General features: G+C 53.8%; 64 protein-coding genes (1 of these 64 running past the window's edge). 44 read left to right on the plus strand and 20 right to left on the minus strand.

Going from position 1 to position 54,539, the window contains the following annotated elements; all coding sequences use genetic code 11:
- The first annotated feature begins 180 nt into the window (after positions 1–180).
- The gene (locus tag R7Z47_RS21540) at positions 181–681 is read left to right on the plus strand and encodes a GNAT family N-acetyltransferase (RefSeq protein WP_000376623.1); all 501 of its coding nucleotides are present in this window, start codon (positions 181–183) and stop codon (positions 679–681) included.
- Between the two features lie 506 nt (positions 682–1,187).
- Entirely contained in the window at positions 1,188–1,952 is a 765-nt protein-coding gene (locus tag R7Z47_RS21550; protein WP_001389365.1) for an IS6-like element IS6100 family transposase, read from the plus strand.
- 492 nt (positions 1,953–2,444) lie between these two features.
- Here the strand turns inward: R7Z47_RS21550 and mphR(A) are convergent, their stop codons facing one another.
- Genes mphR(A) through R7Z47_RS21565 form a run of 3 tightly spaced genes read right to left on the minus strand, consistent with a single transcriptional unit; the run spans position 2,445 to position 5,169 of the window.
- Complete coding sequence (mphR(A), locus tag R7Z47_RS21555) at positions 2,445–3,029, minus strand: macrolide-binding transcriptional repressor MphR(A) (RefSeq protein WP_001137892.1); 585 nt, start codon at positions 3,027–3,029, stop codon at positions 2,445–2,447.
- Positions 3,029–4,267 carry a macrolide resistance MFS transporter Mrx(A) gene (gene mrx(A) / locus R7Z47_RS21560; protein WP_000004159.1) on the minus strand — a complete coding sequence of 413 codons (1,239 nt, stop codon included), beginning with the start codon at positions 4,265–4,267 and terminating at the stop codon, positions 3,029–3,031. The genes mphR(A) and mrx(A) overlap by 1 nt, the downstream gene beginning before the upstream one ends.
- Positions 4,264–5,169, minus strand: coding sequence for an Mph(A) family macrolide 2'-phosphotransferase (locus tag R7Z47_RS21565; RefSeq protein ID WP_000219387.1), 906 nt, complete (start codon positions 5,167–5,169; stop codon positions 4,264–4,266). Before R7Z47_RS21565 ends, mrx(A) begins: the two co-directional genes overlap by 4 nt.
- Positions 5,170–6,265: 1,096 nt before the next feature.
- Between R7Z47_RS21565 and R7Z47_RS21570 the strand changes: the two genes are divergently transcribed.
- Positions 6,266–6,469: a hypothetical protein gene (locus R7Z47_RS21570; protein WP_000553518.1), complete on the plus strand. Its 204-nt coding sequence runs from the start codon at positions 6,266–6,268 to the stop codon at positions 6,467–6,469.
- Between the two features lie 305 nt (positions 6,470–6,774).
- Here the strand turns inward: R7Z47_RS21570 and R7Z47_RS21575 are convergent, their stop codons facing one another.
- From R7Z47_RS21575 to R7Z47_RS21625, 10 genes are all read right to left on the minus strand, one after another.
- Positions 6,775–7,779 carry an IS110-like element IS5075 family transposase gene (locus R7Z47_RS21575; RefSeq protein WP_000427614.1) on the minus strand — a complete coding sequence of 335 codons (1,005 nt, stop codon included), beginning with the start codon at positions 7,777–7,779 and terminating at the stop codon, positions 6,775–6,777.
- 78 nt (positions 7,780–7,857) lie between these two features.
- Positions 7,858–10,824 (minus strand): Tn3 family transposase, encoded by a 2,967-nt coding sequence (locus R7Z47_RS21580; RefSeq protein WP_034064681.1) that lies wholly within the window; start codon positions 10,822–10,824, stop codon positions 7,858–7,860.
- Between the two features lie 3 nt (positions 10,825–10,827).
- Complete coding sequence (locus R7Z47_RS21585; RefSeq protein ID WP_034064682.1) at positions 10,828–11,388, minus strand: recombinase family protein; 561 nt, start codon at positions 11,386–11,388, stop codon at positions 10,828–10,830.
- Between the two features lie 183 nt (positions 11,389–11,571).
- Complete coding sequence (locus R7Z47_RS21595) at positions 11,572–12,561, minus strand: DUF3330 domain-containing protein (protein ID WP_001276635.1); 990 nt, start codon at positions 12,559–12,561, stop codon at positions 11,572–11,574.
- The gene (gene merE / locus R7Z47_RS21600) at positions 12,558–12,794 is read right to left on the minus strand and encodes a broad-spectrum mercury transporter MerE (RefSeq protein ID WP_001087810.1); all 237 of its coding nucleotides are present in this window, start codon (positions 12,792–12,794) and stop codon (positions 12,558–12,560) included. Before merE ends, R7Z47_RS21595 begins: the two co-directional genes overlap by 4 nt.
- Entirely contained in the window at positions 12,791–13,156 is a 366-nt protein-coding gene (gene merD / locus R7Z47_RS21605; RefSeq protein WP_000995361.1) for a mercury resistance co-regulator MerD, read from the minus strand. Before merD ends, merE begins: the two co-directional genes overlap by 4 nt.
- Positions 13,157–13,267: 111 nt before the next feature.
- A complete protein-coding gene (merB, locus tag R7Z47_RS21610) occupies positions 13,268–13,906 on the minus strand; it encodes an organomercurial lyase MerB (protein ID WP_000761850.1) in 639 nt (212 codons plus the stop codon).
- A 14-nt stretch (positions 13,907–13,920) separates the two neighbouring features.
- On the minus strand, positions 13,921–15,606 hold the full coding sequence (gene merA, locus R7Z47_RS21615; protein WP_000149288.1) for a mercury(II) reductase: 1,686 nt from the start codon (positions 15,604–15,606) through the stop codon (positions 13,921–13,923).
- Between the two features lie 71 nt (positions 15,607–15,677).
- A complete protein-coding gene (merP, locus tag R7Z47_RS21620; RefSeq protein ID WP_000732290.1) occupies positions 15,678–15,953 on the minus strand; it encodes a mercury resistance system periplasmic binding protein MerP in 276 nt (91 codons plus the stop codon).
- A 15-nt stretch (positions 15,954–15,968) separates the two neighbouring features.
- Complete coding sequence (locus tag R7Z47_RS21625) at positions 15,969–16,319, minus strand: mercuric transport protein MerT (protein WP_001294666.1); 351 nt, start codon at positions 16,317–16,319, stop codon at positions 15,969–15,971.
- Between the two features lie 71 nt (positions 16,320–16,390).
- Here R7Z47_RS21625 and R7Z47_RS21630 point away from each other — a divergent pair, with 71 nt between their 5' ends.
- The 6 genes from R7Z47_RS21630 to R7Z47_RS27165 all read left to right on the plus strand — a co-directional run bounded on the left by R7Z47_RS21630 (position 16,391) and on the right by R7Z47_RS27165 (position 20,623).
- Positions 16,391–16,825, plus strand: a complete 435-nt coding sequence (locus R7Z47_RS21630) for a mercury resistance transcriptional regulator MerR (protein ID WP_000414383.1) — start codon at positions 16,391–16,393, stop codon at positions 16,823–16,825.
- The gene (locus tag R7Z47_RS21635) at positions 16,765–19,155 is read left to right on the plus strand and encodes an RHS repeat-associated core domain-containing protein (RefSeq protein WP_345863754.1); all 2,391 of its coding nucleotides are present in this window, start codon (positions 16,765–16,767) and stop codon (positions 19,153–19,155) included. Before R7Z47_RS21630 ends, R7Z47_RS21635 begins: the two co-directional genes overlap by 61 nt.
- Positions 19,152–19,424 carry a MafI family immunity protein gene (locus tag R7Z47_RS21640; protein WP_000787563.1) on the plus strand — a complete coding sequence of 91 codons (273 nt, stop codon included), beginning with the start codon at positions 19,152–19,154 and terminating at the stop codon, positions 19,422–19,424. Before R7Z47_RS21635 ends, R7Z47_RS21640 begins: the two co-directional genes overlap by 4 nt.
- Before the next feature lie 294 nt (positions 19,425–19,718).
- Complete coding sequence (locus R7Z47_RS21645; RefSeq protein ID WP_011872911.1) at positions 19,719–20,018, plus strand: hypothetical protein; 300 nt, start codon at positions 19,719–19,721, stop codon at positions 20,016–20,018.
- 166 nt (positions 20,019–20,184) lie between these two features.
- Positions 20,185–20,418 carry a hypothetical protein gene (locus R7Z47_RS27160; protein ID WP_013214002.1) on the plus strand — a complete coding sequence of 78 codons (234 nt, stop codon included), beginning with the start codon at positions 20,185–20,187 and terminating at the stop codon, positions 20,416–20,418.
- Positions 20,408–20,623 carry a hypothetical protein gene (locus R7Z47_RS27165; RefSeq protein ID WP_000254804.1) on the plus strand — a complete coding sequence of 72 codons (216 nt, stop codon included), beginning with the start codon at positions 20,408–20,410 and terminating at the stop codon, positions 20,621–20,623. Before R7Z47_RS27160 ends, R7Z47_RS27165 begins: the two co-directional genes overlap by 11 nt.
- Positions 20,624–20,638: 15 nt before the next feature.
- Here R7Z47_RS27165 and R7Z47_RS21655 read toward each other — a convergent pair whose 3' ends face one another.
- Complete coding sequence (locus tag R7Z47_RS21655; RefSeq protein WP_015063586.1) at positions 20,639–21,301, minus strand: hypothetical protein; 663 nt, start codon at positions 21,299–21,301, stop codon at positions 20,639–20,641.
- Positions 21,302–21,502: 201 nt separating this feature from the next.
- Here R7Z47_RS21655 and R7Z47_RS21660 point away from each other — a divergent pair, with 201 nt between their 5' ends.
- The 12 genes from R7Z47_RS21660 (at position 21,503) to R7Z47_RS21715 (ending at position 35,408) form a co-directional block, all read left to right on the plus strand.
- Entirely contained in the window at positions 21,503–21,784 is a 282-nt protein-coding gene (locus R7Z47_RS21660; RefSeq protein WP_000575657.1) for a hypothetical protein, read from the plus strand.
- 298 nt (positions 21,785–22,082) lie between these two features.
- On the plus strand, positions 22,083–22,619 hold the full coding sequence (locus tag R7Z47_RS21665) for a hypothetical protein (protein ID WP_000949433.1): 537 nt from the start codon (positions 22,083–22,085) through the stop codon (positions 22,617–22,619).
- Positions 22,620–22,621: 2 nt separating this feature from the next.
- Positions 22,622–23,632: a tyrosine-type recombinase/integrase gene (locus R7Z47_RS21670; protein WP_000543934.1), complete on the plus strand. Its 1,011-nt coding sequence runs from the start codon at positions 22,622–22,624 to the stop codon at positions 23,630–23,632.
- A gap of 4 nt (positions 23,633–23,636) precedes the next feature.
- On the plus strand, positions 23,637–24,506 hold the full coding sequence (locus R7Z47_RS21675) for a 3'-5' exonuclease (protein WP_000997323.1): 870 nt from the start codon (positions 23,637–23,639) through the stop codon (positions 24,504–24,506).
- Positions 24,503–24,994 carry a hypothetical protein gene (locus tag R7Z47_RS21680; protein ID WP_000139717.1) on the plus strand — a complete coding sequence of 164 codons (492 nt, stop codon included), beginning with the start codon at positions 24,503–24,505 and terminating at the stop codon, positions 24,992–24,994. The genes R7Z47_RS21675 and R7Z47_RS21680 overlap by 4 nt, the downstream gene beginning before the upstream one ends.
- A gap of 316 nt (positions 24,995–25,310) precedes the next feature.
- Positions 25,311–26,186, plus strand: a complete 876-nt coding sequence (locus tag R7Z47_RS21685) for a DNA replication terminus site-binding protein (RefSeq protein ID WP_001097010.1) — start codon at positions 25,311–25,313, stop codon at positions 26,184–26,186.
- A gap of 170 nt (positions 26,187–26,356) precedes the next feature.
- Entirely contained in the window at positions 26,357–27,397 is a 1,041-nt protein-coding gene (locus R7Z47_RS21690; protein WP_000101568.1) for a DNA-binding protein, read from the plus strand.
- Positions 27,397–27,675: a hypothetical protein gene (locus R7Z47_RS21695; protein WP_000101263.1), complete on the plus strand. Its 279-nt coding sequence runs from the start codon at positions 27,397–27,399 to the stop codon at positions 27,673–27,675. The genes R7Z47_RS21690 and R7Z47_RS21695 overlap by 1 nt, the downstream gene beginning before the upstream one ends.
- 8 nt (positions 27,676–27,683) lie before the next feature.
- Positions 27,684–29,195, plus strand: coding sequence for a UvrD-helicase domain-containing protein (locus R7Z47_RS21700; RefSeq protein WP_000811656.1), 1,512 nt, complete (start codon positions 27,684–27,686; stop codon positions 29,193–29,195).
- A gap of 134 nt (positions 29,196–29,329) precedes the next feature.
- On the plus strand, positions 29,330–30,346 hold the full coding sequence (traF, locus tag R7Z47_RS21705) for a conjugal transfer protein TraF (RefSeq protein ID WP_000749520.1): 1,017 nt from the start codon (positions 29,330–29,332) through the stop codon (positions 30,344–30,346).
- A 1-nt stretch (position 30,347) separates the two neighbouring features.
- Positions 30,348–31,781 (plus strand): conjugal transfer protein TraH, encoded by a 1,434-nt coding sequence (locus R7Z47_RS21710; RefSeq protein ID WP_000256129.1) that lies wholly within the window; start codon positions 30,348–30,350, stop codon positions 31,779–31,781.
- Positions 31,782–31,793: 12 nt separating this feature from the next.
- Positions 31,794–35,408, plus strand: a complete 3,615-nt coding sequence (locus tag R7Z47_RS21715) for a conjugal transfer protein TraG N-terminal domain-containing protein (RefSeq protein ID WP_000534551.1) — start codon at positions 31,794–31,796, stop codon at positions 35,406–35,408.
- Between the two features lie 37 nt (positions 35,409–35,445).
- On the opposite strand, the gene R7Z47_RS21720 is transcribed toward R7Z47_RS21715, so the two are convergent.
- Positions 35,446–35,808 carry a hypothetical protein gene (locus tag R7Z47_RS21720; protein WP_000683483.1) on the minus strand — a complete coding sequence of 121 codons (363 nt, stop codon included), beginning with the start codon at positions 35,806–35,808 and terminating at the stop codon, positions 35,446–35,448.
- 715 nt (positions 35,809–36,523) lie between these two features.
- Here R7Z47_RS21720 and R7Z47_RS21725 point away from each other — a divergent pair.
- The 4 genes from R7Z47_RS21725 to R7Z47_RS21740 are packed head-to-tail and all read left to right on the plus strand — an operon-like array spanning position 36,524 to position 38,496.
- Positions 36,524–36,796 (plus strand): transcriptional regulator, encoded by a 273-nt coding sequence (locus tag R7Z47_RS21725; protein WP_000356489.1) that lies wholly within the window; start codon positions 36,524–36,526, stop codon positions 36,794–36,796.
- A complete protein-coding gene (locus R7Z47_RS21730) occupies positions 36,796–37,329 on the plus strand; it encodes a transglycosylase SLT domain-containing protein (protein WP_000790610.1) in 534 nt (177 codons plus the stop codon). The genes R7Z47_RS21725 and R7Z47_RS21730 overlap by 1 nt, the downstream gene beginning before the upstream one ends.
- Positions 37,330–37,339: 10 nt before the next feature.
- Positions 37,340–37,948, plus strand: coding sequence for a hypothetical protein (locus R7Z47_RS21735; protein WP_000891157.1), 609 nt, complete (start codon positions 37,340–37,342; stop codon positions 37,946–37,948).
- Entirely contained in the window at positions 37,945–38,496 is a 552-nt protein-coding gene (locus tag R7Z47_RS21740) for a FlhC family transcriptional regulator (RefSeq protein WP_001020646.1), read from the plus strand. Before R7Z47_RS21735 ends, R7Z47_RS21740 begins: the two co-directional genes overlap by 4 nt.
- Positions 38,497–38,555: 59 nt before the next feature.
- On the opposite strand, the gene R7Z47_RS21745 is transcribed toward R7Z47_RS21740, so the two are convergent.
- The 3 genes from R7Z47_RS21745 to R7Z47_RS21755 are packed head-to-tail and all read right to left on the minus strand — an operon-like array spanning position 38,556 to position 40,270.
- Positions 38,556–38,975, minus strand: coding sequence for an H-NS family nucleoid-associated regulatory protein (locus R7Z47_RS21745; protein ID WP_000651490.1), 420 nt, complete (start codon positions 38,973–38,975; stop codon positions 38,556–38,558).
- A gap of 1 nt (position 38,976) precedes the next feature.
- Entirely contained in the window at positions 38,977–39,270 is a 294-nt protein-coding gene (locus tag R7Z47_RS21750) for a hypothetical protein (RefSeq protein ID WP_000919078.1), read from the minus strand.
- Between the two features lie 16 nt (positions 39,271–39,286).
- Entirely contained in the window at positions 39,287–40,270 is a 984-nt protein-coding gene (locus R7Z47_RS21755) for a ParM/StbA family protein (RefSeq protein ID WP_000077458.1), read from the minus strand.
- Positions 40,271–40,741: 471 nt separating this feature from the next.
- Between R7Z47_RS21755 and mobI the strand changes: the two genes are divergently transcribed.
- The 3 genes from mobI to R7Z47_RS21770 are packed head-to-tail and all read left to right on the plus strand — an operon-like array spanning position 40,742 to position 42,685.
- Entirely contained in the window at positions 40,742–41,308 is a 567-nt protein-coding gene (gene mobI, locus R7Z47_RS21760) for a conjugative transfer protein MobI(A/C) (protein WP_000375812.1), read from the plus strand.
- A 4-nt stretch (positions 41,309–41,312) separates the two neighbouring features.
- On the plus strand, positions 41,313–41,600 hold the full coding sequence (locus R7Z47_RS21765; protein ID WP_000127321.1) for a hypothetical protein: 288 nt from the start codon (positions 41,313–41,315) through the stop codon (positions 41,598–41,600).
- Between the two features lie 20 nt (positions 41,601–41,620).
- On the plus strand, positions 41,621–42,685 hold the full coding sequence (locus tag R7Z47_RS21770; protein ID WP_000044787.1) for a RepB family plasmid replication initiator protein: 1,065 nt from the start codon (positions 41,621–41,623) through the stop codon (positions 42,683–42,685).
- Positions 42,686–43,721: 1,036 nt separating this feature from the next.
- Here the strand turns inward: R7Z47_RS21770 and R7Z47_RS21775 are convergent.
- Positions 43,722–44,156: a hypothetical protein gene (locus R7Z47_RS21775; RefSeq protein ID WP_000883925.1), complete on the minus strand. Its 435-nt coding sequence runs from the start codon at positions 44,154–44,156 to the stop codon at positions 43,722–43,724.
- Between the two features lie 17 nt (positions 44,157–44,173).
- Positions 44,174–45,289: a phosphoadenosine phosphosulfate reductase family protein gene (locus R7Z47_RS21780; RefSeq protein WP_000946102.1), complete on the minus strand. Its 1,116-nt coding sequence runs from the start codon at positions 45,287–45,289 to the stop codon at positions 44,174–44,176.
- A 268-nt stretch (positions 45,290–45,557) separates the two neighbouring features.
- Here R7Z47_RS21780 and R7Z47_RS21785 point away from each other — a divergent pair, with 268 nt between their 5' ends.
- From R7Z47_RS21785 to R7Z47_RS21860, 16 genes are all read left to right on the plus strand, one after another.
- Positions 45,558–46,166 carry a hypothetical protein gene (locus tag R7Z47_RS21785; protein WP_000849071.1) on the plus strand — a complete coding sequence of 203 codons (609 nt, stop codon included), beginning with the start codon at positions 45,558–45,560 and terminating at the stop codon, positions 46,164–46,166.
- Positions 46,167–46,170: 4 nt separating this feature from the next.
- Positions 46,171–46,692: a hypothetical protein gene (locus R7Z47_RS21790; protein WP_000393785.1), complete on the plus strand. Its 522-nt coding sequence runs from the start codon at positions 46,171–46,173 to the stop codon at positions 46,690–46,692.
- A gap of 2 nt (positions 46,693–46,694) precedes the next feature.
- Positions 46,695–47,216, plus strand: a complete 522-nt coding sequence (locus R7Z47_RS21795) for a hypothetical protein (protein WP_000805800.1) — start codon at positions 46,695–46,697, stop codon at positions 47,214–47,216.
- A gap of 96 nt (positions 47,217–47,312) precedes the next feature.
- The gene (locus R7Z47_RS21800) at positions 47,313–47,786 is read left to right on the plus strand and encodes a hypothetical protein (protein ID WP_000057877.1); all 474 of its coding nucleotides are present in this window, start codon (positions 47,313–47,315) and stop codon (positions 47,784–47,786) included.
- A 10-nt stretch (positions 47,787–47,796) separates the two neighbouring features.
- A complete protein-coding gene (locus R7Z47_RS21805; RefSeq protein ID WP_001370730.1) occupies positions 47,797–48,090 on the plus strand; it encodes a hypothetical protein in 294 nt (97 codons plus the stop codon).
- Positions 48,091–48,094: 4 nt separating this feature from the next.
- Complete coding sequence (locus R7Z47_RS21810) at positions 48,095–48,949, plus strand: hypothetical protein (protein WP_000539392.1); 855 nt, start codon at positions 48,095–48,097, stop codon at positions 48,947–48,949.
- Complete coding sequence (locus R7Z47_RS21815; protein WP_000829616.1) at positions 48,949–49,908, plus strand: S49 family peptidase; 960 nt, start codon at positions 48,949–48,951, stop codon at positions 49,906–49,908. Before R7Z47_RS21810 ends, R7Z47_RS21815 begins: the two co-directional genes overlap by 1 nt.
- 15 nt (positions 49,909–49,923) lie before the next feature.
- Positions 49,924–50,784 carry a DsbA family protein gene (locus R7Z47_RS21820; RefSeq protein WP_000139698.1) on the plus strand — a complete coding sequence of 287 codons (861 nt, stop codon included), beginning with the start codon at positions 49,924–49,926 and terminating at the stop codon, positions 50,782–50,784.
- A 33-nt stretch (positions 50,785–50,817) separates the two neighbouring features.
- On the plus strand, positions 50,818–51,246 hold the full coding sequence (locus tag R7Z47_RS21825; RefSeq protein WP_000591074.1) for a hypothetical protein: 429 nt from the start codon (positions 50,818–50,820) through the stop codon (positions 51,244–51,246).
- Positions 51,247–51,302: 56 nt separating this feature from the next.
- On the plus strand, positions 51,303–51,662 hold the full coding sequence (locus tag R7Z47_RS21830) for a hypothetical protein (RefSeq protein ID WP_000422768.1): 360 nt from the start codon (positions 51,303–51,305) through the stop codon (positions 51,660–51,662).
- The gene (locus tag R7Z47_RS21835; protein WP_000919345.1) at positions 51,662–52,108 is read left to right on the plus strand and encodes a Fe3+-siderophore ABC transporter permease; all 447 of its coding nucleotides are present in this window, start codon (positions 51,662–51,664) and stop codon (positions 52,106–52,108) included. The genes R7Z47_RS21830 and R7Z47_RS21835 overlap by 1 nt, the downstream gene beginning before the upstream one ends.
- Positions 52,105–52,623, plus strand: a complete 519-nt coding sequence (locus R7Z47_RS21840) for a nitrite reductase (protein WP_000210756.1) — start codon at positions 52,105–52,107, stop codon at positions 52,621–52,623. Before R7Z47_RS21835 ends, R7Z47_RS21840 begins: the two co-directional genes overlap by 4 nt.
- A gap of 2 nt (positions 52,624–52,625) precedes the next feature.
- Positions 52,626–52,853: a hypothetical protein gene (locus tag R7Z47_RS21845; RefSeq protein ID WP_001447532.1), complete on the plus strand. Its 228-nt coding sequence runs from the start codon at positions 52,626–52,628 to the stop codon at positions 52,851–52,853.
- Positions 52,840–53,697, plus strand: coding sequence for a hypothetical protein (locus R7Z47_RS21850; protein WP_001167032.1), 858 nt, complete (start codon positions 52,840–52,842; stop codon positions 53,695–53,697). Before R7Z47_RS21845 ends, R7Z47_RS21850 begins: the two co-directional genes overlap by 14 nt.
- A 230-nt stretch (positions 53,698–53,927) precedes the next feature.
- Positions 53,928–54,455, plus strand: a complete 528-nt coding sequence (locus R7Z47_RS21855) for a thermonuclease family protein (protein WP_001236377.1) — start codon at positions 53,928–53,930, stop codon at positions 54,453–54,455.
- Positions 54,456–54,512: 57 nt separating this feature from the next.
- Positions 54,513–54,539, plus strand: partial view of an HU family DNA-binding protein gene (locus R7Z47_RS21860; protein ID WP_001043047.1) — the start only. The gene runs 246 nt beyond the window's last position; 27 of the gene's 273 nt are visible here — the first part of the coding sequence; the start codon lies at positions 54,513–54,515; its stop codon lies beyond the right edge, outside the window.

Consider the following 54,539-nt stretch of genomic DNA (forward strand, 5'->3'; position numbering starts at 1 on the left):
TCGCGAAATTTCGCAGTCGCGACGCCAGAGACCGAGGGTTAGATCATGCCTAGCATTCACCTTCCGGCCGCCCGCTAGCGGACCCTGGTCAGGTTCCGCGAAGGTGGGCGCAGACATGCTGGGCTCGTCAGGATCAAACTGCACTATGAGGCGGCGGTTCATACCGCGCCAGGGGAGCGAATGGACAGCGAGGAGCCTCCGAACGTTCGGGTCGCCTGCTCGGGTGATATCGACGAGGTTGTGCGGCTGATGCACGACGCTGCGGCGTGGATGTCCGCCAAGGGAACGCCCGCCTGGGACGTCGCGCGGATCGACCGGACATTCGCGGAGACCTTCGTCCTGAGATCCGAGCTCCTAGTCGCGAGTTGCAGCGACGGCATCGTCGGCTGTTGCACCTTGTCGGCCGAGGATCCCGAGTTCTGGCCCGACGCCCTCAAGGGGGAGGCCGCATATCTGCACAAGCTCGCGGTGCGACGGACACATGCGGGCCGGGGTGTCAGCTCCGCGCTGATCGAGGCTTGCCGCCATGCCGCGCGAACGCAGGGGTGCGCCAAGCTGCGGCTCGACTGCCACCCGAACCTGCGTGGCCTATACGAGCGGCTCGGATTCACCCACGTCGACACTTTCAATCCCGGCTGGGATCCAACCTTCATCGCAGAACGCCTAGAACTCGAAATCTAACGTCCGTTCGGGCATCGAGGTCCATGTCGGGGTGGGACGGGCCCGTGGCTTCAAGATCACTTGCAGTCCGACCGCGATGTCTTGGTTGCGCGAGAGGTTGTCGATATCCTCCACTTCCATCATCAACCCTGGATAATGCCGCCGCCGTCATCGCCGCCGACGCCCGTGCCGGGCTTTTCGGGCCTGTCAGGCTTGCTCGGCCTTCAGCCTGCCTGGGCGAGATCTCCGGCGGACGGATTAACGGCGGAGCTTCGCCGCCTTTCGTGCGTGTGAAGGCCGAAGATAGTTCTCTCAAAAACATCCGTTTATGAGAGATACCAAATGTCATTTTCAGAAGACGACTGCACCAGTTGATTGGGCGTAATGGCTGTTGTGCAGCCAGCTCCTGACAGTTCAATATCAGAAGTGATCTGCACCAATCTCGACTATGCTCAATACTCGTGTGGGCTCTGTTGCAAAAATCGTGAAGCTTGAGCATGCTTGGCGGAGATTGGACGGACGGAACGATGACGGATTTCAAGTGGCGCCATTTCCAGGGTGATGTGATCCTGTGGGCGGTGCGCTGGTATTGTCGCTATCCGATCAGCTATCGCGACCTTGAGGAAATGCTGGCGGAACGCGGCATTTCGGTCGACCATACGACGATCTATCGCTGGGTCCAGTGCTACGCCCCGGAGATGGAGAAGCGGCTGCGCTGGTTCTGGCGGCGTGGCTTTGATCCGAGCTGGCGCCTGGATGAAACCTACGTCAAGGTGCGGGGCAAGTGGACCTACCTGTACCGGGCAGTCGACAAGCGGGGCGACACGATCGATTTCTACCTGTCGCCGACCCGCAGCGCCAAGGCAGCGAAGCGGTTCCTGGGCAAGGCCCTGCGAGGCCTGAAGCACTGGGAAAAGCCTGCCACGCTCAATACCGACAAAGCGCCGAGCTATGGTGCAGCGATCACCGAATTGAAGCGCGAAGGAAAGCTGGACCGGGAGACGGCCCACCGGCAGGTGAAGTATCTCAATAACGTGATCGAGGCCGATCACGGAAAGCTCAAGATACTGATCAAGCCGGTGCGCGGTTTCAAATCGATCCCCACGGCCTATGCCACGATCAAGGGATTCGAAGTCATGCGAGCCCTGCGCAAAGGACAGGCTCGCCCCTGGTGCCTGCAGCCCGGCATCAGGGGCGAGGTGCGCCTTGTGGAGAGAGCTTTTGGCATTGGGCCCTCGGCGCTGACGGAGGCCATGGGCATGCTCAACCACCATTTCGCAGCAGCCGCCTGATCGGCGCAGAGCGACAGCCTACCTCTGACTGCCGCCAATCTTTGCAACAGAGCCCGCCGTGCTAGTCTGCTCGGTGATGGTGGAGTGAAGCCAACCCGCAATCGGGTTATGAATCTGCATCGCGATTCGCAATCAGCTGTCTCTTGAGCATGTCGAACTCCTGCGATGTTATCTCGCCGTGCTCGTGCTGCTACACCAACTTGTCCAACTCATCCGCCACACCGCTCCCCACCACCTGCGATGGCCAGGTTGTTTGCTGGGCGCATTGGCGGAGTATCGTCTCGACCCGGGACACCCACACCGGCACAACCTTACGGGAGTGATTCACTGTCAAAGAATCGGCCCGGTGCTCTGACGCAAGTATCGGGATGGTCACCATTTGTAAGCCGTAGACCTGAGTGGTGATCAAGACTTCGATACCACCGACCGTACCGGTACTAATCGACGACGGTCGTGTTCGTCGCCTGCCGCAGGGACTCTGCACACCTCCGTTTACGCATGTGCCTGGAGGAGTTGGAAATCGTCGTGTTCGGGAAACATTAAACACAGGATGGCAGCGATCTGAGCCAGCACATGATCAGCTAGCTCACCATCCGGATCGACGGCCCACTGCATCGTCGCGCCAGCGATGACCGAGTGCAGGAGCAACTCAGCTGCCGCAGGAGCACCTGGGGGCAGTCGCTTGCGGATCCCCTCCACCACCGCGCGGTTCCGCTGGATCGCAAGCGTGCGTAGCTCCGGCACCTGGAGCTCGTACCAGGAGATGAGATAGTTCACCGAGAAGTCGTTGCGAGTGTTCATGCTCCGAACGAGCACCTGCAAAAATTCCCAGAGCCCTTGCGGCCCTGCGCCTATCGGTATCGCATTCAGGTAATGCCGCACCTGCTCGACGCCGCGCTCCATCATCCTCACCAGCAGCGTATCGCGGTTGGTGAAGCGCTGGATTAACGCTGCGCGGGAGAGCCCCACCTCCTTTGCTACTCCGCTGAGCGTGAACTCTATGGGACCGCAACGCTTCAGCACTACGGTGGCGGCCTCGAGTACCTCGTCATCGGACTTGAGCTTGGGGCGGGGCATCAGTGTTCACCTTCTGTATGGGTTGGGGCGGAGGCTGTGGCTGCCGCCGCCATTGTAGCAAATTGAAGACGGAGCGAGAGTAGAGCCACGAGCCCCGCAAACACGGCCGATACAACGAGGCCAGGGAGCGGACCAGCAAGGTCGACAAACGCGCCGGCCGCAAGCATAACCATGGGCGAGGCTGACAGCATCACCGCCGAGACCGTGCCGAGTACCCGGCCGAGAAGTTCTGGCGGCGTGCGGTTGTAGATGGCAGCGTTGAGAATGGGAGAGACTGAGCCGGTCAGCAGTCCCACGAGCGCGCCCAACAACATCAGCACCGGCACGCCTGGCAACTGTGAAAGCAGAAGCGAGCCCACCGCAGAGCCACAAAATGCCACCGCCAGCCAGTTCTGCGCTGATATCCGGGCGCCGACCGACGCATGAATGGCAATGCCAAGGAGACCACCAGCCCCCATCATTGAGGAGAACAGCCCGAGCTCTGCTACTTGGCGTCCTGCATCTACAAACAGCGCAGGCATGATGACGCTGCCGTTGGCGCCAACGATGCCCACGAAGATCATCACTATACCAAAGAGAGGGCGCAGCAGGGGTTCGCTCCAGAGAAAAGCGACGCCGGCGCGCATGGAGAGAGTCGCCGTCGTGGTCATCGTCCGAGCGGCACGCGCGGGAAGCACCCACGCGCCGAGCAGACCTGCAAGGACGGAGCAGAACGCCGTCAGCCCGAGCGTTGGCGCAGCGCCAAGCAGGCCGATTGCGGCCCCCCCAAGGGCCGGGCCACCTAGAATCGCGACGTTCCCGATCACCGCTTTCAGTGACGAGACGCGCTCAACGGAGAGCCCGGCGACGTGGCCGAGTTTGGGCAGCTCACTGTCCTGCGCGGCCATACCGGGTGCGTCGAACGCGGCACCGAGCACCACGCAAGCGATCAGCCCAGTGTTCGAGAGGGCGCCAACGGCATCGAGCAGTGGGATGCTCGCCATGGCCACGCCGCCCACCACACCCGAGATCAATGCGACGGGCGCGCGCCCGAACCGATCGACGAGGCCACCACCAACCCACGCGCCGATGATGGTCGCGATGACGCTGCTAGCGGCCGTGGCGCCCGCCCAGGCCGCGCTCTTTGTATGAGACAGGACGAACCATGGAAGCGCGAGGGCCGCCACCGCGTTGCCGATCCGGAAGAGAAAGGTCGCCGCGAACAGCGTCGCGAGCGGGCTATATCGACGTTCGCTCATTCCGCTGCGGCGAGCTGCGCCTTCGCCGCAGCGAGGTACTCTTCGTTACCCGAGTCGAGGGCGAAGAGTGCGTAGGTGACCGCCCCGAACGCAAGGCGCTCCGCGATGTGGTGGGCGAGCCGCGGCCACACCCGGCCACCGGCCGCTTCATACGTGAGGAGGAGCTTCGCGAGCCCCTCTTCACCAAAGACCATAAGGTGCGCGGCCATGTCGATGGCAGGGTCATCAACGCGGGCCTCGCTCCAGTCGATCATCCCGCTGACGCGCTCCGTGTTGTCGATGAGCACATGGCCCACGTAGAGATCGCCATGCACCACCACGGAGAAATCTGGCCACGACGAATCGTCGTCGAGCCAGCGCTGCCACCGGTGGAGGCGCTTGTCGTTCACCACGAACTCGCGTCGGACGCGGTCAACGTCGTCGGCCACCTTCTGACGGGCCTGCGTCGGTGTACGGATGAGCATCCCCGCATCCACGGCGGCGGAAATGGGGACGGCATGCAGGGCGGCGAGCGCGGTCGCGAAGCTCTCCGCGAAGACCTCCGAGTCCTGCGGCACGACCCAGTCGGGCGTGGACGAACCAGGCTGGATGACCATCGCAGTCGAGTCTTCGAGCATGGGATAGGCAACGAGCTCGGCGTTGGCCACGCGCCAGTCCGGCACCGCGAACGGCAGGCGATTCTTGAGCATTGCCAGCACCCGCGCCTCTGGTTCGACCTTCGCGCTTACCTCGGCTCGGCGCGGGATGCGCAGCACCCACCGACGTCCATCGTCGACGGTGGCGATCACGATCCTATAGTCGAGCCCAAGCTCATTGACAGTCAGCGGGCCATGGAGCTTGAGCCCATGTCGGGCTGCAAGTGCGTACAGTTGGAAGGTATCGGCGGTCGTGACTACGGTCATGATTCACTCCTGAGGGCTTGACGGGTTTAGCCACCTAAATATAACAGTCACGTCGGTTATATTCAATCCTCATGCGAATCGGGGTACGACCCACAGCCCCCTCAGTACAGGTCCATCGTCACACCCGAGATCGTTGGGGTCCAGCTCCCAGTGGTTCGGAGCAACGGGCGGCAGGGCAATGATCCGAAAATTACCCCTTCCTTTGCGTCACCACAGCTTGCACCAACTGACCCTGAATTAAAAAATTGAAAAACTAACTTTTGGGTGTTGACTTAAAGCAAACCAAGCATATGCTAACCAATAGTTAGCAAATTGATTTCGCACGATGGACAACCCCAGCCGGAGGACCAGCACAACACTGGCAGCGGTGGCAACAAACCGCTTGGGGAAATAACACCGGCAACCGGGCTGACTAACCTCCCCGCTCTCCCTTGGCAAGGCTGGAATGCATGCCGACCAAGGTGAATGGAAATTAAGGCAGTGACCGGCTGACAGCTGGAAAGACAGCACAGTTGAAGTGATAGCGAACACAGCGAGTGGCGGGTCTGACTCCCCAGCCACCCACCCGGTGAAAGGCCGGGACACAACCGGGATTGCATTGCAGGTGAGCCAAGGCCCATGGGGTACCGCACGAGAGACCCGGAGACCAATGCAATCCACGGTTGTGGTGAATGGGAAGGTCTTTGCGCCAACCGGCATTCGTAGGGATGCCCCCTAGACCTCGGCCGGTGTCAGACCCGGCCACCACAACCAACCGATATGACCACCCCAAGGAGGTGATCACATCTCCCACCGCAGGGTTAAGCGGATGCCTGGTCCCGCTGTGAAGCGCCACCCAGGCCCTCGCCGAGAGGCGACCGTTTCGAATGGTAGGTCTGCCCGTGAGGGCGCACCGGTACCGACAGCAAGAACGGCTGACTCACTGTGAAGTGCTCAAGCCACCACCACAGGTGCAATGCATGTGGTTACAGCTCTCTCCTGGCCCCGTCAACGGGGCCTTTATCCCACAAGCGATAGCGGCCCGACAGCGGGTCACGGACTCCTATTGCCTGTCGTTTGTGTGATGAGACCAGTTTCTGGAAGAACGGAGGCATCCATGCACCCACGCGAGTTCATTGCCAAGCACATCAAGGCAACGCTGGAGAAGGAGGAATTTCCCCCTCATGCGGTCTCGCTGGGGGTGAAAGAAGCCACCTTCTTTTTCGACCGAACACCCAGCTTCGCAAAGGGGAAAGTGTTCGATGAGTGCCTCAAGGCGGCCCGTGCAGTAGCCAGGGTCGCGAAGAAGGCCAAGCCATGATCCGGGGAGCGGGTCATATCTCAACAAAGGGGCGAATAGAGAAAACGGAATCTATGGTCACTCCCGTTTTTGCAACACCGATTTTGACGACAAGTTGGCTTGCTTGAATCTATCCGGCGTCTGAATGGGATTTTATTCCCGCGCCTCGATGAGTTCCGCGCCTGATGAACCTCCAGAAAATATACGGCTTCAATGAGCCTTTCCGTTTTACAGGTTCCTCAACAGGCCGGTGGGCCGTTAGTATCATCAATATCAGTATTCGCAAAACCAGATGAATGATTGTTTAAACTGGTGTATTTCTGCCTTTATGCTTCGTAAGTTTGCTGTCGCGCCGTCAGTGCCCAGGCTATTCTGGCCAGCTTGTTTGCCAGAGCACAGGTGACGACAAAGTTGCTTTTCCGACACAACAACTCCCTGACCCAGTCGGCCAACTTGCCAGACTGGTGTTCCAGTTTTTGTATGAATACCCTGGCACACTGAACCAACAAAGTTCGGATCTTTTTGTTGCCCCGCTTGCTAATCCCTAACAATGTCGTCCGACCTCCCGTGCTGTACTGTCGGGGTACCAGCCCTGTTGCCGCCGCAAAGTCACGGCTGCTGGCGTACTGCTTCCCGTCGCCAATCTCAGTTGAAATAGTACTGGCAGTCAGCGTTCCAACGCAGGGAATACTCAGCAAGCGCTGTCCAACCTCATCTTCGTCCAACTTTCGTTTCAACTGAGATTCCAGATCTTTAATCTGCTCAACAAGATAGTGATAATGCTGTTGTAATTTCAGCAGTAACTGGCTGAGATAAAGAGGCAAACTACTGTCCTCAAGAAGGGTACTCAGTCGACTAATAACGGCAGCACCTCGCGGAACGCTGATACCAAATTCCAGCAGAAAAGCATGCATCTGATTAGTTGTTTTCACCTTATCCTGAACCAGGGATTCACGGACACGATGCAGAGCTCGCATTGCCTGCTGAGATTCGGTTCTGGGCTGCACGAAACGCATAGATGGACGTGATGCTGCTTCACAGATAGCTTCAGCATCAACGAAGTCATTTTTGTTGCTTTTAACGAATGGGCGGACAAATTGCGGTGATATCAGCTTTGGAAAATGCCCTAACTCTGCCAGCTTGCGTGCCATAAAGTGAGAACCGCCACAGGCTTCCATCGCGATGGTTGTTGCCGGGCATGTCGCCAGAAATTCGATTAGCTTTGGTCGGGTGAATTTTTTACGGTAAACGGCCTTCCCACGATGATCCTGACAATGAATATGGAAAGAGTTCTTACCCAGATCGATACCAATAAGCGCAATGTTTTCCATGATGGTTCTCCGAATGAAAGCCTGTCCTCAGCATAGTACTGGGAAGGAGGGAGTGACCATCTCATTAAAAATCGTACGTTAAGGTTTTCCGGGCAGCCTTAGCGGCCGAAACTTCCCGTCCTCCAGCCTGCGGCTCTGCCGCCAGACATAATCGCCGGTCAGGTTGATGTGCTCCCACCCCAGCGGCGACAGGTATTGCAGCAGCTCGCTATCCACCGACTTCCCCGCTTCGCTCATCGCCTGGGTGGCGCGTTCCAAGTACACCGTGTTCCACAGCACGATGGCGGCCGTCACCAGGTTGAGACCGCTGGCCCGGTAGCGCTGCTGCTCGAAGCTCCGATCCCTGATTTCGCCGAGGCGGTTGAAGAACACCGCCCTGGCCAGGGAGTTGCGCGCCTCGCCCTTGTTCAGTCCGGCATGCACGCGGCGACGTAGCTCTACGCTTTGCAGCCAGTCGAGGATGAACAGTGTGCGCTCAATCCGGCCCAGTTCGCGCAAGGCCACGGCCAGACCGTTCTGGCGCGGGTAGCTGCCGAGCTTGCGCAGCATCAGCGAGGCAGTGACGGTGCCCTGCTTGATCGAGCTGGCCAGGCGCAGGATGTCGTCCCAGTGGGCGCGGACATGCTTGATGTTCAGGGTGCCGCCAACCATTGGGCGCAATGTCGGGTAGTCCTGGACGCTATTCGGAACATACAGCTTGGTTTCGCCGAGGTCGCGGATGCGCGGTGCGAAGCGGAAGCCCAGCAGGTGCATCAGGGCGAAGACGTGATCGGTGAAGCCAGCCGTGTCGGTGTAGTGCTCCTCAATCCGTAGGTCGGACTCGTGGTACAGCAAGCCGTCAAGCACATAGGTGGAATCGCGCACGCCGACATTCACCACGCGGGTGCTGAACGGTGCGTACTGGTCGGAAATATGGGTGTAGAACAGCCGCCCCGGCTCGCTGCCGTACTTCGGGTTGACGTGCCCGGTGCTTTCACCCCGACCGCCCGCCCGGAAGCGCTGGCCATCGGAAGAAGAGGTCGTTCCGTCGCCCCAGTGAGCGGCGAAGGTATGACGGTACTGGTGGTTGACCAGCTCGGCTAGGGCCGCCGAGTAGGTTTCGTCTCGGATGTGCCAGGCTTGCAGCCAGGATAGCTTGGCGTAGGTCAGGCCGGGGCTCGACTCGGCCATCTTGGTCAGCCCGAGGTTGATCGCATCGCCCAGGATCGCTGACAGCAGCAATGTCCGGTCTTTGGCCTCGGCACCGTCCTTCAGGTGGGTGAAGTGGCGGCTGAAGCCCGTCCAGTCGTCCACGTCCATCAGCAGTTCGGTGATCTTGATGCGCGGCAGCAACTGGCTGGTCTGGTCGATCAGCGCCTGCGCGGTATTGGGCACCGCGGAATCCAGTGGGGTGATCTTCAGCCCCGACTCGGTGAGGATGGCATCGGGCAGCTCGTTGTCCTTGGCCAGGCGGGTGACGGTGGCCAGCTGCTCGTCCAGCAGCTGCAAGCGCTCTTCCAGGTACTGGTTGCTGTTCGGGTTGATCGCCAGGGGCAGAGCCTGCGCATGCTTGAGCGCGGCGAACCTCTCTGCCGGCAGCAGGTAGTCGTCAAAGTCGCGGAACTGCCGCGAGCCCTTGACCCAGATGTCGCCGGATCGCAGCGCGTTCTTCAGCTCGGACAGGGCGCAGATTTCGTAAAAGCGCCGGTCGAGGCCTTCCGGGGTTATCACTAGCGGCTTCCAGCGCGGCTTGATGAAGGCGGTGGGCGCATCGGCCGGCACCTTGCGCAGGTTGTCGGCGTTCATCTCGCGCAGGGCCTGCACGGCCGCCAGCACGCCTTGCGCAGCCGGGGCGGCGCGCAGTTCCAGCACCTCCAACAAGGCCGGCGTATAGCGGCGCAGGGTGGCGAAGTTCTCGCCAACCAGGTGCAGATGGTCGAAGCCCTCCGGCCGGGCCAGCAGCTCGGCCTCGCTGACGCTCTCGGTGAACTCGTCCCAGGGAATCACCGCCTCGATGGCGGCGTAGGGATCGCTGCCGCTTTCCTTGGCCTCCAGCAGGGCCTGGCCGATCTTGGAGTACAGGCGCACCTTGTCGTTGATCGCCTTGCCTTGCTTCTGGAACTGCTGCTGATGCTTGTTCTTGGCGCTGCTAAACAGCTTGACCAGGATGCGGTCGTGCAGATCGACCAGCTCATCAATCACGGTCGCCGTACTCTCCAGCACCACGGCGGCCAGGGTCGCGTAGCGCCGCTGCGGCTCAAACTTACCGAGGTCTTTGGGCGTCATCTGCCCACCCTCGCGGGCCAGCTTGAGCAGGCGGTTCTGGTGGATGTGCCGGCCCAGAGCTTCGGGCAAATCCACCAGCTGAAATGTCTTCAGCCGCTCGATGTGTTCGAGCATGTGCCGGGAGTTCGGTTTTAGTGGGGCCTGCCGCAACCAGGTCAACCAGGTGATGCTGCTGCCGGCCTTGAGCTTCAACAGCTCGTCCAGCTTGGCCCGATGCGAGTCCGTGAGTGGTTCGACGAGGGCGCGGTAGACCCGGCGATTGGCCCGCGCAATGGCTTCCGAGCAGGCCCGGTCAATCACGCTCAGCGCCGGCAGGATGCGCCGCTTCTGCCGCAGACTCTCCAGCGCCTGGCCGGCCAGCAGCAAACCCTTATCGGTCTGCTGGGCCAACTCGGTCAGCTCGCGCACCAGGGCGCGGAAGTCGGACAGGCCGAACGGGGCCAGTTGTAGGTAGGTGCGCAGTTCCTGGGCGTGCTCGCGGCGAGTCACGTCGCGTTCGCCGTACTTCGCCCAGCTCGCCGGGTCGGCCTGAACTTGCTTGGCCACCCACTGGATGACCGGCTCGGGCAGCTCACTGTCAGTACCCAGTGCGTAGCCGGGGTAGCGCAGCAGGCAGAGCTGCACCGCAAAGCCCAGGCGGTTGGCGTCGCCGCGCCGCTGGCGGATCAGCGACAGGTCGGAGTCGTTGAAGGTGTAGTAGCGGATCAGGTCATCCTGGCTTTCTGGCAGCGCAAGCAAGGTGTCTCGCTCAGTGGCCGAGAGAATCGAGCGACGCGGCATGGTTCAGTCGTCCGTGCGAAGGTACTGGTAGAGGGTTTCACGGCTGATGCCGAACTCGCGGGCGAGCTGAGCCTTCGGCTCGCCCGCAGCGGCCCGCTGCCGCAACGTGATGGCTTGCTCGTCGGAGAGGGCTTTCTTGCGGCCCCGGTAGGCACCGCGCTGCTTGGCCAGGGCGATGCCCTCGCGCTGCCGCTCGCGGATCAGGGCGCGCTCGAACTCGGCAAAGGCACCCATGACCGACAACATGAGGTTGGCCATGGGAGAGTCCTCGCCGGTGAACACCAACCCCTCCTTCAAGAACTCGATGCGTACACCGCGCTTGGTCAGCTTTTGCACCAGACGGCGCAGATCGTCGAGGTTGCGCGCCAGGCGATCCATGCTGTGCACCACCACGGTATCGCCTTCGCGGACGAATCCGAGCATAGCCTCCAGTTGCGGGCGCTGGGTGTCCTTGCCTGAGGCCTTGTCGGTGAACAGCTTGCCGATCTCGACCTGCTCAAGTTGGCGTTCCGGGTTCTGGTCATAACTGCTGACTCGGACGTAACCGATGCGTTGTCCCTGCAAGATGCCTCCATAGGCTGGATGGGCGGTAGGGCTTACGTTGGTTTTTGGTTCCATTGCGCCCGAAGCCTTGAATTTGTCAGGCTGAAATCTATGACCTTGGCAAGCATGTGTCAAAGAATGTGAAAGCGGACTCTATTCTGACGGCGCGGTGCGGCCTTGCCTGACATCCAGTTAGGGTATGCCTCAGTCTGACAGTGATGAGTCGCAGGCGTTCGGATCGGCATCGGTTTCGCTCCCGGTCTTGGCGCGCGCCTGGAAGCGCTGATAGCACTCCAGCCCGCAGAAGTGCTCGACGTATTCCGCGCCTTCCGGGGTGAAGGCGGCATCGAGCGGGATTTCCTTGCAGCACACGCAGCAACTGGTGGCAGTCGGATCATTTGCATTCATGGTGGCACCCCTCCATTGACTGACGAAGACGGCGAATGCCGCCGCCGGCATCGGCTTGGCGAACAGGAAGCCTTGTCCTGTGTCGCAGTCCGCTTGTCGCAACAAATCAAGACTCGCCGATGTTTCCACGCCTTCGGCCACTACTTCCATGCCAAGCCCATGCGCAAGCTGAATCACGGTGCGCACGATGGTCTGGTCGCGGTGGTCGTTGGCGAGTCCGGCGACAAACGATTGGTCGATCTTGAGCGTGCTGATGGGGCAGCATTTCAGGTGTTGCAGGCAGGAATAGCCGGTGCCGAAGTCGTCGGCGGCGAAGCGCACACCGATCTGTCGCAAAGCTTCCAGGGCGGGGAAGATCGCCGGATCACCGAACGCAACCGATTCGGTCAGCTCAATTTCAAGATACGCGGCGGGCAACCCGGCATCGGCCAGCACGCCCTTTACCCACTTGTCGAAATCTGGCCCCACTTGGCTCGCCGAAACATTGACGGCCAGCCGGAACGGTTGCCATGCCAGCACCCGCCAGTCGCGCATTTGACGGCAGGCTGCGCCCAGCACCCATGCGCCGATTTCCGGCATCAGGCCGGACGATTCGATCACGGGCAGGAACTGGCCCGGCGGCAACAGTCCGAGCGTCGGATGACGCCAGCGCAACAGGGCTTCCGCGCCGACAATCTGCTCACTGCGCAAATCGACAATCGGCTGGTAGTGCAGCTCAAGCTGCCCGCGCTCGACCGCCTGCGCCAGTTGCGCCACTGTCCATTCAATTGGCTGGGAAGCGCTCATGATCGACCTCTGAAGGCCCGCAGCAGCCGCGTCACAGACAGGACAAACAAGCCGGTCAGCGTGAGGGCTGCAATACCCCAGTGCTCGCCGATGAACGCGCCGGCCGTCGTGCCGGCCAGCACAATGGCGAGAATCGGCAAATGACAGGGACAGGTGAGCACCGCCAGCGCACCCCACAGGTAGCCGGTGAACGGCTTGTGTGTCTCGGCCGGCATGCGCTCGGGGCTGTTCATGGCAAACTCTCCGCATGCTGTGCCGGCGCGGTCGGCATGGCGGCCAACTGCACTTCCAGATTGGCCAACGCTTCGCGCCGGCGTTCGACGAACTGACGCAGCACAGCAAGCTGCGCGGCAGTTTCATCGCAGTTCGCCGCATCCAGCGCCCGGCACAGCCGCGCCAATGCGCCGAGGCCGATGCCCGCCTCGAAGGCGGCCCGCACGAAGCACAGTCGCTGCAAGGCGGCGTCATCGAACAGGCCGTAGCCACCCGTGGTGCAGGCGACTGGCCGCAGCAATCCGCGCAGCAGGTAGTCGCGCACGATATGCACGCTCACCCCGGCATCAAGGGCCAGCCGGGACACCGTGTAGGCGTTCATCGAACACCTCCTTTTGGTCGGTTCACGGCAATGCATATACCGTTTCGCCGAGTTCAATCCGCGCGCTGCGAATCCGATGCCGGTGCCGTAGAACATTGGGTCGATATCCGATCACGGTGTCCTAGATGACATGGTCTGCAACAGATGTCGATTAAACTCCTGGCCCAAGCCGAAAGCCTCGTGGACACTGACGATCGCCAATCCTTCCAATCCTTGATGCTTGGAGGCCCAGTCTTCCGCCGTCGGGACAGATGCAAAGAAATGTACATGGCAACAGAAGGACTGACGAACGTCGGCTGCTTCCTGCGGCAATACCAAGGACACCGCCATGCCGGCAGGTTCGACAGCCTGTATCTCGCTGGGTGAAACCGTGAGTGAAACGGGTGCTCCGGTTGCAGCGCAATGCGATGAGACGCGAGCTGTACGGCCGATCAGCGCCGGAAATATCAAGGTGTCCAGCGCGCACCAGGCATACAGACGGCGGTCGTCAATTTCAAAGACATACGAAGTCTCGCGCAAGGTGAGGCCGTAGCCGATGATGTTCCCATCTTTGTCATATTCGGTACTGGTGGCCTGTTCGAGTACGGCGGCCACTCGCTCAGCGGGCCAGTCGAGAATCCCGGCAAGTGTCGTTCGTGAAACCGGACGCCCCTTGGCGAGTTCCCGCAGTAGCGGGACCAAGAGATCCGCAGTACCATTGGTACGATTGACCGAAGTGAGACGTTCTAAAATATATGGGGCGAGCTTCATGGTTCCATCTCCTTTCATCCTGCGCAGCAGGACAATTGTTTGACATCCTTGGTGAAGGTCTGCGCCGCGAGCTTCAGCCCCTCGACCATCGTCAGGTAGGGGAACAACTGGTCGGCCAGTTCCTGCACCGTCATGCGGTTGCGAATGGCGAGAACAGCCGTCTGGATCAATTCGCCGGCTTCCGGGGCGACGACCTGCACGCCGATGAGCCGTCCGCTACCTTCCTCGATGACCAGCTTGATAAAGCCGCGTGTGTCGAAGTTGGCAAGCGCACGCGGCACGTTGTCGAGCGTGAGCGTGCGACTGTCGGTTTCGATCCCGTCGTGATGCGCTTCCGCTTCGCTGTAGCCCACGGTTGCTACTTGCGGATCGGTGAACACCACGGCCGGCATCGCGGTTAGATTGATGGCAGCATCCCCTCCGGTCATGTTGATCGCGGCACGGGTGCCGGCCGCTGCCGCCACATAGACGAATTGTGGCTGGTCCGTGCAGTCGCCGGCCGCGTAAATGTGTGGCGTGCTGGTGCGCATGCCCTTGTCGATGACGATGGCACCCTGCGCATTGACGGTGACTCCCGCCGCGTCGAGTGCCAGGCTGCGCGTGTTCGGTGTCCGTCCGGTAGCGACCAGCAGCTTGTCGGCACGTACTTCACCGTGTCCCGTGGTCAGCACGAATTCGCCGTTCACATGCGCGACCTGGCTGGCTTGCGTGTGTTCCAGTACCTTGATCCCTTCGGCACGGAAGGCCGCTGTGACGGCCTCGCCGATGGACGGGTCGTCGCGGAAGAACAGCGTGTTGCGAGCTAGGATCGTGACCTGGCTGCCCAGCCGGGCGAAGGCTTGCGCCAGTTCCAGCGCGACCACCGACGAGCCGATCACGGCTAGGCGTTCGGGAATGGTGTCGCTGACCAAGGCCTCGGTCGAAGTCCAGTAGGGTGACTCTTTCAGGCCCGGAATCGGCGGCATGGCCGGACTGGCACCCGTGGCGACCAGGCAGCGGTCGAACATCACGACGCGCTCACCACCCTCGTTCAAACTAACGATAAGGCTCTGGTCGTCCTTGAAACGCGCTTCACCGTGCAGAACGGTGATGGCTGAATTGCCGTCCAGGATGCCTTCGTACTTGGCATGACGGAGTTCTTCGACACGGGCCTGCTGCTGGGCCAGCAGCCGCTCGCGCAAGATCGTCGGCGGTGTGGGTGGCATGCCGCCGTCGAATGGGCTTTCCCGGCGCAGATGGGCGATGTGGGCGGCGCGGATCATGATCTTGGACGGCACACAACCGACGTTGACGCAGGTGCCGCCGATGGTGCCGCGCTCAATCAGCGTGACCTGCGCGCCTTGCTCGACGGCCTTCAGTGCTGCCGCCATCGCGGCTCCACCGCTGCCGATCACGGCGACTTGCAACGGGCGCTCGCCGCCGCTGCCCTTGTCGGCGGCACCCATCCAGCCGCGCACCTTGTCGAACAGCCCAGTGCGGTTGTCGGTCGGCGGGGCATCGGCGAGCATCGCTTTGTAGCCCAGGCCAGCCACGGCGGCGGTCAGTGCGTCCGGCGCTGTGCCTGGATCAAGGGCGAGCTGGGCCGCGCCCTTGGCATAGGACACTATGGCAGATTGGACGCCGGGTACTTTTTCCAGCGCTTCCTTGACGTGCGCCGCGCACGAGTCGCAGGTCATGCCGGTGATTTTTAGATGGGTCATGCGACAGATCCTTTTTCGTTTGTGGTAGCAGACAAGGGCGTCAGATGTGCTGCGCTGCCGTTTTCAGTGCCTCACTTCTTGACGCTGGACGGATAGCCCGCGTCTTCGGTGGCCTTGGTCAGCTTCTGCACGCTGGTCTTGGCATCATCGAAGGTGACAACCGCTTCGCGTGTCTCGAAGGTCACGTTAACTTTGCTGACGCCTTCGACCTTGGAAATCGCCTTCTTAACGGTGATCGGACAAGCGGAGCAGGTCATGCCCGGTACGGACAGCGTGACGGTCTGGGTGGCGGCCCACACGGGGGCAACAACGGCAGCGATGGCGAGAGAGGCAAACAGTTTTTTCATGATGAACTCCTGTGATTAATAGAAAAATGGCATGACGTAGGGAAATCCGAGCGCGACCAGAACCAGCGCGGCCACGACCCAGAAAATGAGCTTGTAAGTAGCGCGCACTTGGGGAATCGCACACACATCCCCTGGTTTGCAGGCTTGCGCCGGTCGGTAGATGCGCCGCCAGGCGAAAAACAGCGCCACCAACGCCGCGCCGATGAAGATCGGGCGATAAGGTTCCAACACCGTCAAGTTGCCGATCCAAGCGCCGCTGAACCCCAGGGCGATCAGAACCAGCGGCCCCAGGCAGCAAGCCGAGGCGAGGATGGCGGCTAGCCCGCCAGTGAAGAGCGCCCCGCGCCCGTTTTGAGGTTCAGACATACGCTTGTCCTTTCAAATCTGGATTGGATAGCTTAAGCTTACTTCCGTACCAATGTACGGAGTCAAGCGATATGGAAAAAAATTTGGAGAATCTGACTATTGGCGTTTTCGCCAAGGCGGCCGGGGTCAACGTGGAAACAATCCGGTTCTATCAGCGCAAGGGCTTGTTGCCGGAGCCGGACAAGCCCTATGGCAGCATCCGCCGCTATGGCGAGGCGGATGTGACGCGGGTGCGCTTCGTGAAATCAGCCCAGCGGCTCGGATTCAGCCTCGACGAGATCGCAGAGCTGCTGAGGCTGGATGACGGCACCCACTGCGAGGAAGCCAGCAGCCTGGCCGAGCACAAGCTTCAGGACGTGCGCGAAAAAATGACCGACCTGGCGCGCATGGAAACCGTGCTATCCGAACTTGTGTTCGCCTGCCATGCGCGGCAAGGGAACGTTTCTTGCCCGCTGATTGCTTCGCTGCAAGGGGAGAAAGAGCCGCGTGGTGCCGACGCGGTGTAGCCGAGGGTAGTTACGCCTTAGCGTGCTTTATTTTCCGTTTTCTGAGACGACCCCCAGTAGAAGAGCGACTGCTCGATGCGCTGGGCCAGACCCGTTGGATAGAGCGCCGGATCTTCAACGAAATCGGCTGGCTCTCCAGTGTCTCCGACGCCTATAGCAATCAGTCATCGTTTTCCTACGATGTGGTGGCAAACCTGATACAGGAGACCAGTCCCTCTGGTAACACACACTCCTACAAGTACGACGGCTTCCATCACCGGACACAAACGACCGATCCACTCGGGAAGGTCACGCAGGTGCTCTACAAGGATACCGGCGATGTTTACCGTGTCTCCGACCCTCGTTCGCGCCTGACCTACTACAGCTACAACGGCTTTGGCGAAGTGACTCAGGTCCGGAGCCCGGACACCGGCACCACCGACATTACCTATGACGAAGCCGGTAACGTGGCAACGCGCAAGACGGCCAAGGGACAAACCACAAGCTACAGCTACGACGCGCTGAACCGGATCATCGAGGCATCCAGCGGTGTCGCTGGCGAATCGCCAATTCTGTACGGGTACGACGAAGCAACCTCACCATACGGCATGGGCCGCTTGACCTCAGTCGATGATGGCAACGGTGTCCGGAGATATGGCTATACACCCGAAGGATGGTTGGCTTACGAGACCTGGGAAACCCACGGGCAGAGCCTTACTACCCAGTACCAATACGATGGTGCAGGCCTCATCACGAAGATCACGTATCCCAGTGGTCGTGAGGTTTCCTACACCCGTGATTTAGCCGGTGACGTCATCGAGGTGGCAACGACACAAGCAGGCACCACAACAAGCCTGGCAAGCCAGATCGAGCGAGCGCCCTTTGGCCCCGTCACCAGTATGGTCAGATGGAACGGCATTTCAGAAAGTCGCTCTTTGGATCTCAATTACCGAGTCACCGGCATCGACGCTACTAGAGTGCATTCGCTGGTCTATCGGTACACGCCAGACTCGTTGATTTCAGCCATAGACGACAATCTCAGCTCATCAGTCAATCAGTCACTCGGTTATGACGCGGTTGGCCGCATCACCTCTGCTGAGGGGCTCTATGGCGTTTTGGGCTATGGCTATGACGCCACCGGCAACAGGACCTCGATCACGACCGATGGCCTGAGCCAAAGCTACACCATCAACTACATGAACAACTGGCTGGTGAAGACTGGGCAAACCTCCAGAAGCTATGACGCCAATGGCAACCTGACGAAGCAGGGGGCGGATACCTTCACCTATGACAGCCAGAACCGGCTGGTGGCCGCAACGGTCGCTGGAGTGACAGCAGCTTACACCTACAACCATCTGGATCAGCGTGTAACTAAGACCCTAAACGGCCAGACCCGCCTACTGATTTACGGCTTGGCAGGAAACCTCATCGAGGAGCTGGACGCAGCCACTGGAGACGTGCTGGCGGAGTATATCTGGCTCGATGGCACCCCCTTGAGCTTTGCTCAGTCAGGACAGACCTATCAAGTCCACGTCGATCATCTGGGCACCCCGAAGGCGCTAACCGACGCCAGCGGCCAAGTGGTTTGGAAGGCGAGCTACAGCCCGTTCGGTAAGGCCAGCATCACCACTCAGGGGCCGACCTTCAATTTGCGGTTCCCAGGACAGTATTACGACGCGGAGACCGGGCTCCACTACAACTGGCGGCGTTACTACGACCCGAATACCGGGCGTTACATCACCAGTGACCCGATTGGGCTGGCTGGTGGGATTAACACCTATGCCTATGCGCTGAGCAACCCGATAGGCAATGCAGATCCAACAGGGGAGTTTGTGCCGCTTCTTCTGGGGGCTTATGTTGCCATAGACTTTGCCTTGAGCGCTTGGGACGCCTATGACACCTTCAAGACCATCACCAGTGATTGTGCGACCTCAAGAGAAAAGTGGATTTCCGGGGGGCTTTTTGCTGCTGGGATTATCCTGCCTGGCAACTATAAGGCGCTAGGGAATGTTGCGGAACGCGCTTTTAAAAATACGGCTGATGATTTTGTAGACCTAGCCAGTTCCCAGAGACGTAAGCATATTCTTGATGGTGACGCCACTGGTGGAGGGCATCGAGCAGGAACAGGCAAGCCTGGAAAAAGTGAGTTTCCTCAAAGTTGGTCTGATGAAAAAATTATGCACGTCATTTCCGATATAGCTACCGATCCAAATGTTTCTCGAAAGGCTGGGCGCGGTGGTAGGACTATTGCAGAGGCAGTTAAAGAAGGTATTAATGTTCGTGTAATACAAGAATCTAATGGTGATATTGTTTCAGGTTTTCCAACAAACGTACCAAGGAATCCAAAATGAAAAATGAATATAGAGAAATTGAATCCACGCTAGATCTTTTGCTTATGGTGCTGTCTGATTCGTTTTCTGAATCTGAAAGTATAGAAGTGCAAGAATTTATTGATGTGGGTGAGTATGGAATCGCACTAGAAACTATCATTGACATTATTAATGAAGAGTCAAAGAACATAACAAATGAAGCTGAGTTTCTGATTGAAAAAGCAGGGAGGATAATGAATATGGATACTACATCCATTGTAGATAAGATTTCAAAACATATAGATAAATAATAAGATGAAAAAAACCGGTTTAAAATATAGAGCAGTATATCTGCTTGGATTTCCGTTAGCTGGAGCCTTTATAGGAATTGCAGTGTTCGCTTTATTAAATTATGTGAATGGGCCTCTAAGCAAATTCGCCTTATATCTGTCCGTTGGTGTTTGGGGGGGGTATGGAGTGTTCTCAGGAATCTATGGATACTTAAATCTAAGGAAAATATTAAAGTTAAAGAGAGCTAATGAGGAATCCAGGGATTAAATACGGCTCACATGGTTCTGCTATTGGCGCAGCATTGGGGACGGCTTATGGAAATCAATAACTGGTTTGATTTTATTATATACACAATTTATTTCTTTGGGGTTGTGATAGTTATCCTTCCTACTGGGGTTATCTTTCTTTGGTTGACATTGAAAAATCTAGTCAAAATGAGAGCCCCGAGATACGAAAAAAAGCACTACAAGTATTTCTCTGCAAGAAATAGATTTGAAGTGTGTGTTGCAGGTGTTTTTTCTGTGGCTTTTTCTGTTTGGTATCTGTTTTTTGCCAAAGGGGGAAATCTGTTTCTTTATCCGTCAGAGGTAATGAGATTTTTTTCAGGCGGATGATAGTGTGGATCAGGCTCTGGCGTTGGCCCAGCCGCCGCCAGCGGCCAAGTGTTTGGAAGGCGAGCCATCATAGAGTCAGTAGAGAGAGATACTTTTGGAAATCAATAGTATTATGATTGGTACAAATGAGTTGTAGCTCCATATTTTAAAGGGGGATTTCAGAGAAATGAAGAATAAGAAGGTAATAACTTTGATAATGGCCGCAGCCGCATCATGCTCGTCAGTCTATGCCGCGACATTACCGACCAGTGAGGTAGACGCATACATACTTGCGATGAACACCATGTCACCTATCACTGCAAAGTACACCATCCAGTACAAGCAAGCGGTTGAGCAGAAATGCAATACAGCCCTGAGCGTTGAGCAGCTCAACTCAAAGGCATTCACCAATGGTGAGTAGTGAGACCGTCGATAGAATGGGGCTTGATGCTGCTGGTGGATCACTCCAGGATACCCTGTCTGTGATCGGCAAGAACGTCACATGCAGTGACCTGAACGCGCCATTTAAAGCACTCTTGGATGATAAGGACTTCACCAGAAAGCATCAGCACCTATCGAAGGTGCTGCATACTTGGAATGAAGTTGTTTCTCAAAGCAAACCCTGAGTAACAAAAAGGAGCCTAACTGGCTCCTTTTTTAATGGGGATGATGTTACGTTCGTGGACGTTATTTTCACTCGGGATATGTAACGTTGAAAAAGGCGTACCGACAAGAGAGTGGTCACATAGCTCTCCATAATAGATGAGCGACAAAATCTCTTGCTCGTTGATTTTTCCCACCTTAAAAAGGTAATTGATTATTGCTGTATCCAGTAGGTCGTGACACCCATTAAGCAGATCCACGATATTGGCCGCAGCTTCATTTTCCTCTCCGTCATCTCGACCGGCTAATACTGATTCAACCCAAGCCTCAAGGCTCGGATGTCCCTCAGCGAGCTCTATTTGACGGCACTCGTTCTCGATCAACCCTGTGATTGCTTCGTTGAGCGTTCCGCCATAAGTCGGCATGTTGAGAACAACTCCAAATCCGGGGATTTCTTTTTGGATTGGCTTCGCATCCTTGGGAGCTGATTTCAGCCACAGGAAAAACCAGATCCCAGAGCTTATGTCTTCCGGCTTGACCTGGTTGGCCGCAAGGAATTTGGAAACCTCGTTACAGATGATGCCATCTGGCGCTGCCATCTCGTAAATACCCGCCATCAGATCTTCAAGGCTCTTATACATATTATCTCTCGCACCTGTACATGATGTTTTCACTATCGTTGTTAAGCGTTTTTTCAGCAAGTATGTTCCAGCGAGACATCTTATACCATTCCATCCAAATCTGTAAAATTACCGTATTACCGTAATTATGATAATTACGGTAAATAAATTTGAGTTCCTCTTGCTGTTGTTCTACTTATTAAAATGTATCTTTGAAAAAGTAGAGTTTTTGGAATAGGATAGGTGGTGCTGAATGCCCACTTTTTACAAGGAGCGCGACCAGTGATTTTTGATGTAAGAGCGACCTTTGAAGTGGCACTCCAGACGGACACCCACCTGGTACTTATCGATCTGGATCAGGGAGCATCAGTTACGAACGATGCTGATGCAGTGATCGCCTGGTTGGCCGCAAACCTCGAAGGTGGAATTGGAAAACGTAAGGTGTACTACCGGGACACCGATGGACGCTTTGATGAGCTCAAGGTTAATGCCGGTGCTTTTGCCGGATTTGCACCTTGTAGCGAAGGCCAGCAGACCACCTTGGCTGGGATGCTCGGCCAGTAACTTTGTGTGGAGAACTCGATGTTAAACAAAAACAAATTTGAGAAAGTTTTAAAGAGAATCCTCGATAAGAACTTTGAGCGCTGCTCTATTTGCAGGAAACCATTCCCTGGACCGTGCCATACTTTTGCTGGTTTGGATTCGGACAATAAAGTTCAGAACGTAGGTTCTTGCTGTCGGACCAGTATTGTGGACTTGCGGCATGGAGGTGTGTATACGACCGCTCCTGTAGATACTCAAGAGGGGCAAAGTCAGGCGCGTGAGCTACTCGCAACACATCCTTGTAAGGGGATGATGGGACATGCTTAGCAAAAAAGTCTTTTTCATTAGTCAAGCGGAGGCCGAAAGACTGGAGCCGGTTCCCGGTGCGGCCATGATCTCCATAACTGACCCAGACAAGTCCCCTGCCGCTCTCGGACAGTGGGGGCAGTTGTACCGCGATAGCTTCTATGACGGCGGCTATTCTGAGAACACCATCCACACGATGAAGGCAGCGTTCCGGATGAATTACGCCTCTTACATTGACTCATCCCAGGCTGAAAAGCTGTCCACCTTCCTGGATGGATTGGTTGGTAGCGGTATCGATCAGATCTTCGTTCATTGCTATTACGGAGAATCCAGAAGTGGCGCGGTAGCGCTGTACCTCCAGAACAAACATGGATTCACTCCGAATAAGCCGATCACCAAGCCCAACCGAACAGTTTACGAATTGCTGTGCAATCCAACCAAGTTTGAACCACTGATGCAAAGCTACGAAACGCAACATATGGAGGAGGAACTACCTCTTCACCTCAAAATATGGGATTTTCTTCTCGTTGCGGTCGGGCTTAGGAGGTAACTTTGCACGACACAAACAATGACAAGGAAGAGCTAGTTTCACATGCGAAAGTAAATGTTCCGGCAGAACAAAGCATTCGCGGTGAACTGTTGCCGTCATCGAGCTCGCTCCGGAACATCCAGGACAACCCCGCCGTCGCCTATCTGGTGAGCCTCGGGTCAAAGCGAAGCAGGCAGACCATGAGCTCATTCCTCAACATTGTCGCCAAGATGATCGGGTTTCAGAACCTTCGTGACTGTGCATGGAGCTCAATGAGGCGGCACCACATATTGGCGGTGCTGGAAATGCTGGGGGATGCAGGGAAGGCTCCGGCAACGATCAACACCTACCTGTCAGCGCTCAAAGGGGTGGCTCTTGAAGCCTGGACGATGAAGCAAATTGATACGGATAGCTTCCAGCACATTAAGCAAGTCCGTTCAGTACGTGGATCTCGACTTCCTAAAGGGCGGGCACTTGAACGCCATGAGATTCGCAGCCTCTTTTTCACATGTGAAAGTGATTCAAGCGCCAAAGGGCTTCGGGATGCGGCCATTCTCGGGGTGCTCCTCGGGTGTGGCTTGCGCCGCTCGGAAATCGTTGCGCTGGACATGGGAAGCATGATCTACAAGGACCGCGCTCTCAAGGTTCTTGGCAAGGGCAACAAAGAGAGAATGGCGTATGTGCCTGGTGGCGCATGGAAAAGACTGGATAAGTGGGTTGAAGAGGTTCGAGGAACGCATGAAGGGCCTTTATTCCCGAGGATCAGGCGGTTTGATGATGTGACTGGAGAGCGGATGTCGGATCAGGCCATCTACCACATCTTGGAGACCAGAAGAGTTGAAGCCGGTCTGGAGATGTTTGCGCCCCATGACCTGCGACGCACCTTTGCCTCCTCGATGCTGGATAACGGTGAGGATATTGTGACCGTGAAGGACGCAATGGGCCACTCAAGCATTGCAACTACCCAGAAATATGACAGACGCGGCGATGAGCGTTTGAAGAGAGCGAGCCAACGCCTCGATATAGCGGATTAACAGCATGAATGATGAAGAACTCGAACTTGCCAGAGCCGAAGCCATGAAAGCCGATAGGTGCTTTTCAAAAGGACGGCTCAGGGACGAATTTAGGATGAAGCCTAAGCCAGGAGTAGAGCCAGTTTCGTTCTACAAAAACGGGTATGGTGGCCAATTTGGAGTGTACCGGATAGCAGATTGCCAACCAATGCGGAGAAGGGGTTGTTCACCGGCATCACAAAAGCAAATAAGGGCGCAATCCATCCTTTCGGTCAAGGCAAGAATGCGTAGCAACCTGGCAAAGGCCTCTGTCATGGCACAAAGGTGGGTCGCTCTGGAACCTCTGGTTCTCGATACCGAGACGACCGGACTTGGTGAAAGAGACCAGGTGATCGAGCTGGCTGTTACTGACATCAGAGGCGCGGTTCTCCTCTGCACCAGATTACGGCCAACCGTGGAAATAGACCCTCAGGCAATGGGTGTTCATGGCATCACCGAGACTGAGCTGTCGAATGAGCCTACGTGGACTCAAGTTGCGCCAGCTCTCGCCCGGCTTTTGTCGGGCCGTCATCTGGTGATATTTAACTCCAGTTTCGACAGTAGGATGTTGAGGCAAACAGCCAGTGCATTTGGAGACCAACTCTCTTGGTGGCAAGAGCAGAACTGTCTGTGCGCGATGAAGCTGGCGGCTGATGCCTTTGGCTCAACCAACCGGCACGGCACAATCTCACTTGCGGATGCCACCTGCGAGGCAGGTGTGAGCTGGAAAGGTCGAGCCCATTCAGCAGCGACCGACGCTATTGCCACCGCCGACTTGGTGACAGAGATAGCCAAAGTCCAACGTGACCTCGTGGTCCAGCTCCAGGAGCTTCAAAGCAAAGGTAATTTGGAATGACAGAACAATCCTACGGCGAAAGTCTCAAATTTTTCTCAGACTGGCAGAAGGACCCCGCGAAACGCACCGGCCTGAATGTGCAACACACGCTAACCAGAGGTGAATATCCTACGGTCAGCATCGAGATTGCGCCGATCAGGGCATCGGGGTCCAGCCCAGACTGGAAAAGCAAGATCACGGTGCAGCTCACTCGCGGCGAACTGACGGCGTTTTGCAGCGTTCTCTTTGGTTTGCGTAGCAAGGCTGAGGGTTCCTATCACGGCGACGCGAAGAATAAGAGCTTTGCGGTTTACAACAACGGCAAGGCCGGTGTTGCGATCATCCTTAGTGAGCGAGGAAACCAGCTCCAGAATTTCATCAATGATGACGACCGAATGGAGCTCGCAGTCTTCGCAGTTCGCCAGCTTTCCAACGCATGGAAAGTTACCCCTTCTGATGCCATCGCGCTGCTACGCCAATCAGCGTGGATGGACCGAAATTTGTCCTAATCGAGCAAATCTAGGCACTCTAAAAGTCGTCCTATAACCACAAAGTTAGACCATCATGCAAAGTGGGGTATAGAGGGTGCCAGCCCCACCCCAGCAGTCCCCCTCAGCCACATTTCTGGCTTGCCCCGCGCTTTTCTTCTTTCTCTCTTTTTCTCTCTCTTTCTCAATCTAATCTCACACACGAAGGTCAAACAGGGCACCCGCCGACGCGAAGCGGAGGCGTATTCTTGCCCCTCCCCCTCGTTGCATGATGGTCTAAATCTGTCTACTATGTAACCAATGAACTGTTAGAACAAACCCACACATAGGCGGCAGCATGGCTAAAAACTTCATATCAGAACAATTCTCGGCCATGTGCCGCGACTTAACGAACCTGTCCTCTCTTATCAAACGACTACCGCCACGGTACGCAAAAGTTGCGGCCATCCCTCCTACCGGAAAAGGAATGGAGAACGAGCCCGTCAACAAGATTGTCGTAACTGAACAAACTGGGCGCGAAGCTCTTGAGCTGGCAGCGCACAGCTACAGAGATCTTCACATCAACCCAGACTATTCGCAGAAGTCTGCCAGGCGCACCGTGGGGGTACTCTGGTTCTCCCCTTCCAGGATTGGTGTAGCTGACGAAATTGCGGCGACGGTTGAACGCATCAACGCGGCCAAAGCTGGTATCGAGGAGTTCATTATCTCGACGTACCCCACCAGGCAAGAGAGGTTTGAAGCACTTCGAGCGGACTGCCCTGGTGTCATGACTCTCCACCTTTACAGACAAATTCGGTGCTATACCAATGGCGACATCGACTCTATCCGCTTCACCTGGCAACGGAAGGACTCCTTGAAGAAGCCCGTAAAAGAGGAGCTTTTGCAACGCATCAGAGAGGAGCTGGAGCGATCTGGGCCAGACTATCAACTTCCCCTGGAGCAGCTTATCCAGAAGATCGCCAGCACCCCGGAGCCTTATCTCCGGGAGCGAAGGGAAGTAAAGGTTCAACCGGTGGCAAACGTCATGGCCGCAGGGGTACTCAAAACCGTTACCGCGCCAATGCCCCTGATCGTGCTCCAGGATAAGGATGTTCAGCTCAAATTGCTTCGTAACTTTGACGCCTCAGAACAACGCAAAACTCGATCTGATAAAGCGGCATCGGAAATCCTTGGCACCTTCGGTGGAGTCACTATCGAATCCTTCCCTGGATGAATCAGCGTGACCGCGTAACAAGGCTTTTCCGCAGCCGGAAGGGCTTTGTCCCACACAAACAATTCCAATCGACAGCAGCATGATATATAATTATGATAATTACCGTATTATCGTAATTATCGTAATTATCGTAATTATCGTAAACATTACAAATTAAAAGGAACGTTCTCATGGCAAGAAAATTGGTTGAGTTTGACGATGTAGCGGCTGCGGCCCAAAAGCTCAAGGACGCCGGTAAACGCCCAACGGTCATCGCTATCAGAGACATCATTGGCAAGGGGAGCTTTACCACCATTTCAACGTATCTCAAACAGTGGTCAGAGGAACACTCCCTCGATGAAGAGCTGGTAGAGGTAGTCCTTCCAGAATCGGTTATGAGCGATGCTGAGCTCTTCCTACAGAAGATCTATACGGTAGCCAAAGCAAGCGCCGATGAACAGCTTGAGCGCGAGCGTGAACTGCTACGACAGAAAGAAATTGAGTACCAGGAAGATATGCAGCAAGCCGTGGACATGGCAAATGATGCCACCGAACGGGCTGAGCTACTGGAGGAACAACTTGAAGCTCTCACCAACAAAAAATCAGAGCTCGATGCGGCCCTTGGTAAGGCAGAAAACTCGCTATCCCTCAAGTCTGCGGAGCTAGAACGCTCACTGGCTGACATTGATAAGCTGGAAAAGCGGATCGTTGAGTTGGAGGGCAAGCTGGAGGCGAAAGCCGCAGATCTGACCCGAGCACAGGATCACCTGGAGCAAGCTAAAAGCGAAAATCGCTCTTTGAGCCAAAAATTGGCAACTACAGAGGGTGAGTTGGAGGAGCAAAAAGGCAAGAGTATAGAGCAGACAGAAAAGCTCCGGGCCGCTCAGGAACAAAAAACATCGTTGAAAGAGCAGCTCGAAAATGTACAGGCCAAACTGGCCCAATCACAGGACTCCCTTGCCACAGCCAAAGCTCATGGCGAATCCGCTGAACGAGAGTGCCAGCGCCTATCTGGAGAGGTAGAAAAGCTGGACGCCAAATTATCCAGCGCCGAAGCAGAAGCTCGCGCTCTTGTTCAAGACAAAGGCATGATGGCTGGTCAGTTGCAGGAAAAAGACCAGCAGGCCAAGAGCCTCGAACAAAGACTCAATGATGCACTGACCAAAATTTCTGGGTTGGAGCAAGAGCTCGCTAAAGCTGGTAAGGGAGGGAAAAAGAAAGAGGAAAACTGATGGCGCGAAAGGCTAAATATTCAGAAGAGTGGCGACACAGAGCTGCGGCTCTTCAAACCAAGATTGAGGAGGCTATGACACTAGCCACCTCATCTATTGGCGACTATCGCTGGTTACACCGTCTCCATAGTTGGGTTACGGAGGTGGCTCAAGGTAAAGCCCCAGACTGGTGGACAGATCTGGATTGTGAAGTATCCCTCCCCCGAGAAGAAAAGCGGATCAGTACGTTCCTCTCGACACAAAAGAAGCGCATCACTCTCCAGATGTGTTTGTCGTAGGGGGCCTCATGAAACAACTTCCTCCTGACACACCAGAACAATCACTGATCACTCAGTACAAAGGGCCTCGCCTTGTCGTTAAGGCCTACGCTGGAACGGGTAAAACCACGACACTGGTGAAGTACGCCCACAACAACCTCGATTCACGTATCCTCTACTTGGCATACAACAGGGCTATCCGCGACGAGGCAAGAGAAAAGTTTCCTGCAAACGTAGACTGCAAAACGTCCCACCAGCTTGCCTACGCCACTATAGGAAGGGGCTACCAGCACAAACTCTCCGGCAACCTAAGGCTCACCGATATTGCCCAAGCGGTGAATACCAAGAACTGGACGTTTGCCAAAGATATTCTCGATACGCTCAACGCCTTTATGTGTAGTGCAGACATGCGGATTCTTTATACGCATTTTGCTCGCGCCGATACGGGTAAAGTGCTTACGTCCAAACAGGAGAGATACCAAATCCAGGTGGTCGAAGGTGCTGAGCTCATATGGAAACGGATGACAAACGTTCAAGATCCGTTCCCGACCGTACACGATTGCTACCTCAAACAGTATCAGCTCGGGATGCCGAATCTGTCTCGCCGGTACACCACCATTCTTTTTGATGAAGCACAAGACGCTAACCCCGTAACAAGTAGCATCGTCCTACAGCAGAACTGCAAGGTAATCCTGGTTGGAGATCGCCACCAGCAGATCTATAGGTTCAGAGGCGCAAACAACGCCCTTGATAGCAAAGAGCTCATGAACGCCGACCAACTCTATCTCACTCATAGCTTCCGCTTTGGCCCCAACGTTTCGCTGGTGGCAAACGCCCTTCTTGAACTCAAAGGTGAAACACGACCTGTTGTTGGCCGGGGACCAGCAGATCAGGTACTCATGTTTTTACCAGGTGACGTGGGCCACCGCGCAATACTTCACCGAACCGTCATGGGGGTTATAGAGACGGCGCTCTCTGCGACCGAATCCGGAGCGCAGGTATTCTGGGTCGGTGGAATCGACGCTTACCAGATCAATGAGCTCCAGGATTTGTACTGGTTTTCGATGGCAGAGCCAGACCGGGTAAAGAATAAGAAACTGCTTGATGAGTATGAAGACTACTTCGAGTATCAAGAAGTAGCGAAGGCGACCAAAGACCCTGAGATGATGAGGGCTGTCAAGATCATCAACAGCTACGATGAAATCCCTGAACGACTCACCACTCTACGACGCAATACAGTCAAAGAAGAGTTTGGGGCTGACATTACGGTCTCAACAGCTCATCGGTGCAAAGGGTTGGAGTGGGACTTTGTTCAGCTCTATGACGACTTTCCGGATGTCCTGGACCCAGAGCTCGACCCAATGGCCCGTGACGATGAAATAAACCTGCTCTACGTTGCATCCACCAGAGCGATGCGAATCCTTGCGTTGAACAGCGCTGTCGAGATGGTTATCCGCTACATCACCCAAAAACGCATGGTCGAGAAGCAGATGAAGATGGCCGCAGAAGCGACAGAAGTTGAAGAGGACACGACCAAATAGTTTGGTCAATTCTTTCACATGTGAAAGTTGACAAATAAAACGCTCTAAGCGCCCTAAATGGGCGCTTACACCTGCCTAATTTCACGCCTCCCACCTCTACCATATCGAGCATGGGAAAATACGTGCGTGAGACTATGAAAAAATCACCTTTGAATTTACTGCTCCTTGCAGCGCTCACGCTGGGGGCATCACACCAGGCTTGGGCTCAAGATGGCACAAGACCTGGTTTTTATGAGCGAAAGGAAGAGGGTTGGTTCTGGTACAAGGAAGAGCCCAAAGAACCAGAGAAAAAACCCGAAAAGCCCAAACCAAAGCCTGTGGCAGAAGCGAAGCCTACACAGCCTAAGCCTGCTGCTCCGCTTCCGAGCGGCCCAGAAATGTTCTCAGCGGAATGGTTCCGGGAAAACTTACCCAAGTACAAAGACCTTGCTTGGAACAATCCTACCGTTGAAAACGTCAGGACGTTTCTCTACTTGCAACGATTTGCGATAGATCGCTCTGAACAATTTTCCGATGCTACAGAGCTGGCGGTCGTAGGTGATCCTTTCTTGGATGAAATTACTCGACGTCCTGCTGCCACGTTTGCCTCACAACAAGTTGATCGTGACGCTGGTAACGCCAAAAACATGCTACTCAAAAGCGTAGCCGAACGCGTAGGGATATTCTTCTTCTACAAGTCCGACGATGACTACAGTGACTTGCAAGCACCGCTCATCAAGATGTTGGAACAAGGAGAAGGATTCTCGATCATTCCTGTATCTATGGACGGCAAACCACTCCCCAGTGGGCTTTTCCCCCATTACAAAACCGATGAAGGCCATGCCAAACAACTTGGTATCGTAACTTTCCCTGCTGTTTACCTCGCATCTCCAGACGGTCAGTTCGCTCCTATAGGACAAGGGCCAATGTCTCTTCCTGAGCTGAATCACAGGATTTTGGTCGCAGCAAAACGCAATGGTTGGGTCACAGACGAAGAGTTTAACCGTACACGTCCGGTACTCAACCTGGAAAACAACATAGCCGAACGCTTGGCCTCACCAGAGCTGGGCTCTGACCTCAAACAGCTATCTCAAGCGAGCGGTGATAAAGACAACTTTGTGCCACCGGAACAACTCATGAAGTACATCCGGGACAAATTACAGGAGAACTAAGATGGTCACGCACAAGACATTAAAAAGGAGCCTGCTTGCCCTGAGTGTGGCGGCCAGTCTCGTCATGGCACCGACAGGGGCGATAGCCGCTAACGGCCTCCAATCACAGATGGACAAACTCTTCAATGAAATGAGCAACACAACACCACCTGGGGTTTATGAAAGCCAACGACGTGGCGTTTTAGCTGGTGGCCGGTTCACTGCAAAGACACGAATCTTCGACGAGAACCTGGTGAGCTTTGCCCCTCCATCATGGAAAGCTGGTTGCGGTGGTGTAGATCTGTTCGGCGGTTCGCTTTCCTTCATTAACGCGGATCAAATTGTCCAACTCCTTCGGGCTGTAGCAGCCAACGCCAAGGGCTATGCCTTCCAGCTTGCGCTCGATAACGTTTTCCCGGACGGAGCGAAGTGGATAGAGAACTTCCAGAAGAAAGTGCAAGCGCTCAACCAACATCTGGGCAACTCCTGCCAGCTCGCTCAAGGTTTCGTGAACGACCTAACCAGCGGCATGGACCTTAAACACAAAACTGATGCTTCTATAACCGCGACAACTTCCGGCCTGTATGAAGACTTCTTCGGGTCCAAGCAGGAAACCAGCGGCAAGAGTCCTCTGGAAGAACTGAAAGCCAACAAACCTGACGAATACAACAAGATGATTGGCAACATCGTCTGGAAGCAACTCAAGAGCAACAACGCCAACACCTGGTTCCAGTACGGGGATAACACCCTTCTTGAAGCGATCATGTCTTTAACCGGCACAGTCATCATTGGTGATCTGGTAAACGACCCGAACTCAACCGGCACTGGTGCGAAAACAACCCCTCTGACGACCCTACCAGGTAACAAGATCACCTTGTCAGACCTGATTTCAGGCGGTTCTGTTGAGATCTATTCCTGTGATTCTGATACGACCAACTGCCTGAGTGCTGGCTCCAGCAATAAAACTGTCGTGCTCAAAGGTATCAAGAACCAGATCACCGATATGCTGTTAGGAACAAGCTCTACACCTGGTGTGATCTACAAATACGCAACGAACTCTGGAACCTTAACCGACCCAGAAAAGGCCTTTGTTTCTAACCTCCCCGGAGGGATTGGCACCATTGTTCGTAACTTGTCTGTCCTTTCACAGGACGGCGCTAACCTGTTCGCAACAGAGTCATCAGGAGCGATAGCCCTGACCATGATGTATAGCTTCTCGGAAGAGTTCTTCCGCGCAGCTCGCATTGCGATGGCTAACAGCAAATCACCCTACAAGAAAGAGGCACTAGAGCTTCTCGCGCAATCGCAACAGCAAATCCGTGCTGAATACACAATCCTGTCCTCTCAATACGGCGATCTGGCAAGCCAAATTGAGAAATACAACAACCTACTGGACAACATCCGCAAGCAAAAATACATGCTGGCAACTTTGTCCAATCCTCCTAGCACGAACTAAGGAGCTATTGGAATGGGATCTTTTTCAATCCACTCTATCGGTGACTCTGCTTTTCTGGAGCAAATCCTGATTGCAGTATCAATGATCACCGGCACCGGGGATTTCGAGAAGATGGTCAGTATTGGCCTGCTTCTTGGGGTCTTGATGATCTGTATTCAGTCCGTCTTTCAGGGCGCAAAGCAAATCAACCTCCAGCAAGTGCTGGTAGGTTGGATTCTATATGCCTGTTTCTTCGGCCCAACCACAACTGTGACTATCGAGGACGCTTATACAGGGCAGGTTCGAGTCGTCGCCAATGTCCCTATTGGGGTAGGCTTTGCTGGAGGTGTCATATCCAACGTGGGATACACCATCACCAATTTGTTTGAAACTGGATATGGGGTAATCGTACCCAATGTCACGGAAAGCCACTTTTCCGAAACACTGAAACTGTTGAATGACGTCAGACGGCGAGCCTATGACACAGGAGTTTTTACTGCGCTTAACTCAGCAAATGGAGGCGGCTATGTTGACGTGAGGCGTTCCTGGAACAATTACATTCGGGAATGCACGTTAACCAAAGTCGATCTCAACCTAATGTCCCTTGATGAGTTGATGAACCGTTCAACTGACTCAGCTTTGCGATTCAACTCACAGCTCTACGGAACTAGGTTGTATTTGTCTACAGCAAACCCTGACGGCGCTGACTACACATGTACTGACGGATGGGTGGCTATTAGCACTGCAACCGCCAACCTAAGCAGCCCGGTTGTTGTTGATGCTCTTAACAGCCTACTGGGTATTGACACGTCAACTGGAGACAACGCTCTAACGAAGCTGACCGATTCGCTTCAAGCGATGGGTGCCACAACTACGTCATCAATCGACTATCTGAAAGCCGCCGTTCTGGAGCCCCTCTATTATGAAGCCGCAGCAGGACGTTATCAGGACCTCCAGGATTATGGCTCTGCATTGATGGTCAACCAGGCTATTCAGCAACGGAACACACAGTGGGCCGCAGAGCAGTCGATGTTCATGACCGTCGTCCGACCAATGCTGACGTTCTTTGAAGGCTTTATTTATGCTATAACCCCGATCATTGCTTTTATTATCGTGATGGGCAGCTTCGGCCTCCAGTTAGCCGGGAAATATGTACAAACCATCCTCTGGATTCAGCTATGGATGCCAGTCCTCTCAATTATAAACCTGTTTGTTCATACCGCCGCGTCAAATGAGATGTCTAGCCTCAGTGCTGGTGGTCTCAACTCCATGTACGCTCTTTCCTCAACTGGAGATGTTCTGCAACACTGGATTGCAACCGGCGGCATGTTGGCTGCGGCCACTCCGGTGATTTCCCTGTTTATCGTCACAGGTAGCACCTACGCCTTCACCAGCTTGGCATCGAGAATAAGTGGTTCTGACCACGTTGACGAAAAGATGCAAACGCCAGATCTACTCAAGCAAGGTCCGGTTATGCAAAGTCAGCCAGCGTACAATCACAACCAGTTCAGTGGTGCGATTGCAAACGGCGCAGAAAGCATGATCAGTACCTTCTCGCTTGGCTCCACCTTGGCATCAGGCGTGAGCTCCGCACAGGCATTACAAAGTCAGAAATCGGAGGCTTTCCAAAGCACTCTTGGTCGAGGTTTTTCTGATGGAGTAAGTCAGGATCAAGCCTATTCAAGACTCTCCAATGTCGGGCGCAACGTTTCGTCGCAAAACACAGCTCAAAGCCAATTGATCAACCAGCAAGCCAAGAACTTCATGGATAAGTTCCAGGTGGATGATAGCCACTCTGATGCTGTCAAAGGTGCTTTTGCCATGCAGGCTATGGGCACACTCGATGTTGACGAAGCTGCGTCCATGCTTATGCCTATGGTTGGCAAGGCCAGGGCAGCAATGAAGGCCGCTGCTGGTGTGAAATCAAACAGTACAGCCCTAGTTCCTGCTGGTGGTAATGGCGAATCAGGCGGCGGCAGTGATGTCCTGGACATCAAAGCGCAAGCGAAGGGAGCAACAGAGTCATCAACTCAAGACTCTTCAAGCTGGTCAGCGAGTGATGTGTCCCAGTTCATGAAGGGTGTGAGCTATTCGCAAACCGATAGCCAGGCGTTGACAAATCAATTAGCGCAGGGTTTCAGCCGTTCTGGAAGCGAGTCATTCAAGCAAACCTGGGGCGATAGCTTATCCCAGAACCTATCCAAGTCCGCTTCTGAACTGGTGTCTGCATCGGACACCTTCACAACAATGAGTCAGCTCCAAAACCAAATGGGCTCCATGACTAATACCGACTTTAAAACTCTCGGTGGTGCAGTAGCACAAACCCCTGCGGCCATGAACCAACTGAATGACTATTTCCGAAATGCCGCGCCGCAATCGGTTAAAGACGAGGCGGCTTCACTACAGCAAAGATACCAAGCCTACGGAATGTCTCCTCAAGTGGCCCAGGCAGCAGCGCGAATGACAGCAATGACCAACTCCAAAAATTACGAACAGGGTAAGGAGCTTGGCGGGTATCAAGCCGCACTACAGGCGATCAATACCGCGTCCGGTCGCAACGGAGCATTTAGTGGTGATGCTTACGGAAATAACGGCATTGAAGGCCCGAATGTTCAAGGCCTACCAGGTCAGGTTCAAGGGGCTGTAGGCAGTGGACCTAACATCCCAACCGGATTCCGGGAGAATGTGGCTGGGATGGCTGGAACTAATCCGGCATCAGAAGCTGGGCAGTTACCAACGAATAGCCCCCTTGTTCAAAATGAACATGCAGCCGGTACGTCAGCTCTTCATAACCAAGCACAGCAAACAGAGCGAAATGTATCTGCTCCTGAACTGAAAAAAGCCCAAGATAACCTTATGAACTCGCTTCCGGAAATGTCTTGGAGCGCTTCGGCGTGGGGAGCGTGGGACAACTCCAGTGATTGGATGGGCCGCAGAGCTGAACAAGCAGGTGGAGCTCTCATTGCTGGTGGTCAAGCTGGCGCTGATGCGTTCTCAAGAGCGATGGATCAAATGAGAACGATGACACCTGAACAACGCGACCAATTCATCGCGGCCACTCAACGCGGCGACCAGGCCGTGCAAGAGGAGTTTGGCTGGGCCGGTGATGCGATGGTCGGTATGGCTAAACTTGGCCGCAACGTCATGGGAGCTGCTGCAAGCGGCTATGATGCAGCGAAGGAGTGGTTAACTGGTAAATCTGATCTATCGGAAGCCGCTAAAGGGATGAGCATTGAGGAACGCGGCGCGTTCTATGCAGCAGCGCTATCCTCTGCCGCAGAAGCTGGTGGTGGAGCCGCGCAGCAGTTTATGAACCAGTACGGTGATGAGTTCAAAGAAACGATGCAGTCTATCGCTCAAAGCCGTTATGGGCTGACTGAATCCCAAGCCGCTGTTTATGCCGAATCGTTTGACACAAACGAAGGTCGCATGAACCAGGCTGTTCAGAATCTGAAAATGGAGTATGCAGAACGTAACCCGGATGGCTCACCGATGATGCAAGGAGGTCAGCCTGTTCTTTCTCAGCAAAACGAAGAGTTTACGGACAAGCTGGTAAACGTATTGCAGAACTCGACGGAAGCTGGAGACCGTTCAGGTAGCTATTTGACTGCCGTCAGGGGGTACAACATAGCAAATCAAAGGTTCTAAAAGACCAACCAAATAATAAGGGGGCCAGCAGGCCCCCTTATTCGTCTCCAGCTCCAATATGGAAGCGCTGGTCAAAATCATAGGAATCTTGAAACCCACCAGTTTGTTTTTTTCTGCGCCGGGTAGGTGGTGCCTCTTTATATGCTGACCGCGCAACGCGGATAAAGCACGTTAGTCCAAACAGAGCCCCGACAACCAAAGCAACTTGCCACTGGAAGTAAGCGATCCCTCCCCAAAAGATAACAGCAGCCCAAAGGCTTTTGTGAACCAGAAATAGGAAACGAGCACCCCAAACGCCGAAGGGAGCCAGCGCCACACCAAGTCCCCAAGGTGTGTCAGCCATCATGGCTATTCCCAGAAGCACCATTCCCAGCAGAAGAATATTGACCACATGTTTCATATCAACCCCCTTACTCTTTACCTCCAGTTTACCACGGCATCAAAAAATGCAACTGTGAAAGTTTGACTATTTTTTGCTAAACAACCATTCCATTGGCAACTTCTTCGATTAGAATTTGCCCTCAAACTTTCACATGTGAAAGTTTGCCCTTACGGAACAAGGCGTTTATTGACAAAGCATTACATAGTTGAACATGTCAAACAAATCGCATACACTATGGAATAGGCCATTGCTAACGCTTTGGTCCCCATCTGCAACACCGCAGAGTTCTCTTTCTCAAATATCTCTTTCTGTAAACACCATCATCCTTGTGTGGTCGGGATGCGCCTTTGCCTTCCCTGCCCTCCTCAGCTCCTGCTGTATTCGCAATTTCAGCCCTCGCTGTATCCCTAAAATCACTTATACCTAAACGCTATTTAATATCACAAAATACCGCACTCCCCGTGCGCTATTTCCGCCATTCTTTTGGCGCACTTTCCATTACTATCGCAAAAATATCCGTATCCCATTGATTACTAAAAGTATTGTAACTTTGTTCCGTCGGTACAAAGTTAAGTGTATGTTTTTAAAGGTTTTTTATTGTTGACAGCATCATTATTTGGGCTTGTAAAGGCGCAAAATGTGTCAGTTTGTGACAATAGAAGAACTCTAAAAGCGTTCATCGAATAACGCACTTTTTGTATGGCTAACAACGCAGTTTAAAGGGTGGCAAACAATGGATAAATGCCAATTGATAGACATCCCAAGCGACCCAGAGAAGAAACGTGAGTGGATCAAGTACAAACTCAAGATCCAGGGGCTTTCTCTGGCCGCATTGGGCAGAAAACACAAAACATCTCGGCAGGTGGTGTCTACGGCACTCTATAAGCCCAGTCCACGCTGGGAACATGAGATAGCTACAGCTTTGGGTGTGAAGCCGTCTGAGATTTGGCCGGAGCGGTACGACGAAGAACACGAAATACCCCTCAGACATAAGGAGGCAAGCTGATGAAGAACAAAGCCAAGGCGCTAGTTCTGTCTGCGGCTCTCCTTTCATCAACAGCGAATGCTATTGACCTGAGCGGAACCATCTTCGACAAAGCAGCGAAAGCATATAACCTCGACCCTCTTCTAGTGTATTCGGTCGCATTGGCCGAATCTGCATCAGGGAGAGGTAATGGCTCTATAAGTCCTTGGCCTTGGACGCTTCGCGTTCCTGGGCTTCCTTTCTATGCTAAGTCGGAAGATCAGGCAAAGGCTAAGCTCGCTGAGTTTCAGCAGCAGTACGGTCGTGCCATTGATGTCGGGTTTATGCAAGTGAGCATCCGGTGGAATGGTCATAGAGTTTCTTCTCCAGCAGATCTTCTCGACCCAGAGACCAACGTCATGGTTGGGGCAGAGGTGCTATCAGAAGCCATTCAGTCATCTCCAAATGACTTGGAGCTTGGCGTTGGCCGCTATCACGCCTGGGAAGACGAAATCCGAGCCAGAAACTATGGTAGCCGAGTCTTGGCTATCTATCGCAACCTTCGTGATTTGTGAGGGGGGCGGAATGTTGGAACTGGATATTATTGGTGCGTGGGATGCAAGAGCCGTCAACCTCGATCAAGAAGAAGCTGATAGAAACGTCTACGAGTTCGATCTGACATTGTGGAACCTGCTATCCACTCTGGCAAAAGAACGTCCAGATGATGCGGCCTCACAATTTTCTTTGGGCATGGACACCGTTCAAAAGCTGTCACTGGCAACACCTTCCCAATTGGAAGCTCTGGCCTCTGGCGTGTTGATCTCTTTCAAACTCGAAACAGCAGAGCAGAACATCATCACGCGACTCTCTGGCGACTACGACCCTGTAGTTTTTATCAACCATAGTGTTGATGAATTTGATGCTGCCTACTGGTTACTATTTAACCGCGTCGCATCGAGAGACCCGGAGATGGCAAAGGAAGTTTTCGGGGTTTCGAGAGAGCTTGCGGAGCTGGTGGCTAAGGCAACAGACAGCCAGTTGCGCCACATGTCTGGAACAACGGTTACGCATTTTACGCTTCGTTTTGCTCCGAGCATCATTGAAGAAATTCTCGATGACAGCCGGGAAGAGTTAACACACCCGGTATTGAAAAAACTGCAACAGTCTCTACAGGGACGTGGGAGGTGGAGATGAACATTGGCAACTCTGGTACATTGGGTCGCTGGGTTACAGCTCGACACATGGCCCTTGCTGGGTACATCACAAAAATCATCATGATCGAGACTGGTCTGACCTACAAACAGGTCAGACGGCTTTACCAGGATCTGGAGAGGGACGGATATACTCTGGAACGAAAATCCAGAACTTTCCGGGGTGGTGCGACACTGATTCATAGTCACACATCCAAGATACAGGCCTCTCTTCTAATGCAGCTCTACTTCAACATTGGTGGAGAAGCCGTGTTGCGGTCTGTGAACATCAAAGCCTTGAACAAGGCATTTAGAATGTATCACGCAATCCGCAAAGAAGTGCCCGGAATGAAAGGTGCTCGGTGGGCTCCGTTTGATATTACTGATGCCTGGTGTCTTGCTTCGGAGCTGAGAAGTGGGGACGCAATGCTGGAGGTGTGCGACAACTGCAAGTGTACGTACTTCACCTCTGTTAATCAAAGAACCTGCGTTGAATGTCCGTTCTGCAAAGAACAAGGAAGGCATGGTGGTGGGGAGAAAGAGTGTGCTTGAGTAGACTATGACATTTCGGACCAGAAGATGAGCGCCCAAACTTTGCGGCGCTCATTTTTTTACTTCTTCTGTGGGATACGGTAGCGCTCCAGCTCGACAGCTCCCAACCCCTTGAAAGCATCCGGGCGACGTCCTTGCCCACTCCACGAAACTCCGTCTTTTGAATATTTAGCATTATCAGGTTCTGATCTGCTCGTGAACATTTCGTTGAGCAAGCCGATGTCCACACCGCAGGATTCCATGTCGCTCATTATTCGCTCAGCCTGAGCTCGCTTTTCTTTTTCTTCTTCTTCTCGCTTTTTGTACTCTTCCTCCAGTTCATTGAGAACGCCCTTCATTCTGTCAATGATCTCCCGAACTTCATCTAACGGGAGTCCTCGCAACAGGGTGCGAATGCGGCTTTTACGCTTTAACTCTGCGATTATTAACTCTCTACGTTCAGCCGCTGATAGCGTAGAGAACTCCTCGTGGTCTTTCATGTCATACGGAGCCCATCAGTTTTCCTTTAAGTGAATCACGTTGAGAGTTCAGTTTTGCGTCAGTCTGCACTGGCGAATTTTGATGCTGTGCAGGTTGACTCTCTGAACTCTGTTGCTCAAAAGACCCAATGTTGCCAGAAAATCGAAGAGAATAAAGACCCAATAGAGCAAGGGCGCGGAGCCGATCACTACGCGCCTTATGCTGCATCTGGGACAGTTCACGATAGAGCTCCGGAAAGGCTTGCTCCGATATGTTCAGATTAGATATTTTTCCATCCCATTTGCTACCAGCCACAACGACCTCCTATCTATCAGCCGCAGAACCAGAAGCCCCTGGCATTGGATGCCACGGATTCGTTGGGCAGTACGATCCTGCTCTTAGGGAAAAGCTCCTTGGCCGCATCTTGGTAAGCCTCGGCACCGCCGCCAGCCAGCAGAACTACGTCAGCATCCATCCCGTCCTCACGCATTGACTTCCGCATAGGGATCAAGGCGTTTTGAGCGACTTTGGTTGAGGCTTTCTTGAAGTAGTCTTTGATCGATACCTTTTCACCGTAGAGGAAGATTTCGGCCTTACCGGCACGAATAGCTTTCTCGATCTTTTCGATGCCAGGGGCACCGCCGTGGTCTTCCTGAATTAGCCGGTCCGTTTCCTGTAGCAACACCGACATCGCCTTGAGGCTGGTGCCAGATGAGTGATAGCGGACCTCTCCCTCTTCAAGAGCTACCCAGTCTACAGAAAAGAACCCAGGGTCAATTACAACGGTTTTTCCTCCCTGGATAATCTCCAGGAGGTCTTCATCTTTGGTTGAACTTACAACATCCATGTAAGCACCGGCAGGTTGAGGTACAACCACGACAGACTTAACCGCTACCGATCGTTTTGGCGTGATCTGGTGTTCACCCTCAAGCCGAGATTTCAACGCCTCTCTGCGCTCTACGTCCATGTACTGACTAACAGGCAGGCCAGTCACCAGCACATCGATCTCCTTCTGCTCGGACATCAGGAGTGCAGCGTAGAAAAGAGCCTTGTATGGATTGGTCGAAGGATAGTCGCCGTGAAGCTCACGCTCCCATCCTTGCAATCGGTCAGGCTCGACGCCTGCAACCCATTTCTCTCCATCAATCACAACCTGAATGCAGGTCCCTGCACCGCCAGTTAACTGTTGTGGCATCAGTTCCAATGGACCTGCCCCCACCGGCATGACGACTGTGCGAGCTTCCTCACCTTTATACCCCATTGCCATTTTCAGGTTGGAGTAACCAATATCCAAACCCAGAACAAATTGACTCATGAAATCCTCCAAAGATTGCTTTTAGATTGCTTTTCGATTGCTTGCCGCGTGTTGGATAGAGAATAAGGCTAAAAGCGGGGACAGATGGCCTGTGTAATTGCCCAAAAGGGGCATATAGGTTGCTTTTCGGTGGCTTTTTGATCGTTGAGTAAGGGAACCTATGGGAACGCTGCACGGATAGGCTCAGATAAACAGACCTTACCCTCGCATCGAGAACCGCTTGCCCTCCAGCATCGAGAGACGGTGGTAAAGAGGCATTTGGAATCTTTGATGCCATATCCAATATATTTGGAATCTTTAAATATAGATTCATATGTAAAGAGGCTGTGAAAGAATAAGAGCATCAAGATTCCAGATAGATTGAGGGAAATTTGACAAATTCCAAAGATGGGTTAGCCTAGTGACAGAACTAGATTCCAGTATTGGAATAATCAGCTTTAAATTCCAGATAGATAGTTATGTGGATAGGAATTGGATAGGAATTGGGAGGGTATTGAGGTGAGTCTACCAACAGAGCGATGGCTAGATCTGCTAGATCCGAAGCTCGAAGAAGAACGATCCGAGATAACAGAGGATCTGCTAGAGGCAGAGGGACGAGAGTTTGTTGCAGAGGTACGGAGCAAACTGGATCACGCCTTAGCGGTTCTTGCTGTCGAGGCGCAGCAGGAAGCGGACATGTACTGGAACGCGCACAAATCAGCGCGTGAAGAAGCGTCAGAGGACGAACAAGGGCGTGTCGGTACACGGGTTCGCATTCTAGGCGTATCACTCGTTGCAGAGTGGTATCGCAACAGATTTGTCGAACAAGTTCCCGGACAAAAGAAAAGGGTTCTATCGACACATATCAAGAAGGGTCGCGGTCATGCCTACAGCATGTCGCACTTCAAGAAAGAGCCTGTCTGGGCACAAGAGTTGATCCAGCAAGTTGAAACCAGGTATGCCGTGTTAAGACAACGCGCCACTGCCTTAGCAAAAATTCGCCGGGCGCTAAACGAGTACGAGCGCCAGCTAAACAAGACACATAGCGACGAGGTGTGACAACATGACAGCATCTGTAGCGGCCACTGAATTGGCGAAACTGGGGAAATGTGAAGCGATGATCAAGAAAGTCGCCAGCCATCCTCGCCCTGCCCTGTCAAAGCGCCCACAATCGCCACAGGGGACAGATAGCACCCTTCGGGGTGAGTTCGCTCATTTCCGATATGAAGCGGCAGCCCTGCGTTTTATGAGCGGCACTGCGGGGGCTAAGCGTCGCATCTACCAGCTAGTGTTTTCAGCGACGGTAGCAGCGGGAGCATTGACAATGCTGGCGGCATGGACCACCAGCTAGAAAGTATCGACGGAACAATCATGAGCAAGAGAACCAAAGACAAAGACCTGGAGAAACTCGACGTAATCAAAGACTCACCGCAAATGAGCCTGTTTGAGATCATTGAATCTCCGGCCAAGAAAGACGACTACTCCAACACCATCGAGATCTACGATGCGCTGCCGAAGTACATTTGGGACCAAAAGCGTGAGCATGAAGATTTATCCAACGCTGTAGTGACACGACAATGCACCATCAGAGGCCAGCATTTCACGGTGAAGGTGAAGCCAGCCATCATCGAGAAGGATGACGGAAGAACCGTGCTGATCTACGCGGGACAGCGAGAGGAAATCCTTGAGGATGCTCTACGCAAGCTCGCAGTGAACGGGAAAGGCCATATCATCGAGGGCAAGGCTGGAGTCATGTTCACTCTGTACGAACTCCAGAAAGAGCTCTCGAAGATGGGTCACGGGTACAACCTGAACGAAATCAAGGAAGCAATCCAGGTTTGTCGTGGCGCAACACTCGAATGTATCAGTGATGACGGTGAAGCCTTCATCAGCTCCAGCTTCTTCCCGATGGTGGGACTGACCACCAGAGGTGAGTTTCGCAAGAAAGGCGGGAACGCCAGGTGCTATGTGCAGTTCAACCCGCTGGTAAACGAATCGATCATGAATCTGTCGTTTCGTCAGTACAACTACAAAATCGGAATGCAAATCCGCTCCCCTCTTGCACGGTACATCTACAAGCGAATGAGCCACTACTGGACTCAAGCATCACCAGATTCGCCGTACACGCCATCGCTTATCAGCTTCCTGACCCAGAGCCCTCGTGAATTGAGCCCACGGATGCCGGAGAACGTCAGAGCCATGAAGCTCGCTCTGGAGGCCCTCATCAAACAAGAGGTCATAAGCGACTACGACGCGAACCAGATCAAGGATGGCCGCAGAGTCATCGACGTGCGGTACGTCATAAGGCCTCATGAGAACTTCGTGAAGCAGGTGATGGCGTCCAACAAGCGTAAGCAGCAGACAGAGCTACGGGCCATCAAGCACGGCATGATCGACCACGACATCATTGATGAACCCCAACGTAAGGGGAGATAGCCACCAGAATCTCCCACCCCCCAGGGAAAAGAAAGATAGGCGCGTCAGCGCCTTTTTTTATGCCAGAAGAAAGCGCACAAGGTACGCCCACCAGGCAGGACCGGAAACGGAATGCCTCCGCATATGGGGGAGCTGCACGGATAGAGCGAACGTGACCCCAGATGCAGCGTGGGCTGGGGCTCTATATATGGGATCGCTGCACGGTAGTCGCAAGCTGAGTCTCAGTATCGTGCAAGCGTAAGCCACGACGAAGGATAAGTGCCATGCTGCTCCAGTGGTTCCCGTAGAGTGGTTCCCGTAAGGTATTGATAGTTAAAGGGTGAGGATGTGGGGGACCTGCACGTTATGAGATTTGATATGTGGGTACGTTGCACGAAAGCAGGTCCTGAACCTCTCGATATATGGGAACTCTGCACGATTGACGAAGCAGAACAAAGATTGACAGATCAGGACAAACCTAAAAAAGCAGTCAAAATGACTCTAATAGTCCATAAAGTGATCACGCGCACACAAAAAGAGGCCAAAAGTTATCCACATTTCCTGTGCATAAACGGGGTTTTGGTATATGGGAACGCTGCACGATCATATGTGGGTACGCTGCACGGTGCAAAAAACGACCAAAATTGACATGTGGGTACGTTGCACGTTCAGAAAATTGTATATGGGGCGACTGCACGTATGACCTTAGACATGTGGGAATACTGCACGAACACCAGATCTGATATGTGGGAACGCTGCACGAAAGCTCTGTTTTGTAAGGATTTTGTGGAAAAAAGAGGGGTTCCGTGTGGATAACAGTGGATAAGATCCAAGGGTATGTGGGGACGTTGCACGGCAACCTATGGGAACGCTGCACGGCAACCTATGGGTTTGTTGCACGGAATAAATATGAAAACACCAGTAATATCAATGTGTTGAGTGGTGATTTAGAACGCCTAACCTGTCTTTAACCGTTTTTAATCCTTTATACAAAGATCTAAAGATCTTTATATTTATCCTTTTGATCACTGAACAAAAAATAATCAACACTGTTTTTTTAGAAAAAAGTCTCGTATGCAAGGCCGAACAGGACGAGTATCACCAACAAGATAAGCATCGACAGCACAAAGTAACCAGACTCGTACATCACAGCTTTGATCACAGAAACGACGCTGATCGATCTTCCAGAGATCCTCCCGATGATCCACTGAAACGCAACGAACGAACCAAGCCCACAGATCAGAACCACCGCTACGGAGACAAGTGCATGTTCCCTCAGGACAGACTCACTCAGGAAACCATACTGCATCCCCATCAATACAAGCCTGCCAATGCCAAAACCCAGGCCCAATGCAACAGCTCCACGAACCAGCACGACCTTCAACGACTGGAGCCATGTCAGCTCAAGATCCATCCCCTTACGGGAAGACCGACGCACCAGCACCGTAGATATGCCCAACCCCAAAAACACCAAAAAAACAAAATCCAACATTGCCACCTCTGCACAAATCAATCAGAACCACAGGCCTCTCGGCCAAATGCGCCACCAGGGAGAACCCACTTCTGCCCCTCCGGCACAAAAATCGGGAGCGTGTAATCTTCTCTGGATACCTGCTCCAATGCCTCAACATCACTAATCTGTATCGGCGCAACAGCAGAACCTAAATCTATTACGTCGATTTTTTTTCTTGATACCGTCACACCAAAGGTTTGTTCATACTGAGCAATTTTCCCAGCTCGTTCAGGCCAGTAGTGACGGATCGTGGACCAGATACGCTGTGAGTTGTAGATGCAGGTCATACACGACGACCGGCTCCAGCCAAGGCGATAAGGGACTGGGGCCAGGATGCGGTGACGCTCGATTACTTCCCATACCTCCTCCTCAGTCCAATGAAGAACGGGCCTCCAGGCATCAACTAACCGTGCAGTCTTCCCATATCTTCTGTCACAGGCATGAGCCTCAAGCTGGTTGTACTTGGATCTGTTTGCACTTTCCTCCCGGCGCTCACCAGTGATGAAAAGGATCTTCTTCCCCTTGAAGCGCTCCTGGTTATTAAGAGCTCTGCGGCCAACATCGATCTTCAAGGCTGATGAGCACCACCTTGTTTGGAGTGATGGCGATTGCTGAGGGAAACGAAGGCGCGTACCAGGCTTAGAGCGCTTATGGTCTCTAGGCAGCACCAGAAGCCCCTCAGGCGTCTCTACACGATGGGGGTGGCTATAGGCATTGTCTTTGAGCATTTCGCCCTCAAAGCCGCCCTCAAGCCACGAGAAGTACATTGGGATACCCAGTTCTTCCCCGAGCTGACGACAGTAATCACGCATGAAGGCCCAATCCATCAACGAACTGCCTTCCTGACCATCAACATCATGGTGCCAGAACTCCACCTTTGACTTATCAACACCCATGTCCACCAGCCGCAAGTACGCAGCAATCGAGTCTTTGCCTCCAGACAGGCAAACAATGATGTGATCGTACAAACTCAGGTCCACATCCGGAGCGGAGAAGTACGTTGTTCTATCGTCACAACGCTGACTGGAAGATATGCCGGTAAGAACCGACTCCAGTGATGGCAACACCACCTGGTCATCGAACAAATCTCCTTGGTTTTCTCGTCTCAACATAAGTCGCTCTTTTTTCTTTACTGGGTTGTTTTTATGATTTACAGTATTATAAAATGATACTGTGAAAAGTAAAGTTTTCAGAACGACTAATCACTCAGGAGAACTTGATAAGCACCAGAAAGCAATCTAAAGGTGGTTTTTCGGTGAGGTTAGTTCAGGGGCAACCTGCCGCTGCTGATTGGAAATCATCAAGAAGTGGCTTTTTGGTGGGGTTACGGTTTGAAGGGGTGAGTATGTGGGAACGTTGCACGGTTAAAGGGGGCCGCACATGAAAACGATAAAGCGGTTCATCGTATGGGTGAATTACGGTCTTGAGGGTTGGAGCATTTTCGGATCGAGCGATGACTGGGATGAAGCGGTATCCATCCGTTCGGAAGCGATAGACGAATGCAATATTGACGAGGAAGACATCATCTTGGCAGAAAACAAAAACGAGCTGGTGGTAAAACCTGCGGCCAAGCAAATGACGGAGTGGCACCGGGAACTGGAAGCCGTCCTTATGACCTTGGATGACTGCCAGATGGAATGTGACGGTATGACATGGGCAGTAAGCCACCTACTCAATGAAGCGGGTGTACCTCATGACTGCATGTATGGCTTTGTGCGAAACGAACAGACCAAGGACATCGTGACACCGCATTTCTGGGTTGTCCTGGATGATGGGTGGCTGGTGGATCTGAGGCTACGCATGTGGCTGGGCGATCACGACAACATTCCTCACGGGGTATTCCATCCCGATAACGAGCCAGGACTTTTCTACAAGGGAGACCCGGTTCAAAACCATAAAGGGATGAGACTGGGCAAAGCCGTCCTGGACATCATGACCGACGGAAAACTTTCACATGTGAAAGTTCCTGAACGACAAGACGGAGAGTAATAGCGTGGAATTTGATTACGACAAGTCAGTATCAAACGCACATCTTGAGGCCGCAGGCTGGGGTATGGATGCCTTTAACCACTCCAACCCATTTGAGAGTCATGTCATCTATGTGCGTGACTACCGCAACGATCACATCCGCCTGTTCACCATCAAGCAGGCTGACTTCGACACGATAAAGCTGCCGCTTCACCTTACCTCCGACATGCTGGCTTCGGTGATCGCTGAGTTCGTATCGAAGGCAGCAAAAGGGAAGTTGAATACGAAGGAGTCCGACACGCTGGCTCCTGCCTTGGTTGGCTATGCCAAATCAACAGAAACCTACCGGAGCTGGCGGAGAGTTTCTGGAGCAACAGAGCGATTGCATATGGTCATCAATATCTATGCGGGTTCTGAATTGCTGAGACCTTTCATCGCTCGGGCTCCTGAGACCGTCCTGACGACCCAAGAGCTACTGGTCTTCTCATCACAGGTTAAGAGCATGGATGTATCCAATCATCCAGAGTGGTTTAGGGGCCGGAGGTAGTCATGAAGCCAGTTCTCTGGATATTCGTCCTGATCATCGCCCCTTTCGTCATTGCGAAAGTGGACCAATGGCGCAAACGCGGCATTGGAGACACCTGGGCGTGGTGGAAATCAGAGAACATGCCTTATGAGCTGCGCTCGGCCACTCTGTTTTTGTCCGAACAGGACATATCAACCACACAGCCGGTGCCCATGCACGGCAGGGTTGATCAGGTGTACCAAACCAAGAATGGGGTTCTCATTCCCTTGGACACCAAGCTGCGCCAGGTAAACCACATCTATGAGTCGGACATTATCCAGCTCTCGGTTTACCGGGTAATTCTGTCACACAAGTACAAGGCACCCGTTGCCAAGTACGGCTATGTCCGAACCGTTGTTGAGACAGCGGACGGGGATAGAGTCCGTTACATCAAGACAAACCTTCTCAGCGAAAAAGAAGTGGTCAAGCTGTGGCACCGCTATCAATCCATCCGTTCTGGTCAGGTAAAAACCTCCTGTTCCTGTGGCGGAAAGTTTCACATGTGAAAGTTCTGGATTGAATCAGGGTTGCCCGAATTGGGCAGCTAGGCGGGGTTGCATTTTTGAAAAGTCCTGTACGCTGGTTGGTATAGGAGGTGAATAGTGGCCCAGCTTAAACATAACCGCTTCGTCATGTTGGGGTCCTTGGTAGCGACGGTCGTAGCTGCCGCCAATGGCTTGAGTTTTCTCACCCTTATGGCTGGTGGAATGACCCTTCTCCAGTTCATGGCTTGGAAGCAACAAGATGCTGTCCGGAGCCGGTTTAAAGCTGCGAAGGATGCGTTTGAAGCGTTGAACGTCATTGCGTTCGACAAGCACTGGGTAGGTTCAACCGCGACGGTCGCCAAAGTGTCGAACATGATCACTCCGCCCGAACGACTGGATAAGCCCTGGGCGGTGCAAGTTCTGGCCGTGACCAAAGGTGGGACGTGGTTCGCGGTGGATCTGCAAGTGACCGGCACTGACAAGGTTCAGATGCTTAGCCTCCACCAGCTTAGTGAAAAGGCGGCAAAGACCATGCTGGCCTTCGACCTCGAAGTGTATGAGAAATTTTTCGGAAAACCTGATGTTGCATGAGGACAATGTGATGGAAAAAGTCAAAAGCGTAGATGCCGTGGAGTTCACGGCAGCAGATAAGAAGGCGATGACCCATGCGGCATACGCCCAGTGTTTCTTCATTCTGGCCCAAGTGATGGCATTCCCTTCCCTGGGGGTGGCTGGCGCTATGGTTGCTGCTCTGTGCGGCATGATGCCGTGGTTGACCAAGTTCGCCAAAGAGGCTCCATCGAAAGCCTTTGGCATGGTGATGGCTTCACTCTGCCTTGCTCCTGTGTACGGGAAACTCTGTGAGCTGGTGGTCCACGCGATTCAGGGAGCTTGAGCTTATGGGGGTAGTACGAGTTCCCTACCTCTTGGCTGAGCTGAAAGAACGCGGATGTGCTGATGAATCTGCTCTGGCGCAGGTTATGCAGCCTGGATGCCGAATTGGAGAGGAAGACCTGCGGAAGTTGGCCGCAAATTTAGGGCTTGAAGTGTCCGAGCTGGCACCAGCGCCAGAGAACGCGGCCAACACCCGGTTCAAAGCAAAGCTGAGAGGAGGTTTGGCCTCCTTTCTTTTTGAGTACGACGGCTGTTTCCGACATGCAGAAGGCTCCAGCCATGCAGAAATGTTGGGTATCGAGCAAGAAGACGACATAGGTCTTCCGAGTCGAGCTGCTGACGCCATGCTCCTGGAGAAGACGCTTTACCAGGTAATCGCTCGGGCTAAGTACATGCTCGGCAAAATCGACAGCAAGTTTGTCAGGTCAGAACAAGCAATCGAGTTCCGTGAGCAACTTGCTCCTGGGATCTTCAAACCAGGTTACAGAGGTTTCCGATTCAAGGAGGCTGCCGCTGGTGATTTGCCTACTGTCATGATTGACGGTCGGAAGTTCAACTGCGTTGCCAGCATAGCCAGAGCACATGGACTTGATCCGGTAACGGTGCGTAGGCGCATTGCGGACACCGGGAAGGCCGCAGACAAACTCTCCAATGATGAGTGGAAGCTCATCCTCGCCAAGAAAAAAGGTAAAGGGAAACCCTTCACCTATCTGGACAGGACCTACAGCAACATTGCTCAGTTCTGTCGTGAGCATCAGCTCAACACCAACCTTGTTTACCAGAAAGTCAAAGACCGGGCTGATAGCGCTGATGAAGAGTTCTGGGGACTGATAATCGAAACATGCAAAAGGAAAAACTAATGGCAGAAAACAAAGAGATCCCCTGGGAGAAAGAACTCATTGAGAAGTACATGTTCACCCTGCATAAAGAGCAGGTGAAAGACCGGCGCTGGCGGACCATGTTGCGTGTGCTTCGCGCATCTGGTTTCGTGCTTCTCATGATCGGCTTCATCATTTTGGCATCTAATCCGGGTGGGATGCCGTGGCAAAGCGCCAAGGCAGGAGCCCCTCACACCGCGTATATCAACATCCGTGGTGAAATTGCTGCTGGCACTCTGGCCGATGCTGATCACCTTATCCCGTCCATCCAAGCTGCATTCGACAACCCGAACTCACAAGCTATCGTGCTTCGCATAAACAGCCCTGGCGGTAGCCCGGTTCAAGCAGGACGGATTTATGACGAAGTGAAGGCGCAGCGAGCCCTTCATCCGGAGAAAAAGGTCTACGCCATCATTGATGACATCGGTGCCTCTGGCGGTTACTACATCGCCTCTGCTGCGGATGAAATCTATGCTGACCGCGCCAGCCTTGTCGGTTCTATCGGCGTCATCAGCTCGGGGTTTGGATTCACCGGCTTGATGGACAAGCTCGGCATCGAGCGCCGGGCTATCACTTCCGGAGAGCACAAAGCGCTTCTCGACCCATTCTCCCCTCTTACCTCTGACATGAAGAAATTCTGGGAGGGCGTTCTATCGAAAACCCACCAGCAGTTCATCGAACGAGTGAAGGCTGGGCGGGGTGATCGACTGAAAGACGACCCAGAGGTGTTTTCTGGATTGCTCTGGAACGGGGAGCAGGCCAAAGACATTGGGCTGATTGATGGCCTGGGTAGTTTGAACTCCGTGGCGCGAGACGTCATCCACCAGAGCAACTTGGTGGACTACACACCAACCGAAGACATCATCCGGCGACTGACCCAACGAGCGAAGCTCGAAGCCAGTTCCTTCGTGCAAGAACTCAGCGCTGTGAAAGTTTACTGATAGGAGCAGTTTGATATGACAGAACAAAGTACCAAATCACTACGTCTCGGGGTTGTTGCCGCCATTCTTTTGGGGCTCGTAGGAACCGGGTTCGGGATCTACCAGTTCGTGAAAGAGAAGGATCTGGCGCAAGAGATCGCCAACGTGAAGTCTACGGTCAACCAGGTGAAGGATGCCGAAGGCGTCACCTTCAAAAGCAAGGCAGAGTTTGAAGCTGCTGTGGCCGAAAGCATCAACAAGTTTGTCGCGCAGAAACAACAAGCCGACATCGATCAGAAGTATGCCCAGTTCGAGGCAGCACCTGAGAAGGTCGAAGAAGGCAAACACATCTACGGGGACCTTGGTGCTCGGTTCACGCTGGTGGAGTTCTCCGATATGGAGTGCCCATTCTGCAAGCGATTCCACGACACACCCAAACAAATTGTGGATGCCAGCAAAGGCAATGTGAATTGGCAGTGGAAGCACATGCCTCTCGATTTCCATAACCCGGCAGCTCACAAGGAAGCTCTGGCCGCTGAATGTATTGCTGAGCAGAAGGGCAACCGTGGCTTCTGGGTCTTCGTTAACGACATTTTCCACCATACCCAGGGGAATGGTGGCGGTGTTGCTGACCTGGCCTCTGTTGTCACTGGTGTTGGTGCTGATCTGGATGCGTTCCGGGAGTGCCTCGGCTCAGGAAAGTACGAAGACAAGGTTGAAGCTGACATCCAGAAAGCCAAGAGCTATGGCGTCAACGGGACACCAGCCACTTTTGTAGTGGACAACCATACCGGCAAGAGCCAGCTTCTCGGCGGCGCTCAACCGGCGCAAGCCATCATGGCCGTGATGCGAAAAATGATGATTGAGTCGCAACAAGACGACTCCGCGAACCAATAAAAACTTTCACATGTGAAAGTGGAGTGAGAACTGATGATCAAGATTACAACTAAATTGGGATGCCTTCTGGCGGGGCTGCTTGTCCTGTCGGCTTGCTCAAGCGTCCCTCAGCCAAACAACGAATACGCGAAGGCCTTGGATGATACCAAACAGGTATGCGCTGCCTGTGCCCTGGTTGGTAATGACCTGCTGGTTGCCCTCAACAAGTCATGCGACACCCCAATGACCCCCGAGACTCTTACAAGCGTCATGAACAGTAACCCGATGTTTGCCGCCATGATGGCAATTAACTCCATAGGTGGAACCGACTTCTATCAGGTTTACCGTGATGCGGCCATAGACACCCTGCGGTGCAATGAAATGGACAGTTGGCCTGATCGGACCAAGGTGCGTTTCCAGCAGCCCGACATGCAAAAGGCGCTGGCCTTGAGGGTTTCTGCCAGACAGCAGAAGGCAAATTAACTTTCACATGTGAAAGTCAGGCTCTCCGGGGCCTGATTTCACTATGAGGTGAATCTATGGAGTTACAAGAAGCAAAAGAGGCTCTCGATAGCCTTCATCCACACAAGGCCTCAGCGCCTTTGAGGCTTGTCATCCACCAGCCAGGTGGGATTGGTGGAACCCCTACAGTGGGGGTGAAAGCTATTCACGCAGGCTTTGACTGGGACAGCAACACCATCCTGATCTATCCGGAAGAGCAGCTCACCCGGTTGACGCCGGATGAGGTCGCCGCCATCACGAAGTCAGTATCGAAAGGACAGTCCTGGCATTCATATCAGCAGTTCAAGAAGTATCGGGAGCAGTTGGCCGAAGCCACGGAAGAAATTAATAGGCTCAGGGCTGAGCTGGGCAGGTATCAGAATAACGGGAGGGGGTAATGCTAAAACGCGGAATTATCAATCTCGCTGCTAGTTACATCATTGTTGATGCCCTACTCCGGAATGCAGCAATTTGGATCTTTGGCTTGTCCTTCTCCGTTGGTGGCACTTACGTCACTGGCGAGGCCAGTACATGGGTCGTTTACCTAGCCACTTCTGGTGCCATGACACTCTGTTCTGTCGTAACAGCCTACCTGCTCGTGACCTATCACCGCTGGGGGCTGATGACGGCCAGGGTCTGGTTGCTATTGAGTGCCTGCCTAAACGGCTATGCCGTCTATTTGAGTAGCCACAACATCCAGTTGGTGGTGGCACTGCTTTCCAGCCTGTTTATTGCTTTGTGGATGCTCAAGACCCTTGAGCAACCAGCAGTGAAGGGGACGTACAAGGTAATCGCTGATCTTCACCGTCAGCTATGGGGAATGTTGAAGGGGCAAACACAATGACGACGAATACTCAAAACGCGAACGCCAACCAGGTTCGGTCTTTACGCGACATGCTTGTCCCCGCCCTGTTGTTCTATGTGGTGATGACGGCCATGTTTGTGGGTCTTGACGCATTCATGGATAAACCCACCAGCATGAACCTGCCATTTATGCCGTTCCTTGTCTCGATGGTGAGTTTTACCAGTGACGCACGTCGAGCGTGGGACTGGCGAAACGGGACCAAGGTTGTAGCTGTATTGACTGCGGTAGCCATGCTGTTGGCATTCATCTATCAGCTCGCGGTCGGAGAGATGAATCTCTTAGGGGTTGGTATATACCCGGCCACAGCCATCCTTCTGTTGGCAATCTCCTGGGTGATTCGCGCTATCGGAAAGACAGCACCTTTCCAGTTCCTGGGGAGACACCTGGCGCGGTTTGGTGCATCGAAGTGGGTCCAGCGTACCGCCGCAGTCATTGTGCTCGCGGGAGGCCTTGCCATCACTATCTATGCCTACTGGCTTAACCACGGGAGCTGATGATGATCATTGCAACGAAGAACGGCTTTCTGGTGGCCGCAGAACTAATCAGGGAAGAGGCCGGGTACTGGCTACTACAGCCTCGTGACCAAAAGACGCCGGTCAGGGTGAATAAGCAGGATAACAATAAACGCGCTTTCACGCATATGGGAGACGCCCTTCGCTGGGCCGGTGATCCTGAGCTTGCAAAGCAATTCGATGCCGAGGGGGAAGAACATGCAAATTCGTGACTACATGACAAAGTTGTTTGACGCATTTGGTGATGTGGAGGAAGTCACCCGAGAAATGCTTCTGGAGCAGGCGGAGCTCATTCATACGATCAGCGATAAGTGTCAGAGCACAGGCCTGTTTCTGGATAGTCAGGTTCGTTTCAACCAGTTCGTTCAAGAGATTGAGGCTGACGACAAGGTAGAGGATCGGTTGCTTCATGCTTGGTGCTGGGTAATGGACCGAATAGTGAAGGCTCCAACATCCTTTCACATGGATGGGGCTGTGATTTTGACAATGCCTCTGGTCGCCAGATACCTGCCACCGGTTGAACAGGAGCCGGAAACCATCGTGGTGAATCTCGATGAGGACTACAAGGCTCCTGTAGGCAACCAAACGCTCTGCGAGCTCGTTATGGAACGGAGGCATTGGCCGCAAGGTGCAACCTGTGCGACCCAAGAAGCGGACGGGGGAGTCCTCTACTGGGACGCCCCGGTTGATGTGGTAGAGGAAGGCAGAAAGGTCGCCGGTAAGCACGGCATGATGGCCGAGATCGGATTGAAACATCAGGTTGATGCCTGGTATGCAGATATGGACGAAACACGGCTCGCAACCGATTGGAACACCGCCGTCATTACGCCTCACTGCTTGCTGCTTTCCTATCTGGATGTGCTTCAAAAGAACAAAGTTCCCTTTGATGAAGGTGTGCAGCTCGCTGCCGAATGGGTGAAGCAACTTGGCGGGGAATTTCGTGAAGACACTGAGGAAGCGCCGGAAGCTGAGGCTTCAGTGCTTTCCCTGGGGAGAGCCACGGCTCATTGCTTTAAACCCTATCCGGACACAAAAAATTTCTATTACGAGGCCTAAGCCTCACCCAAACAGGAGGATCAACATGCGATACCAGGTATTTAAAACGAAGGAAGGGGGCCAGCCGGTGTTTACGGCACCGTGGTACTGGTTGGCCTCTGCCATTGCTCACTGGTCATCTCTTAACTGGGATGCCTGTCGAATCGTAGACAGCAAGGTGGATGAAACAAGGCTCTGTTGGGCCAAGGCTCTACCGGCTGGGAAAAAAAAGTAATTTGGATGGAGTGATTATGAGGTTAGGTTTTGTGAAAAATACGGGGGTTTCAGCGTTCCTGGTAGCCATGCTGGTGGTGGCCCCTCAGGTATGGGCAGAAACCTTTACTGCGAAGGTTGTGGGGGTGTCTGACGGTGATACGGTCAAGGTCCTGACTGAACAAAGCTGTGACTCCGGGAAAGATTGCCGGAGCGGCAAAATCCAGTACCGGGTAAGGCTGGCGGAAATCGACACCCCAGAGAAGAAACAACCCTACGGCTCAAAGGCGAAACAGGCGTTGTCCGATCTGGTGTTTGGTCGAATGATTAAAGTCGAGCAAATCGACAAAGACCGTTATGGCCGTCTGGTCGCCAACCTTTATGTCGATGGCAAATGGGTCAATGCCGAAATGGTCCGTTCTGGGAGTGCGTGGGTGTACCGGCAGTACGCCAAAACACCGGAGCTGTTCAAGCTGGAGGCCGAAGCCAAAGCCGATAAGCGAGGTCTCTGGGCATTACCGGAATCGGAGAGAACTCCCCCTTGGGAGTGGCGAAGAAAGCACTAACCACACCCCAGAGTATGCAGGTGTAAACAGTAACCAAGAAAACAAACAGGAATAACGATGAACAAAAGTGAACTGATTATGAAA

This window comes from Vibrio sp. 1641 (genome assembly GCF_033339995.1).
Classification (GTDB): domain Bacteria; phylum Pseudomonadota; class Gammaproteobacteria; order Enterobacterales; family Vibrionaceae; genus Vibrio; species Vibrio alginolyticus.

Coding starts and splice junctions, on each gene's coding strand:
- merA (WP_000149288.1), bottom strand. CDS start 15,606: ATGACCCATCTAAAAATCACCGGCATGACCTGCGACTCGTGCGCGGCG.
- R7Z47_RS21630 (WP_000414383.1), top strand. CDS start 16,391: ATGGAAAAAAATTTGGAGAATCTGACTATTGGCGTTTTCGCCAAGGCG.
- R7Z47_RS21710 (WP_000256129.1), top strand. CDS start 30,348: ATGGTCACGCACAAGACATTAAAAAGGAGCCTGCTTGCCCTGAGTGTG.
- R7Z47_RS21540 (WP_000376623.1), top strand. CDS start 181: ATGGACAGCGAGGAGCCTCCGAACGTTCGGGTCGCCTGCTCGGGTGAT.
- R7Z47_RS21780 (WP_000946102.1), bottom strand. CDS start 45,289: ATGTTGAGACGAGAAAACCAAGGAGATTTGTTCGATGACCAGGTGGTG.
- R7Z47_RS21740 (WP_001020646.1), top strand. CDS start 37,945: ATGAACATTGGCAACTCTGGTACATTGGGTCGCTGGGTTACAGCTCGA.
- R7Z47_RS21680 (WP_000139717.1), top strand. CDS start 24,503: ATGACAGAACAATCCTACGGCGAAAGTCTCAAATTTTTCTCAGACTGG.
- R7Z47_RS21570 (WP_000553518.1), top strand. CDS start 6,266: ATGCACCCACGCGAGTTCATTGCCAAGCACATCAAGGCAACGCTGGAG.
- R7Z47_RS21725 (WP_000356489.1), top strand. CDS start 36,524: ATGGATAAATGCCAATTGATAGACATCCCAAGCGACCCAGAGAAGAAA.
- R7Z47_RS21785 (WP_000849071.1), top strand. CDS start 45,558: ATGAAAACGATAAAGCGGTTCATCGTATGGGTGAATTACGGTCTTGAG.
- R7Z47_RS21715 (WP_000534551.1), top strand. CDS start 31,794: ATGGGATCTTTTTCAATCCACTCTATCGGTGACTCTGCTTTTCTGGAG.
- R7Z47_RS21675 (WP_000997323.1), top strand. CDS start 23,637: ATGAATGATGAAGAACTCGAACTTGCCAGAGCCGAAGCCATGAAAGCC.
- R7Z47_RS21625 (WP_001294666.1), bottom strand. CDS start 16,319: ATGTCTGAACCTCAAAACGGGCGCGGGGCGCTCTTCACTGGCGGGCTA.
- R7Z47_RS27160 (WP_013214002.1), top strand. CDS start 20,185: ATGAAGAATAAGAAGGTAATAACTTTGATAATGGCCGCAGCCGCATCA.
- R7Z47_RS21840 (WP_000210756.1), top strand. CDS start 52,105: ATGACGACGAATACTCAAAACGCGAACGCCAACCAGGTTCGGTCTTTA.
- merB (WP_000761850.1), bottom strand. CDS start 13,906: ATGAAGCTCGCCCCATATATTTTAGAACGTCTCACTTCGGTCAATCGT.
- R7Z47_RS21830 (WP_000422768.1), top strand. CDS start 51,303: ATGGAGTTACAAGAAGCAAAAGAGGCTCTCGATAGCCTTCATCCACAC.
- R7Z47_RS21855 (WP_001236377.1), top strand. CDS start 53,928: ATGAGGTTAGGTTTTGTGAAAAATACGGGGGTTTCAGCGTTCCTGGTA.
- R7Z47_RS21835 (WP_000919345.1), top strand. CDS start 51,662: ATGCTAAAACGCGGAATTATCAATCTCGCTGCTAGTTACATCATTGTT.
- R7Z47_RS21645 (WP_011872911.1), top strand. CDS start 19,719: ATGGAAATCAATAACTGGTTTGATTTTATTATATACACAATTTATTTC.
- R7Z47_RS21695 (WP_000101263.1), top strand. CDS start 27,397: ATGGCGCGAAAGGCTAAATATTCAGAAGAGTGGCGACACAGAGCTGCG.
- R7Z47_RS21810 (WP_000539392.1), top strand. CDS start 48,095: ATGGGGGTAGTACGAGTTCCCTACCTCTTGGCTGAGCTGAAAGAACGC.
- merE (WP_001087810.1), bottom strand. CDS start 12,794: ATGAACAGCCCCGAGCGCATGCCGGCCGAGACACACAAGCCGTTCACC.
- R7Z47_RS21805 (WP_001370730.1), top strand. CDS start 47,797: ATGGAAAAAGTCAAAAGCGTAGATGCCGTGGAGTTCACGGCAGCAGAT.
- R7Z47_RS21665 (WP_000949433.1), top strand. CDS start 22,083: ATGCTTAGCAAAAAAGTCTTTTTCATTAGTCAAGCGGAGGCCGAAAGA.
- R7Z47_RS21640 (WP_000787563.1), top strand. CDS start 19,152: ATGAAAAATGAATATAGAGAAATTGAATCCACGCTAGATCTTTTGCTT.
- R7Z47_RS21770 (WP_000044787.1), top strand. CDS start 41,621: ATGAGCAAGAGAACCAAAGACAAAGACCTGGAGAAACTCGACGTAATC.
- traF (WP_000749520.1), top strand. CDS start 29,330: ATGAAAAAATCACCTTTGAATTTACTGCTCCTTGCAGCGCTCACGCTG.
- R7Z47_RS21700 (WP_000811656.1), top strand. CDS start 27,684: ATGAAACAACTTCCTCCTGACACACCAGAACAATCACTGATCACTCAG.
- R7Z47_RS21575 (WP_000427614.1), bottom strand. CDS start 7,779: ATGGAAAACATTGCGCTTATTGGTATCGATCTGGGTAAGAACTCTTTC.
- R7Z47_RS21565 (WP_000219387.1), bottom strand. CDS start 5,169: ATGACCGTAGTCACGACCGCCGATACCTTCCAACTGTACGCACTTGCA.
- R7Z47_RS21690 (WP_000101568.1), top strand. CDS start 26,357: ATGGCAAGAAAATTGGTTGAGTTTGACGATGTAGCGGCTGCGGCCCAA.
- merD (WP_000995361.1), bottom strand. CDS start 13,156: ATGAACGCCTACACGGTGTCCCGGCTGGCCCTTGATGCCGGGGTGAGC.
- R7Z47_RS21685 (WP_001097010.1), top strand. CDS start 25,311: ATGGCTAAAAACTTCATATCAGAACAATTCTCGGCCATGTGCCGCGAC.
- R7Z47_RS21720 (WP_000683483.1), bottom strand. CDS start 35,808: ATGAAACATGTGGTCAATATTCTTCTGCTGGGAATGGTGCTTCTGGGA.
- R7Z47_RS21755 (WP_000077458.1), bottom strand. CDS start 40,270: ATGAGTCAATTTGTTCTGGGTTTGGATATTGGTTACTCCAACCTGAAA.
- R7Z47_RS21595 (WP_001276635.1), bottom strand. CDS start 12,561: ATGAGCGCTTCCCAGCCAATTGAATGGACAGTGGCGCAACTGGCGCAG.
- R7Z47_RS21730 (WP_000790610.1), top strand. CDS start 36,796: ATGAAGAACAAAGCCAAGGCGCTAGTTCTGTCTGCGGCTCTCCTTTCA.
- R7Z47_RS21820 (WP_000139698.1), top strand. CDS start 49,924: ATGACAGAACAAAGTACCAAATCACTACGTCTCGGGGTTGTTGCCGCC.
- R7Z47_RS21550 (WP_001389365.1), top strand. CDS start 1,188: ATGACGGATTTCAAGTGGCGCCATTTCCAGGGTGATGTGATCCTGTGG.
- R7Z47_RS21815 (WP_000829616.1), top strand. CDS start 48,949: ATGGCAGAAAACAAAGAGATCCCCTGGGAGAAAGAACTCATTGAGAAG.
- R7Z47_RS21735 (WP_000891157.1), top strand. CDS start 37,340: ATGTTGGAACTGGATATTATTGGTGCGTGGGATGCAAGAGCCGTCAAC.
- merP (WP_000732290.1), bottom strand. CDS start 15,953: ATGAAAAAACTGTTTGCCTCTCTCGCCATCGCTGCCGTTGTTGCCCCC.
- R7Z47_RS21580 (WP_034064681.1), bottom strand. CDS start 10,824: ATGCCGCGTCGCTCGATTCTCTCGGCCACTGAGCGAGACACCTTGCTT.
- R7Z47_RS21765 (WP_000127321.1), top strand. CDS start 41,313: ATGACAGCATCTGTAGCGGCCACTGAATTGGCGAAACTGGGGAAATGT.
- R7Z47_RS21845 (WP_001447532.1), top strand. CDS start 52,626: ATGATCATTGCAACGAAGAACGGCTTTCTGGTGGCCGCAGAACTAATC.
- R7Z47_RS27165 (WP_000254804.1), top strand. CDS start 20,408: ATGGTGAGTAGTGAGACCGTCGATAGAATGGGGCTTGATGCTGCTGGT.
- R7Z47_RS21850 (WP_001167032.1), top strand. CDS start 52,840: ATGCAAATTCGTGACTACATGACAAAGTTGTTTGACGCATTTGGTGAT.
- R7Z47_RS21745 (WP_000651490.1), bottom strand. CDS start 38,975: ATGAAAGACCACGAGGAGTTCTCTACGCTATCAGCGGCTGAACGTAGA.
- R7Z47_RS21825 (WP_000591074.1), top strand. CDS start 50,818: ATGATCAAGATTACAACTAAATTGGGATGCCTTCTGGCGGGGCTGCTT.
- R7Z47_RS21775 (WP_000883925.1), bottom strand. CDS start 44,156: ATGTTGGATTTTGTTTTTTTGGTGTTTTTGGGGTTGGGCATATCTACG.
- R7Z47_RS21795 (WP_000805800.1), top strand. CDS start 46,695: ATGAAGCCAGTTCTCTGGATATTCGTCCTGATCATCGCCCCTTTCGTC.